This window comes from Acinetobacter lwoffii (assembly GCF_022967985.1).
GTDB lineage: Bacteria > Pseudomonadota > Gammaproteobacteria > Pseudomonadales > Moraxellaceae > Acinetobacter.
In genome coordinates this window covers 1-56,691 of the sequence record NZ_JALJVC010000024.1, presented here as the reverse complement: position 1 = coordinate 56,691, position 56,691 = coordinate 1, and the positions used below count along the sequence as shown (strand labels likewise).

Genomic DNA, 56,691 nt, shown 5'->3' with positions numbered 1-56,691 from the left:
ATCTATATTTTATATCCAGTCCATGGTGATAAAAACCATCATAAACCAGACATTTTTATTGGTGAGAATATAGACACTTTAAATGGGTTCTAACATTTTGAGTTCGTATAACAGCCATTATGTTAAATGGAATCAATATTAGAGGAATTTTCTTTTATACTAAATGAAAATTTATGATATTTAACTCAACTTATGAATCCAACAATATGAACCGTACCGGGTTTGTCGGAGAGTCAATATTCTGAGAGACTATCCCGATGACAAAATTAAAATATACCCCTGAAATCAGAGAAAGAGCGGTTCAATTATTGATTGAATCCGAGAAAGATTATCCATCGAATTGGGCTGCGATCACAGCTATTGCTCCCTGAGCAGTATACTGCGCAAGGGTTGTACTCCTGAAACACTACGTGTTTGGTATCAAAAATATTTAGATAAACAAAATCCAGTTAAAGTACAGCAGCTTTCAGACCAAGAACGTATCAAACAACTCGAACGCGAAAATAAAGAACTGCAACGCGCCAATGAAATTCTACGTAAAGCAGCCGCTTTTTTCGCCCAGGCGGAGCTCGACCGCCCACACAAATAATGGTGGATTTCATCCATAACAATAAAGACTTATATGGTGTTGATGCGATTTGTAGGATTTTACCGATCGCAGCTTCAACCTATTACCGGACTCTAGATCTCTGCGAAAATCCAGAACATCGAGCAAAGCGAGATTTACATGACTTGCATCATGCTGAGGAGATTAAACGAATTTGGAAGGAAAGTTCAGGTCGGTATGGTGTACGTAAAGTCTGGCAAAAACTGAAACGTGAAGGCTATATTATTGCACGCTGTACTGTTGCTCGATTAATGAAAAAGCTAGGTATACAAGGTGTTTGGCGAGGTAAGAACAAACAAACCACCCGTAGCCGAGATGATCAAAAACGAGCGAATGATTTAGTGAAACGTAATTTTAGTGCTGATCATCCAGATCAGCTGTGGGTCAGTGACTTTACGTATATTCAAACCAAGTCAGGTTGGGTCTATACCGCATTTATTATTGATGTGTTTTCACGAGCAATTGTTGGATGGAAAGTATCAACACGTATGAATACAGATATGGTGCTTGATGCATTAGAACAAGCTTTGCATGATCGAGGTATGCCAAAGAATGTAATTCATCATTCCGATAGAGGTGTGCAATATCTTTCCATTCGCTATACCAATCGTCTAGAAGCAGCAAATTTACGAGCGTCAGTCGGTACAACTGGTGATTCATACGATAATGCTTTGGCTGAAACAGTGAATGGCTTATACAAAACAGAGGTGATTGAATATTTAAAAGCAGATTGGCAAGGTTTAGCGGATGTACAACTTGCGACACTCAACTGGGTAGATTGGTTCAATAAAGAGCGTGTACACAGTGCATTGGGTTACAAGTCGCCTTTTGAGTTTGAAGCAATGTACTATGATAAGATTAACCCGTTAGGTCAGGTGGCCTAACTTAAATAAAAAAGTCTCCGACAAACCCGGTACGGTTCAATAGATACAATTTTAAGAAAAATAGATAGCTTAAAGCTTACTCAAGATTTTTTCTTTGTGATGAATAAAACTATTCACTTAAGATATGCCACTGTTTATGAAATACATGAAAAAGGATTCATAAACTTAGGCAATACTGAAGATATATTTCAATAAATACATGATCTTATGGATAGTGATGAATTAGATAATGGAATTTACAGTTATTATTCTATTTATAAAAAAGTAATACATCATACTGATTACAATCCTGAATTATTTTGGGATGATGCGATGGAGTTAATTCTATATCAAACTTATGAGGTAACACCATTTGATACAGAACGACAAGCTCAATTAGAAGAGAGTCTTTCACAAGAAAAAATCAAGAAAACGCTTGTATATGCTTGCCATGTTAATTTAATAGATCAGATAGATTTTTTATTATCAAAAAAAATAAGTAAAGGTGAGTTAAATAGAGGTCTTAAAGGTGTAGGAACTCCTTTAGGATTGAGCATTGAAAAAAATAATACTGATTTAGCTAAGAAGTTATTAGAACTTGGTGCAGACCCAAAGAAAAAATCATTTGCCTATACACCACTTGAATTGACATTTAGATATTCAGATGAAATGGTCTTTTATTTTTTTGAGCATTTTAAAGAATATTTTATTAAGACAGTGACACAAAAGGGCTTAGCTATTGCTGGACTCAATCAGAATACTGAAATTTATAAATTACTGATAGATTTAGGTTGTGATCCTCTCGGTAAAGATCCAGTTTTCCAAATGCCACATGTTTTCGTAGATTATAATAATTTATACGGATTACAGTTCTTAGCTGAATATGGAATAGATATGAAACATAAAAACAAATACAAGGAAACAGCATTTGAAAGAGCACAGAAGCAAGCAAAAACTGAATTAATGAACTACCTAGAAACATTTAATTAGGTTTTCTAAAATACATAATACACCTTATACGAAATGCGTTATAATTCCGCTTATAAATCAATCCTGTAGTTCCTAGTTTATAGCCCATCTTCCCCAAGGTGGGCTTTTTTTATGTTTTTCCATGTTTCACGCTTAGTAAGTGAGCAATGTTTCACGGCTTTAATAAGCCCAAGTGAACAATCAAATCAGCCATACGGCTTAAAGAATCGGCTCCAAAAGCCTCTTTTTTCCGGTTCAGGCTCTACGTGTTCAGGAATAGGAATTCGCTTATTCTCGATTACCCAGTTTAGTGTCGCAAGTTGTACATCTGCTAAACTTTGCCAATCTGCTTTTAAATATTCAATCACCTCTGTTTTGTATAAGCCATTCACTGTTTCAGCTAAAGCAATATCATATGAATCACCAGTCGTACCGACTGATGCTCTTAAATTTGCTGCCTCTAAACGATGACATTATTGTCAAAATGCAGGGTATGGGTGGCTCCCCTTAGGGGCATAATTTGTTGAATCCTAGGTTACTATTAAAAAATCAGAAAAAATAGGAGTTTAGAGCTCCCATTTTTTGTTAGCTTTCTAAGTCCCTATGTTAATTTGAAGAATACTTCATCATAACGTCCGAATACAGCTATATTTTTTTGATTTCTACAATATCACTTGATTCAATGAGCGATTGGATATTATCAAATAAACTTTGAATATAATCAGACGCTATATGGATATCTAAATCCTCCCTGCTACGCCATTCTTCTAAGAAAAAATATCTACTCGAGTCATTTTCGCTAATATAAAGCTCATATTTCAAGCATCCTTCTTCGTTAAGTGTAGGCTCTATTACACTTTTTAAAAGCGCTTCTAACGTCTCTTTTTGATCTGACTTTGCCTTAAAGTTCGCAATTATTGAAATAGTCATTATTTCACCTTTAATTTGTTTAGAAGTTTTCTAGTACAATTTTGCCTTTTGACTTGCCTGATTCAAGCAACTTATGCGCCTTCTCCAAGTTTGCAGCGTTAATTTTGCCTAGATTTTGGTTGAGGGTACTTCTAATTTTTTGCTGGTCAACTAATTGGGCAACCTGTTGCAATAGATTACCTTGCTTTTCAATATCATCGGTTTCATACATTGAACGAGTGAACATTAACTCCCAATGGATAGAAATAGATTTAGTCTTAAACGGCATAATATCAAATGTTTGTGGATCATCGATCAATCCAAGCTTGCCTTGTGGTGCAATCAGAGAAACTATTTGCTGGATATATGTTTCTGTATGATTTGTAGAGAATACGTATTTTGGTTTTGCAATGCCTAGTGTCTCGATTTGTGCATTTAAATCTTTGCTATGATCAATGACATGGTCGGCACCAAGTGATTCCACCCAAGATTTCGTTTCTTCACGTGAAGCTGTTGCTATAACGGTCAGATTTGTTTTTGCTTTTAGGAGTTGGATAGCAATTGATCCTACACCGCCTGCACCACCAATAATCAGAATACTGCCAACATCTGTTTCTGAAATTTGAAACCGATCAAACAGCATTTCCCATGCCGTGATAGCAGTTAATGGCAATGCTGCTGCTTCTGCATTAGATACTGTAATTGGTTTAAGACTGATAATTCGTTCATCGACTGCTTGAAACTCAGCATTACTACCATCTCGGGTTAAATCGCCAGCATACCAAACAGACTCTCCTACTTTAAACGAGGTAACTTTTGGGCCAACTTCGATAATTTCCCCAACGGCATCCCAACCTAAAATACGATTATTTGCTTCAGACGAATTTTTTCTCACTTTGGTATCAACTGGATTCACAGAGATTGCCTGAACTTTTACCAGTACATCACGCTCCTTAAGTGTAGGCTTCGCTTTTTCAATATCTACCAATGAATTTTTAAAATCATCATGATTATTTATAACATACGATACGGCTTTCATAGATTTGTCCACAACTTTAAAAAAAATAGAGTAAAAATGGAAGCGAAGTGCTCCCATTTTATGTTATTCAATAATTAAAACTCTTGGCTCGTTGGGCGCAAAACAATTTCATTAATATCTACATCCGCAGGCTGTTCAATTGCATAAGCAATTGCTCGAGCGACTGAGTCAGCTGGTATGGCTTGTCTGTAGAAATCAGTAACAAACTCTGAACTTTCTTTATGAGAAGAACCAAATTTTAGTTCTGACTCAACTGCACCAGGCTCAATAGTAGTCGTTCTAATTGTTCCCCCAACCTCATGACGAAGGCCTTCAGAGATGGCTCTTACAGCAAACTTAGTACCGCTATAAACAGTACCTCCTGGACTAAATACTTTTATCCCTGCAACAGATGCGAGATTAATAAAGTGTCCAAAGTTTTGTTTTTGGAAAACAGGTAGGGTAGCTGCTATACCATAAAGAACACCTTTAATATTAATGTCGATCATACGATCCCATTCATCAACTTTTAGCTCACTTAATGGTGCAATAGACATTAATCCAGCATTGTTTACCAATACATCGATTTGACCAAATGCGCTTAATGCCTTTTCAATAAGTGCTTGTACTTCATGTGGTTTGGTTATATCCATACCAATAAATTCAGCTTGACCACCTTCAGCACGAATGTCGTGAACAATAGCCTGTAATTTTTCAGTACGTCTAGCACCAAGTACAACCTTTGCACCTTTTTTAGCAAGTAAGCGAGCAGTAGCCTCACCTAAACCACTACTTGCACCAGTGATAACAATAACTTTATTTTCTATATTATTCATACAAGTAACCTTCAACCTATCTGTCAATCATATTTGATGGATTAAGTATTACAGCCTTGTTAGGTATAATAAATGAATAATATTATCTTTCAGAATTCCTATTTACGGAATAATTACCAGAACACAGGATTGGACATGCAGAACAAATTGGAAATGATGCGTATCTTTTGTGTCGCAGCAGAGTCTCGAAATTTTAAAGAGGCAGCAACTCAGCTGGGTATTTCCCCGCAGCTAGTGACACGGGCAATAAAAGAGCTAGAAGAGCAGCGCGGAGAGATTCTGTTCTACAGGAGTACTCGACAAATTAAAATTACCGCTGATGGTGAGCGTCTGGCAAAACAAGCACGTTTTGCGGTGGGATCGATCGATGCTTTGTTTGTAAAAGACACCAAGGAAAAACGAGATGAAATGCGTGGGACTGTCCGTCTTACTGTGTCGTCTGTGTTAGGGCGCAAATTGGTAGTACCCGCACTAGCAGAATTTGCCACACGTTATCCAGATATTGTCGTGGATTGTGTGCTAACAGATTCACACTCGGATGTGATCGATGAGCGGATAGATATCGGGATCAGATTTGGATTTTTGCCGGACAATCGATATGTGGCAAGGGAATTGGCTAAAGTGAACTTTTATTCTGTGGGTACGCCAGAGTTAATTGATAAGGTTGGAATGCCTAAAAAAATTATTGATCTTGATAAATACCCTCTAACAGCACTAGTCGATCATAAAACAGGGCGTTACTGGCCATGGACATTCACCGAAAGTCGAAGCTTTACGCCATCAAATCCCCGTTTTATTACAGATGATCTTGAAGCTGAATTTCAAGCTATTCTCGCTGGAGTCGGATTCGGACACATGCCTGGATTTCTAGTTTTGCCGTGGCTTAGGAGTGGTAAGCTCATTCAGATACTTCATGAGGAAACCTCTCCCGTTTGGCGCCTGTATTTATATCGTCCACAGCGGGGCCCGACACCTTTGCGAATCCGAGCATTGTTTGATTACTTAGCGGAAGTGCTGGGCCGTATAGAAACCTGAATCAGATAAGACCATCACGTATCTAGAGTAACTACAATTTTTCCTATTTGCTGATTTGATTCAAGATAGCGCTGAGCGTCATGCATGTCCTCAAAGTTAAAGCAACGGTCGATCACTGGACGAAGATATCCTGCACCTATACTGCTAAGAATAAATCGTCTGGCTTGCTCCCTTAGAACAGGGTCATGGAGAACCTCAAGGAACAAAAAACCTCGCATGGTTAAGCTCTTGCGTAATGCAACTTTAAGCGGAAATGGTGTGATCTCCGGGCTAAGTGCACCATGCATAACCATAGTTCCTCCCACAGACATCGCTTTTGCAATCTGTTCAATATGTGGCCCTCCTACAGCATCGAAGGCGACATCAAGATGTTCTCCACCTAAACGTAAAACAAGCGCCTCATACAAATCTGGTTCATCTTCACTGGCTATAACATTTTTAACACCGAGATCCAGTAAACGTTGCTTTTTCTCTATTGTCTGTGTACTTGCAATGACCTTAGCACCCGCTGCTTCAGCGATCTGTATCGCAGCTAGTCCTACGCTACTTGAAGCTGCTGTGATCAAGATCGTTTTTCCTTTCGAAACTCCACCAGCATGGATTACACCACCCCAAGCCGTCAAATACTGCATCCAGATTGAAGAAGCCTCTTCCCAGCTTAAACTATCAGGTTTGTGAACTAAAAAAGTTTCTGGAATCAGAAGCTTGTCCGCATATGTCCCATATTTGGCTAGATTGTCAGTCGGAAGAATCGATACTGCATCTCCTGGAGAAAATTGGCGTACACCTTCACCTATCGCAAGAACTATGCCTGCTCCCTCATATCCCAGACGAGAAGGGAATACTGCCTTTTGAATATAAGTACCACGCCGAAACATTACATCAGCCCGGTTGAGTCCGATCGTTTTCATCTGGATTAGAACTTCTCCTGCTGCTGGTAAAGCAACAGGAAGTGTTTCTAATGTCAGAACGTCTGTATCTCCAATACTATTGAAGCGCCAAGTCTTGGCCTGAAGTGCGTTAAATGACATCAATCACGACCTTAATATTGGCAGAGCGATCTTGAACAGCATCATGAGCCCCAATCGCTTGGTCTAGAGTAAAATGACGAGGATCAACAATAGGACGCAGTTTACCTTCCTCAACAAGACGAGTCGCGATCTTAAGGATATCACCATGATGAGCACGGCGATTGCCTGTTAACATCGGCATTAGGACGAATACGCCAGACACTGTGGCACACCGTAGAGATGAACTCGCTAAATTATGATTACCAAATGCAGCACAGCTGGTAATGTGGCCATAGTGAGTTGTCATGGAAAGTGAAGCTTCGAGTACTGGACCACCCACAGTGTCGTAAACAATGTTAAAACCTTGACCCTCAGGGCTTGCAGCAATAATGTCATCGGAAGATGCTGTTGTGTAATCGAGAGGTGTTGCACCGAGTTCTGAAATCAGTGATTGATCAGCTGTACGACCAGTCGCCCAAACATTTGCATCAAGTGCTTTTGCAAGCTGAACAACCATATAACCAACGCCACCAGCACCACCCTGAACCAGTACAGTTTGCCCTGGTTGGACCTTCGCGTTATCCACTAAACCTTCCCAAGCGGTGAGGAACGTCAATGGTAGTACTGCTGCCTCGCGCATAGAGATATTCCGTGGCTTTAATGCGATCAGATCAGCATCTGCTACAACATATTCTGCTAAAGATCCTTGAAGACCACGAACGCCACCAATCAGACCGTAAACTTCATCTCCAACGTTGAAGTGGGTGACACCTTCACCAACAGCAGTTACAACCCCAGCCATATCCGTTCCCAACACGGCAGGAAGCTCTGGCATAGCATATGGTGCTTCACCAAGACGAATTTTATAATCAATAGGGTTTACACCACTAGCATGAACACGTACTAGAACTTGCCCAGCCTCTGGTTGAGGTATAGGGAGTTCTGTACGTGTAAATTTATGATCACCAAAATTTTCTAGGATAAGAGCATTCATCATCTTATTCATAGTTGTTCCTTATTCTTAACTGGGGGATGATATGCACAGTACCAAAGTAAATTAATCCAATAAATGATATTTATAGGATTTAATAATTCCTAAATAGTGAATAATAAATATCATACGCTCATTAAAAATATTCTAGTACAGTCTGTAAAGGCGGTTTAACCTAAACTGTTGGTAGTATTTTCAAGGCTTGAAACGTTCAAAATATCTACAAAGTGGCTAAAAGTTGGAAACATAATTCTAAAAGGTCCCAGCATTACAAAGAACATGAGCCAAAATAAAAATGGGAGCTAAAAGTCCCATTTTTTTTGTGACTTTCGCATAAGCTCTATGATGTTAATTTAAAAAAAACTAAAAAACAGGGATAGAAAATTTTCGCTAAAGAGCTTTTTGATTTTCGATTTATAAAAAATATTGCTTTTTTTATACTATGGGGTACTATAGTATAAAAGCTAGCAAATAAGGAGGTCTGATGCCTAATCAGGTTGAAGACAAAAAAAAGATTCTTCTACGCGTCAGAAGGATCAAAGGTCAGACGCAAGCGATTGAAAAAGCGTTAGAAGACAATGTGGAATGTGGTGCAATTCTGCAACAAATATGCTCTGTGCGTGGTGCTATTAATGGTTTAATGAATGAAATGCTGGAGGTTCATTTAAAGGACACTTTAGTATCAGGTGAAACCACAGAACAACAACGAAAAGAAGAATTGGCTGAAATCGCCAAGATTCTAAAATCATATTTAAAATAGATCTGTATAAGGAATTATTCCATGAAGTCACGTGCTGCTGTTGCGTTTGGTCCTGGTCAACCTCTTCAAATTGTTGAAGTTGATGTTGCACCACCGAAGAAAGGTGAAGTATTAATTAAGATCTCCCATACCGGTGTGTGTCATACAGACGCATTTACTTTATCTGGCGATGATCCTGAAGGTGTTTTTCCCGCTATTCTCGGGCATGAAGGTGCTGGTGTTGTAGTTGAGGTTGGTGAAGGCGTGACTAGCGTCAAACCAGGTGATCATGTTATTCCACTTTACACTGCTGAATGTGGCGAGTGCGTATTCTGTAAATCTGGAAAATCGAACTTGTGTATTTCCGTTCGCGAAACTCAAGGTAGAGGCGTAATGCCAGATGGTACCACTCGTTTTTCCTACAATGGTCAACCGATTTACCACTATATGGGCTGCTCAACGTTCAGTGAATACACTGTAGTGGCAGAAGTATCATTGGCTAAAATCAATCCTGAAGCCAATCACGAACATGTCTGCTTACTGGGTTGTGGGGTAACAACGGGTATCGGTGCAGTACATAACACGGCTAAAGTACAAGAAGGTGATAGTGTTGCGGTCTTTGGTTTAGGTGGTATTGGTTTGGCAGTCGTACAAGCCGCACGTCAAGCTAAAGCAGGGCGTATTATTGTGGTTGACATGAATCCAGATAAATTTGCGCTGGCAAAAGAGTTTGGTGCAACGGACTTCTTGAACCCTAAAGATTACGATAAACCAATCCAGCAAGTAATTGTCGAAATGACTGGCTGGGGTGTAGATCATTCATTTGAGTGTATTGGTAACGTGAATGTGATGCGTGCAGCCCTTGAAAGTGCACACCGTGGCTGGGGACAATCCGTAATTATTGGTGTAGCTGGCGCAGGTCAAGAAATCTCTACCCGTCCATTCCAACTGGTTACTGGTCGTAGATGGTTAGGTTCTGCCTTTGGTGGGGTAAAAGGTCGTACGCAACTTCCAGGAATGGTTGAAGATGCCATGAAAGGTAAAATTCAATTAGAACCATTTGTGACACACACCATGGGCTTGGATCAGATCAATGAAGCCTTTGATCTAATGCATGAAGGTAAGTCAATTCGTACTGTAATTCATTACGAATAATTCCGTCAGACCTTATACTTTTCCATGCATGTGAATCATGATTGACATGCATGGAATCCTCTAAAACGGCACATCATCTGTAAAACAGATCTATCTATGTATCCATCATGTATAGGTTCAACAAACCTGCCTACATTTTAAATCTTTATCACTATTCTCTGTGGAGAATGTCAGACTCTTTGTTTACTCGTTTTCTCATGAAGTCTTGCTCAACATAGGTAATTGATTATGGAAATAATTGAGAAACATGCTTCTTTTGGTGGATCGCAAGAAGTGTATCGCCATCAGTCAATAGCACTAAACTGTTCAATGAAATTCTCAATATATCTGCCACCTCATGACAAAGATGAGAAGTTGCCAGTTTTATATTGGTTATCAGGACTGACTTGCAACGAACAGAACTTTATTACTAAAGCCGGAGCACAAAAGTATGCGGCTGAACATAAAGTCATTATTGTTGCACCAGATACCAGCCCACGTGGAGAAGATGTACCAGATCATGCAGATTATGATTTAGGCCAAGGTGCAGGATTCTATGTGAATGCAACACAAGCACCCTGGTCACAGCATTTCAAAATGTATGATTATATTGTGGAAGAGCTCAGAAATCTGATAGACCTAAATTTTCCGACCAATCAAGTCCAAAGCATTATGGGGCACAGCATGGGTGGTCATGGTGCATTAGTAATTGGGTTAAAAAATCCTGAGCTGTATAAAAGTATTTCTGCTTTTGCACCAATTGTTGCACCTAGCCAAGTACCTTGGGGGAAAAAGGCTTTTACACACTATCTAGGTGAAACCGAAACTTTATGGAAAAGCTATGATGCGATTGAATTAATCAAAAACGCTGAAGTTCATTTACCTATTTTAGTCGATCAGGGAACAGCTGATGATTTTCTTGAAGAACAGTTAAGGCCTAAGCTTCTTAGTGATATTTGTTTGGAACAAGAATATCCTCTTACACTTAACCTAAGAGAAGGGTATGACCATAGCTATTACTTCATTGCGAGCTTTATAGAGAAACATATAGAGTTCCACAGCAAATTCCTAGCTAAATAACTTTCATAGATATGAGGATGTACAATGTTGTTCTTGAGTGCTTCTTGAGCAATATAATTTCCAGATGAAGAGGTCAGGTTATAAATCTAAGGTAGAGTCAATTGATCCTTATATAACTAAGATTGAATTTAATCATCTCATATCTTAATTTTTTGATTCAAATGTTATTGATATTAACTTGAATAAATTCATAGCATTATGTCGAAATAAAAACCTAAATTTTGGCTCAGCTATGGGATGTTTTTTAACTTTTATACAACAAAACTTTCTGACATGCATACATTAGCAATGACAGAATCAGTTTGAATTTTAATCAATTGTGGAGTTTTAGTCATGCTTAAAACAGCTTTATATGTCCGTCTTGAAGCTAAACCGGGTAAAGAAGACGAAGTGGAAGCTTTCCTTAAAGCCGGTTTACCTATTGTAATGGAAGAACCTGCGACAGTTGCGTGGTTTGGCTTACGTCTTGGACCTACAACATTTGGTATTTTTGATGCATTTCCTGATGAGGCGGGTCGCCAAGCGCATTTATCTGGCAAGGTTGCAGCTGCGTTGATGGCTCAGGCCGAAGAGCTATTTTCAGAGCCACCGTCTATTGAAAAAGTAGATGTTTTGGCGAGTAAACTACCGGCTTAAACCGACGCTTAAATGTATGAGGGTGCTGCCTGAAATTTTGAATGAAAGGCAGCACTTTAACGCTTTGAGGTTTGTCAGAGGCTTTTTATTCAAGTTGGGCTACTTTATTTATTGGCTTAATCCCATCATTTAAATGGGTCAATATCCAAAACAGGGCAGGGTAAATATACGAATGCAACTATTTACATGCTTTATATTGAACCAATCTATCTAATTTACTGTCGCATTTGTACATCTGCTAAACCCTGCCAATCTGCTTTTAAAATATTCAATCATTGCTATTTTGTATGAGCCATTCACTGTTTTAGCCAATGCGTTCACGACCATGTCAATAGTCATACATGTTTATACTTTCCATCCAACAATCGCTCGTGAAAATACATCAATAATAAGAGTGGTATAGAACAAGCCTGAATGTGTTTAACCATCACTCAAGTCGCAAGATGAAATAATTTTTTATAAAAATAGACGACTGGTCTATTTTTATGTATAGTTAGCACATGGTGCAGTCAAAAGCCGCAGTGTTGTCCAATTTTTTAAAGTTTATTTGATGAATAACGGTGGTTTTTCAAATCAATTAGCTGATCATCCTAGGATAAAAATATGCTGAATTTTAACTTTTATAATCCGACCCGCATTATTTTTGGTGGCGATACAATAGCTAAAATCAATGACTATGTGCCTACAGAAGCAAAAGTATTAATGTTGTTTGGCGGTGAAAGTGCACGTAAGAATGGTACTTTAGCTGAGGTGCGTGAAGCATTAGGTGCAAGAGAAATTCATGAATTTGGCGGAATTGAGCCGAATCCGAGTTATGAAACCCTCATGAAAGCTGTAGAGCTGATTCGTGAACAAAAGATTGATTTCTTGATGGCTGTCGGTGGTGGATCGGTAATTGATGGTACTAAATTTATTGCAGCAGCAGTCAATTATACAGGGGATACATGGGAGATTTTAGAAACCCATGGTACTAAAATTACTCAAGCTTTGCCTTTTGCGAGTGTACTCACCCTTCCGGCAACTGGTTCAGAAATGAATAGCGGTGGGGTAGTAACCAGAAAATCGACCCAAGCCAAATTGTCATTTAGCAGCCCCTATGTTTTTCCGCAATTTTCCGTACTGGATCCGAATAAAACTTTTAGCTTGCCGACGCGCCAGTTAGCAAATGGCGTGGTTGATGCATTTATTCATGTCATGGAACAGTACTTAACTTACCCTGTGAATGCACAAGTACAAGATCGTTTTGCCGAAGGTCTATTGCAAACTTTGATTGAGATTGGACCGAAAATCTTGGAAGATTCAGCAGATTATGACCCGCGTGCGAATTTGATGTGGGCTGCTAGCATGGCACTGAATGGGCTGATTGGAGCTGGTGTACCACAAGATTGGTCAACCCATTTGATTGGGCATGAGCTCACGGCTTTACATGGTATTGATCATGCTCGTACCTTGGCCATTGTGTTGCCGGCCAATCTACAAGTGCGTCGTCAAGAGAAGCGAGAAAAATTACTACAGTATGCAGCTCGAGTCTGGCAGATTGTCGAAGGTGATGAAGAACAACGTATTGATACTGCTATTGCTCGTACTCGAGCCTTCTTTGAGCAACTTGGATTGCCGACTCGTCTTAGCGATTATGGACTGGGGGAGACAGATATTGAGATCATCATTACGCAACTTAAATCACATAATCTTACACAGCTAGGCGAACATAAAAATGTTTCATTAGAGATCAGTCGCCAAATTCTCGAGATGAGCATCTAAGCTAAATGCGCGTATATGGCATGCTCTGACCCTGTAACAATGCTCCTCAATCATGAAAATTATCGGAGAAATAACATGAAAATTTTAATCGTTTTAACCTCACATGATCAACTTGGCAATACTGGTAAGAAAACAGGTTTCTGGCTAGAGGAACTTGCTGCACCGTATTACACCTTTATTGACTCTGGTGCTGAAGTTACGCTGGCGTCGCCTCAAGGTGGGCAGCCACCACTAGATCCGAAAAGTAATTTAGCCGATGCTCAAACTGAAACCACTCATCGTTTTGAAGCAGATCCAACTGCAATGCAAGCATTAACACAGACGCATAAACTTAGCGAAATTTCTGTAGCTGATTATGATGCAGTGTTTTATCCAGGCGGGCATGGCCCATTGTGGGATTTAGCAGAAGATCCGATTTCAATTTCTCTGATTGAACAGGCGATTCAGTCTGGCAAACCTGTTGCAGCAGTGTGTCATGCCCCAGGTGTTCTTCGTCATGTGAAAGCAAGTAATGGAGCACCTTTAGTTAGCGGTAAATTAGTGACTGGTTTTACCAATACTGAGGAGGCTGCTGTAGGTTTGACTGAAATTGTACCATTTTTAGTCGAAGACATGCTTAAAGAAAACGGTGGTCATTATTCTAAAGTGGATGATTGGCAAGTACATGTTCAAGTAGATGGCTTGCTGGTTACTGGACAAAATCCAGCATCTTCTGCTGCAACTGCCTCAGCATTACTTCAATTGTTGAAATAAAGAGTAGCCAGTGTCTGTTGTGGTGCTTAGCAGTGAATAAAACTTCTGACGCTGAGCAACTGACGCAATAAGCAAAATAACCCTCCCTTAATGGTGAAGGGCCTGAGTGAATAGCTTTCCTTCCTTTAATTTTCTATATACAGGAAGGAAGGGTATTTTTTTAATTTAGATCAATTTAGTCATGATGACTTGGATACAATGAAATGAAAGCCAGCAAACTTTTTCAAAACTTAAACTTAGGCCCTTATGTTTTGCAAAACCGTATTGTATTGCCACCATTAACGCGGTCGCGCAGTACTCAGCCAGGGAATATTCCAAATGAATTAATGGCAACCTATTATCAACAGCGTGCTGGGGCAGGATTTATGGTCACCGAAGGTACGCAAATCGAGCCACGTGGTCAAGGCTATGCTTGGACTCCCGGTATTTACAGCCCTGAACAGATTGCTGGATGGCGTAAAGTGACGGAAGCAGTGCATGCTAAAGGAGGCATTATTTTTGCACAACTTTGGCATGTTGGGCGTGTTTCACATACATCTTTGCAACCCAATCATGCATCACCAGTCGCACCTTCGGCTATTGGGGCTGATAGTAATGTTAAAGTCTTTATTGAGACCGGGCCCAATGCGGGGGCCTTGGCTGATCCTTCTATGCCACGTGCTTTAAGCAATGCAGAAGTTAAAGAATTAGTGCAACTCTATGCTCAAGCAGCGCGTAATGCCTTGGCTGCTGGTTTTGATGGAGTTGAAATTCATTGTGCAAATGGTTATTTGGTGAATCAATTTATCTCTGCACATAGTAACCACCGTGAAGATGAATATGGTGGATCACTAAACAATCGTTTGCGTTTTTTACGTGAAGTAGTAGAGGCAGTTGCTGAGGTAGTTGGTGCAGATCGTTTAGGAGTGCGTTTTGCCCCCTTATTTGAAAGTACAGAGGAAGATCGTGTCTACATGGGTTTAGTTGAAGATGATCCACATGTGACTTATATTGAGGCCATAAAGATACTTGAAGAAGTTGGGATTGCCTATTTATCGATTGCAGAAGCTGATTGGGATAATGCACCAGAACTTCCTCATGATTTTCGTAGAGATGTCAGAGACACTTTCAGTGGTCGGATTATATATGCAGGTCGATATACGGCAGAAAGAGGAACTCGAATTTTAGAGGCAGGACTGGCCGATTTAATTGCATTTGGACGCCCATTTATTGCGAATCCAGATTTACCCGATCGCATCGCCAATGTCTGGCCATTGAATGCAGTAGATGCAAGCAGTATGTATGGTGGGACGGAAAAAGGCTATATTGATTATCCAGTTTACGCAGATTAATATCGACTAAGTAAGTTATTTTGCCAACCTTTGTGGTTGGCAAAATAAGGACTTAGGATTGCTATTGCCAGCATAAATTCTTCTTAAAACAAATTCTTAAAATTTTTTAGCTGTGTAATGAGCCAACCTGCCAGTGGGAAAGAAATCAGTTGCGTTACTGGCACTAATACTATGACTTCAATCAACACCATCATCGGGAAACTTTGATGCTGTGTAATTGGCTTTAATAAAGTGAGAACCAGTAATAGTGTGGGATATAAGCCTAAATAACCAACTAAAATACGAGTCATGAGGGCTTTAGAAGGAGAATTCATTGTGCGCTATACTCATGGATTGTAAATTGATCTAATAGCAACACAATAATAGGTAATCATTGGACTGCTATCATGAATTATTAATTATGTAGTTGATATTTAATTTTTATGAATCTTCACTTTTTAATAGAAATTTAGTTGCTCTCAGAGCTTGATGTAATGGTGTTTTATCTTTTTGCAACTTACTCAGTAATGCTGCACCTAACCACATTTGGTAAAGTACTTGTGCCAAAGTAGAGGCCTCGGTATCTGCTTGGATAGACTGATCCTGTTTTCCCAAATCAATTAAACCAGCAATACGTTGGATTACATCATCAACGCCAGCGGACATAATCGAGCGCATATCTTCAGATAGATCGGCAACTTCTGCGGCAAGTTTCACAATTAAACAGCTATCCGCCCAACCACACTGTGTTTCAGGATCTTCTATCCATAAATTAAAATACTCAATCAGCTTTTGATAAGGGGATTTATCACAACGCCATACATCATTTAAACGGACTTGGTAATTGTCTACATAATGCTGTACCAATTCACATCCGAAAGCTTCCTTAGATTGGAAATAATGATAAAACGAGCCTTTAGGGATTTCACAGCTCTGTAAAATTTCCTGTAATCCTACGCCAGTAAAACCTTTATGCAAAATCAGGTCTGAACTGGTGTTAAGAATGTGTAAGCGCTTCGCTTCAGACTTTTTAATAGGAGTAGGCTTCATATTAATTATTTACTCTATTGTAAAAAATAGACCAGTCGTATTGTTTTTTATTATAACTCATCTACAATGGATGTAAAGAAATTTTAATCACAGTTTTTGATTGTGAAGAAAAATACTTTTAAATAAAACATGGAGTTATATGTGTGAAAACAGTTATTAATCAACGCATCGTTTTAGCTAAACGGCCAGTGGGTGAGCCAAAACACAGCGATTTTCGTATTGAACAAGTTGAGCTCAATGAACTTAAACAAGGCGAGATATTGTTAAAAACTATTTACTTGTCACTCGATCCTTATATGCGTGGTCGCATGAGCGATGCTCCTTCATATGCAGCACCGGTTGAAATTGGCGAAGTGATGGTCGGTGGAACAGTCAGTCAAGTGGTGGCCTCTAAAAACCCAAAATTCAAAGAAGGCGAGTGGGTTCTTTCCGGAAATGGCTGGCAGGGCTACGCAATTTCTAATGGGTCTGCCTGTCAAAGCTTAGGTATGCAACCTGAACATCCATCTTGGGCATTGGGTATTTTGGGAATGCCAGGATTTACTGCTTATATGGGGTTGTTGGACATTGGTCAGCCTAAAGCCGGTGAAACATTAGTCGTTGCAGCTGCAACGGGACCTGTTGGTGCTACGGTTGGACAAATTGGCAAACTTAAAGGTTGTCGCGTGGTTGGCGTCGCAGGTGGGCCTGAAAAATGCCGTTATGCAGTAGAAGAACTCGGCTTCGATGCTTGTATCAATCATCATGATGAAAATTTTGCAGAACAATTACAACAAGCAGCTCCCAACGGTATTGATATTTATTATGAGAATGTCGGGGGTAAAGTGTTTGATGCGGTATGGCCATTGCTTAACTCTGCGGCACGTGTACCGGTTTGTGGTGTGGTTTCCCAGTATAACGCTACCGAGCAAGCACAAGGGCCAGACCGTTTACCGGGCTTTATTTCCACCCTTTTAAAAAAGCGTATTCGCATGCAAGGCTTTATTATTTTTGATGATTATGGCAGTCAGTATCCGGAATTCTATCAGCAAATGTCTGAATGGTTGAAAGACGGAAAAATCAAATATAAAGAGCATATGGTGCAAGGTTTAGATAACACGATCAATGCTTTCAATGGTATGTTGAAAGGCGAAAACTTTGGCAAAGTGGTTGTAAAAATTTAAAAAAATAGGAATTATCATGATCACACTACATCATTTAGATCAATCACGTTCTTTTCGTATTTTGTGGTTACTTGAAGAAATCAAGCAGCCCTATGAGCTGAAACGCTATTATCGTGACTCAAGCACGCATTTGGCCCCTGACTCTTTAAAAACCATTCACCCTTTAGGGAAATCTCCAGTATTGGAATGGGATGGCAAAGTTATTGCAGAGTCAGGCGCAATCGTTGAGTTATTAATTCAGAAACTTGCGCCGCATTTAGCACCAGATATGGATGAATCTACCTATGTCGATTATCTACAGTGGATTCATTTCTCAGAAAGCTCTGCCATGCTGCCATTTTTGTTAAAAACGTTTAATACGATAGAAACCAAGCAGGGCACGAAGTTGGTATTTCTAGAAAATTATACTCAAGTTGAGTTCGATAAAGTATTTGGCCATTTAAATGAATATTTAAAAGATAAAGAATTTCTAGTGGCAGACCGTTTAACCGGTGCTGACTTCATGATGGGCTTTGGACTACATGCTTTAGTTTATCATATGGGACAAGGTGAAAATTATCCCCATATCCAACGTTACGTAGCAGGTTTAAGCCAACTACCTAGCTGGCAAGCCGCAGTACAAATTGAACAAAATGGTGTGAAAAGTCAAAAATAGCAAGATTGTTTTTTTAAGGCAATTGAGAAAAAGAATCATGATTGACAAGTACATCTGGTTATAAAATAAGCTGACACTTATTTAAAGTAAACGCCTAATGAATTTCATCGGGCGTTCTCTATTTTAAAGATAAGGAATTACCATTATTTAAGATAAGTTTCGCCTATTCTTTCACTGCAAATTCCTATCAAAAGGGCTTGAATATCACGACGGTTACGTTGAAAGATATAATCAACTTTTGAAAGAAAAGTGACAAACGCACAGCAAGATTAAATTATTCCTCGGGGTATTAAACAAGTAATCTATATCATTTTACTAACATAAACACATCTGCGTAAAAATCACGCCCCGCTTAACTGGCAATAGTTTTTGAACCCTTGTATAAAAGCTTAAAAGAATCTAGCAAGTCTTTAGACTTCTTGCATTAGTCAAAATTTAAACAGCATAAAGCTACATTTAATAAGGTTTTAGCCAATTCAAAAATTAGGTAAAACGATACTTTCGCAAGAGGTCTTTTATTTAATGTTAATACTCATCCAGTATTGAGGTTTTTTATCTTTTCTTGCCTGTGATCTAGGTTGTAATACTCTAATTTCATACTCACCTGAAGCAGGTAAAATATAAATACCATTATTATCAAGCTCTGGAGAATATTCTCCAAGATTGCAATATCAATATGCTTTTGTCTTCTACAAAGCGTACTGTACGAATATCACTGATATTCGGGGCTGCTCAGCCGCAAAGTTTAATCAGACTTTGCATAAAGCCAGTGACCATACGTAAAGACAGACGGAATAAGGATTTAATCATTAAGCAGCATTGGATGGCTGCGTCGGAGTAGGTTTGATTTCGCCCTTGTTTGCCTTTTGATGGGGCATACCATTGCGTAGCTGGATCAAACCAAATGGCAATATTTCCGCGATGAATGCGTGCTCGGTTATATGCGAACCAATTGGTTGTGCGGTAAATTTTATGTGTATGCTTCTTCATTTGAAAATTATATTGCTGAAAAAGTCCTTAAGAACAGCTTTGCGCAACAAAGCCGTTCGAGATTGTTATGATCTTTTTTTGACGGAGAACAAATTTTCCCTGATCAAGCAAATAACTTTAAAATTTTCTTAGTGAGCAAGATGGCCAATACTTATTAGAAGAAAAATCTTTTGTTTATGATGCTGAAAATGATCAATTTCTAGAATCGGATATACAGGCATTTTATTCCCTTTCGTCTGCAATTCTAGACTAGCAAGACCCGTCTTTTAAAGGCAGTTTTCCTATGTAATAACATGATAAATCAGAATTAGGATTGTAAATTTTTCACCCACCAAATTTTTTTGTGCTAGCTGTTATAATGCGCCAAATTGCTGCCAAGTCTCATCATTATGTAAAGAGTCATAATAATTTTGCAGTTCTACTAAATCATAATATTGAATATAAGCTAATAGCAATAGGCCGAGGATCAGTCCAACTTTAAGACAACTAAGTCTATTTGGCTTTCTATATAAATTATCTATTCCAAAGGCAGTTAAAATTAAAGCAGGAACCAATACAATTGTTTTTAAATGGTTTAGAAAGTGAATTCCATGTGTATACAATAACCCAATAATAAGCAAAACTATCCCTAAACTGGTGTAAATACGGTCATGGAGAGAAGTGCGTAACGCGAAATTACATTGAAAAGCTAAAATAAAAGTTGCAAATAAATAAAAACCAGTTCCACCAATAATGAACGTATAAATTGCATTGAATAGGCAATAAGCCAACAACACTGATAGTACGAAAGAATAGAGTTTGGTATAGAGAATATGTGAAAAGGGGAAAATCTGTTTCATAATTTGCTTTATTGAAAACTCACATCATATTAAAAGAAGATTTGAAGCTTAACATGCTATTCACTTTTTGCCACTGTGGCATTTTTTTTTAGTGTTGGAGATGGCTTGAATAAATGTCGCGTACGAGTAAAGCTTAGACCACAGATTATTAAACACAGCGTCCCTCCAATAAGTACTGCTGGCACCACAGAAAAATAGCGCGTCATCAGGCTCATGTGTAGGGCACCGAGCTGATTGCCTGAAGTGACTAATATGCCATTTAAAGCCGCTACACGCCCTAATAGTGCTTTTGGGGGGAGTTGCTGTAATAAAGTTTGTCGAATGACCATGCTGATGCTATCAAAGGCACCGATTAAAACAAGGAAGAAGACTGAGAGCCAAACATGGGAGGATAGTGCAAAGGCTAAAGTACACAAAGCAATTGCAAAACTACTATAGAGCATATTTCTCCATGCATTTTGCATCGGAGAATAACAGGTCAACATCAACATCATGATACAGGCGCCAATAGCTGGTGCAGCTCTGAGTATACCTAAGCCTTCAACACCAAGATGCAGGATATCGTGTGCAAAAATAGGCAGTAAGATAATGACACTACAAAAAAGCATGGCGCTGAGATCCAGCAACATACTCCAAAACATTAGTGGATGTTTAAAAATAAACAAATAGGCTTCTTTCAAACTTTTGCTTAAATGCTGTTTATGAGGGCTAGGGAATTGACGAGGACTTAATCCGAATAAGCAGATGCTACCCACGCAACACAAGAAAAAAACAATAAAGAGGGTTTTTTCAAGCCCAAGTTGGCCGAGTAAAAGTCCTGCGCATAAAGGCGCTAAAATGCCGCCTATTTGCCAAATGAGCGCGGTCCATGTGGCTGCATTGCTATAGGCTGACTCGGGGGTTAGAAAAGGGCGTAATGAATTAAATGATGGGCTGTAGATGCCTCTAAGTATGCCTAAGCAAAAGATGAGGCTATAAATGCCGCATAAAAGTGTATTTTGTTGAATGTGCTGTTGTTGGTACTGAGAAAAAAGAACAATAAATAATAATGGAATTAAAGTGCTACAGCTAAAACTCCACTGCACAATTTTTTGTCGGTTATAGCGATCAGCCCAGTCGCCACTGATCAGGGAGAGGCAAATAAAGGGGAGTAACTCAATTAAGGCAATCATGCCAAGGCTGAGTGGATTTTGAGTGAGTTGATAGATACTATAAGCAATGACGACTTCTTGAATCATGATGGTTAGAATTAAGCACAACTGATTGACACTCAGAAGTGAAAAATCACGTGAATGAAAAGCCAAAAAAGCATCGGAATGGAAAAGCGACATACACAGAATAGTTTCAAATATGAATTAAAAAAGGATGGCGCAAAGTCCATCCTTTTTAGGGTTTAAAGCAGATTACTGTGCTTTTGCTACCGCAATAGTTTCGTCATTTGCAGCTTTAGCCATAGGTGTATATTTCAAACCAAGGGTTGTGCTGGTGTATTGGCGAACTTGGTCAAGAAGCACAGGATTAGTGCTGAGTTCTTGTTGGTACGATTTTACAATTTCATGTAATTTCGGATTCCATTTACCTGCTACTTGCTGAGGGAATGCTTTTTCAAGCAAGCTCAACATAATATAAGGGGAAGTTGAAGCACCAGGAGACGCACCTAATAGGGCAGTCACAGCACCATCTTGTGATGCAAAAATCTCGGTACCAAATTGCAAGCTTGCAGGTTTGCCTGGTTCTTTCTTAATGATTTGAACACGTTGACCACCTTGATTCATGCGCCAGTCCTCTGGTTTTGCATCAGGATAGTATTTTTTCAACTCATTAAAACGGTCTTCATCGGTCATCATGACTTGGCTAACTAAGTATTTCACCAAATCAAGATTTTCCATACCCACAGCGGTCATTGGTAAAACGTTGTTCTTAGTGGTTGATTTCAATAAATCAAGCTGAGAACCTTGTTTTAAGAACTTGTTTGAATAAGTTGCAAATGGACCAAACAACACATATTTTTTACCGTCGATATAACGTGTATCAATATGTGGAACAGACATTGGCGGTGCGCCTAATTCAGCACGACCATAAACTTTTGCAGTATGGCCTTCAGTGACTTTTGGGTTGTCGGTCATTAAGAACACGCCACCTACAGGGAAGCCAGCATATTGCTTCGCTTCTGGTAAGCCTGTCATTTGTAAAAGTTTAACCGCTGCACCGCCTGCACCAATAAAGACAAAGCGCGTTTTCACATGATCTGTTTTTCCTGTAGTGAGGTTTTTAAATGCAACAGTCCACGTTTTATCATCGTTTTGGCTAATGCCAGTCACTTCAGTCGATGTTTGTAACTGGAAATTAGATTGTTTTTTAAGGTGATCGACCAATTGAGTGGTGATCGAACCATAGTTCACATCCGAACCTACATCCATGCGTGTTGCAGCTACTTTTTGTGCAGCATCACGGCCATTCATCACCAATGGTGCCCATTGTTTAATTTCAGCAGGATTCTCAGAGAATTTCATGCCATAAAACATTGGGTTTTTAACCATTGCAGCGTAACGTTTTTCTAGGAAATTCACGTTATCGCCCCAAACGAAGGCAATGTGCGGTACAGGGTTGATAAAGCTATTTGGTTGACCCAAAACGCCTTCTTTGACTTGATAAGACCAGAACTGTTTTGCAACTTCAAATTGTTCCGCAACGTTCACAGCTTTAGAAATGTCCATTTTTCCATCTTTTTCAGAGGTATAGTTCATTTCCATAAAGCCAGAGTGGCCTGTGCCAGCATTGTTGAAGCCGTTTGAGCTTTCTTGGGCAACGTTGTCTAGGCGTTCATACATACGAATTTGCCAGTTTGGCTCAAGTTCACTAAGATATGTGCCTAGGGTTACACTCATGATGCCACCACCAACTAAGACTGCGTCAACGACAGGCTCATTGCTGGTGTTTTGAATTTTCTTAGACGCGATAGGTCTAAATAAAAAGATTAGTGCTGCAATAATAAGCAGAACGATGAATACCAATAGGTATTTTAAAAATTTGTTCATGCGATTATGACCATGGAGGGCAGGTTTGGATCGCTTTATAGCGAAGACAAGAATAACAATTATGGTGATAGGAACACTTGTAAAGAATTAGCTTAGAGAATTGAAGTAATACTCAAAATTACAAGTATACAAAGATTAACGTTCGAAGCTATCACACATTTTTGATTGATGGATATTTTAGACTAAATATGTATTGACTTAGTAATTTTTATTGTAAATGAACATAATTAAAATATAAATACCAATGATGTTTGTTCTTGTTTATTGGTTTTTATTTTAATTCAATATCTGGTTTAAAAAAAATCAGATGTTGAATATTTATACAAATACTCAGTAATTTATTAAAAAGAAGCTTATAACTTGTTTCAAGGTTACTTTCCAACGGCTTTATTGCACAAATATTTGAAAGGCAAAGCGCCCCTAATTGAGCCAAATTTAAGGCGTAACTTGGGTAAGTGGTCGACCTAATTCTGTAAATCTGTTAAGGACTGCTACACGTGCATGAACCTCATTGTGAACCGTACCGGGTTTGTTGGAGACCAACTTTCCTGAGATGAGAAGCATTGCTTCGCACGACGTAGCGAAGCGTAGTGTTCCGATGAAAAAAGTAAAATATACCCCTGAAATCAGAGATAGAGCGGTTCAATTATTGATTGACTACCAAGACGGTATCTCAGGTGAGTGACTTTACGTATATTCAAACAAATTCAGGCTGGGTCTATACCGCCTTTATTATTGATGTGTTCTCACGAGCAATTGTTGGATGGAAAGTATCAACACGTATGAATACAGATATGGTGCTCGATGCACTGGAGCAAGCATTGCACGATTGAGGTATGCCAAGGAATGTGATTCATCATTCCCATAGAGGTGTTCAATACCTTTCCATTCGCTATACCAATCGTTTAGAAGCAGCAAATTTACGAGCATCAATCGGTACAACGGGGGACTCATACGATAATGCTTTGGCTGAAACAGTGAATGGCTTATACAAAACAGAGATGATTGAATATTTAAAAGCAGATTGGCAAAGTTTAGCAGATGTACAACTTGCGACATTAAATTGGGTAGATTGGTTTAATAAAAAGCATGTACACAGTGCACTGGGTTATGTATCGCCTTTTGAGTTTGAAGCAATGTACTATGATAAGATTAACCCGTTAAGTCAGGTGGCCTAACTTAAATAAAAAAATCTCCGATAAATCCGGTAAGGTTCAAAATGCGATTTATGGCTTTTTTATGTAAAAAAAAGTAATATTTGTTTTATTGTTAAATTATAACAATTAGTATAAATACACCTATGATTTACAGATGAAAAAGGTAGTTAAATGAAATATTTTTTAAGTTTAACTTTGTTAGTTTTAGCAATGACTGGGTGTACTTCGAGTCCAAAGACTGAAACTTTACAAGATAAGGCTACAAGCAATACTTCAGCTGATATGCAGGTCCTTAAATTTTCTGGTCCGAATGGTTTATTAATTTTTCTGAAATCATCGGATAACTTTGAAACTGCTTTAATGACTGATAACTCAGGCATGGTATATCGTTTAAAGCAAACAGTTGCTGGTAGTGGTATTCGTTTAGCTAATAATAATGGAGTTTCAATTCACTTTAAACGTGGTGAAGGGGTTGTTGAATTTGTAAAAGACCAGCCAATCAGCATTACTGAAGTAAAATAATAAGGTTTAAACTTTAAGAGAACCCCACACCATAATCTGCATACCGAAAGTTGGACACTATTCCTTGAAATGTGGTCAAACATGATCAAGGACTAATTCGCACTCTGTTAATGGGTGAATTCAAACATGAGGTGCGACAGTTTCAAAAGCCTTATGATAATCTGTGTGATTCATAGACATCACTTCAATATAATGGGTGTCTATGAACAGAGAAATTCAACAAAGACTCGTATGGGTTAAATTATTTGAAGAGACCAATAATGCTGGCCTGGTTTGTCGGAGATGTGGCATTTCTAGACCAACTTTACGCAAGTGGTGGAAACGATATTCTGAACAAGGTATTGATGGATTAAGTAGTCATAGTAAATGTCCCTTAAAATCGCCAAATACTAAAATCAATGCTGAGCTAGAAGCTTTAATATTGGAAATGCGCTCAGCTAGAAATCTTGGTGCTCGACGTTTGCAAACCGAATTAATGAGCTGCACGGAGTCTCGTTGTCCTTGGCGACTATCCATAAAGTACTATCCACCCATTAAGTCAAACCGATTAAAAAATTCCGTCGTAAAGTAGATTACATTTGTTATGAACGTCCATTACCAGGCGATAGAATTCAAATGGATACCTGTAAACTCGGTCCTGGACTATATCAGTACACATCTATCGATGACTGCACACGATATCGCGTTTTAAGGATATATAAACGCCGAACAGCTGCGAATACACTCGACTTTTTAACTGTGTAATTGAATAAATGCCTTTTCCCATACAGCGAATACAGACCGATCGTGAACGAGAATTCTTTGTTGAAAAAATACAGAAAAAATGATGCAGTATGGGATCAAATTTAGGCCGAATAAACCGGGTTCACCTCATCTGAATGGCAAGGTAGCGCTCACAAAAGACTGATAAATCTGAGTTCTACGCTACTGTAGATATCGATTCAGAGGAAATTCAGAGCAAACTGGCAGAATGGCAGCATTACTATAACTGGATGAGACCACATTCAGCTTTGCAAGGTAAAACACCGATGGAAAGGTACTTTGAATTATGTGAAGAAACTCCTTTCTTAGATGAAGTCCAGAAGCAATACGCCCCCTCAAATGAACGGATTCAACATGCCAGTTACAAGATGTATTTAGAGATTGCTAAATTGAAACGATCTCTATGAATTACGTATCTATATCATTTTTACTAATATAAAAATATATACGTAAAAATCACGCCCCGTTTAACTGGCAATAGTTTTTGAACCCTGGTATAAAAGCTTAAAAAAATCTAGCAAGTCTTTATTTAATGTTAATACTCATCCAGTATTGAGGTTTTTTATCTTTTCTTGCCTGTGATCTAGGTTGTAATACTCTAATTTCATACTCACCTGAAGCAGGTAAAATATAAATACCCTTATCATCAAGCTCTGGAGAATATTCTCCAAGATTGATGGAGTCTTTTAATTGATTACCCCATAAGTAAGCTTCAACATTTCCTCCAGTCAACTTCACTTTTAACTTTTGCCCTTTTTTAGCATAAAATTTGTAGGAATCATACTTGTATCCATCTATCCTTCCGTAATAATTTGCAGAGTGAGCTTTTTTAGCAAATTTAACTACAATAGTCTTTCGTATATCATTGTTATCATTTGCAAGTACGACAGGGCTAACTATAGTTAAAGTTAGGGCTATCAAAGCGCCAGCTAGTAATTTCGTATTCGCTATTTCCATAATAAGGTTACCCTAATTCTTGTATCGCTCCTGACGTAATAACATAACTAATAAGTAACCATGAATCATAGAGCAGAAATGTGAATAGTCATAACATGGGGCTGCACTTCAAATGCCAATTTAAGACTTGCAAAATCAATGGTTAATTAATTGGTTACTAGGGAATAACCAATCTAAATATAAATTTTATTTAACAATTACTTATAAAAATATGTGATGCGTATGATACGCATCATATGAATATTGCTTAAATTTGCTATAATTGAATTGAGCAGTGTCATTTGTGGTTAGGTTAAAATTCATGAGTCTTACTGAAATTAAGGTACGCCAAGCTAAACCAAAGGAAAAAATTTATTTTCTGGCAGATGATGACGGCTTAAGTTTGAAGATAGAACCAAATGGACGTAAATCTTGGAGTTACCGCTATTCACTTGCAGGGACAAATAAACGTCCTCGCATGAAGTTGGGAGAATATCCTGTAATGTCCTTGAAAGAGGCCAGATCAGTCCGGGATGAATATAAATTTAATGATTATGAAAATAAACCACTGCATAAAAAAGACATCAAAACTTTTCAGGATATTTGTGAAGAGTGGTTAGAATTTAAAGTTAAAAATTCCTTTGAAGATGAACCACGATGCGGTGTAATTCAGCTTGCAAAAAAATGTTTAGATCAGGATATTTATCCAGATATTGGACTAACGCCATTTATTGAAGTTAAAAGATATGATCTAGTTAAAATTATTAAAAATATAGAATCTCGAAATGTAAAAGAACCTGTAAAGAAAGCTTATAGTTATTTAAATCAGATTTATGATTATGCCGTAGCAATGGGGTATTGTGAATATAATATTGCAAATGGACTTCATAAAATATTAGTTAATAATAAGATTAAAAAAAATTATCCGTATTTAAACTCAGATGAACTATCTAATTTCTTAGTTAGATTAGATCAGATTAATACAGATCCTATCATTAAAAAAGCCCTACTATTTAAATTATATACAGGCGTCCGTGGTGGAGAATTATTGCTTTGTGAACCACATCACTTCGATCTAGATAAAAAAATATGGAGAATACCAGCCTTACATATTAAACAATATAGAAGAAAGGTTATTTTAGGTCATGATATCCCTGAATTTTTAGTTCCACTATCTGATCAAGCACTTGAGGTTGTGAAATCAGCACTTGTTTGGTCTCATGGCGAAAAATATGTGTTTTCTAGCCCCCGTAATAATAATAAACCTATTCATTTCAATACCCTGAACTTAATTATCAGAAAAATGGGATATACTAAAAATGAATTAACTTCTCATGGGTTACGATCGACATTTAGTACCATATTAAATGAATCCGGTTTATTTCAATCAAATTGGATTGAAGCACAGCTATCTCATACTGATAAAAATAGAACCCGTGCCAGCTATAATCATGCAGAATATTTTAATCAGCGTATGGAAATGATGCAATGGTGGGGCGATTTTATTGATAGTTGTACTGTATAATTAATGGTTATGAAATCCAATTTTTAATTAGCATATATGAGTAAGTATATAAAATCAGGTTTAAGAATTATTAAGGCTGAAATATTGTAAAATAAAATACTTATAGTCTATATTATTTATTTTATACGATTTATAAGAGCCTTAGTTTTCTAATAAATTAATTATTATTGTACACATAAATAATCCACTAACCTTGCGGAGATCTTTATATGATATAACATGCTCGCCAAAAGTTACATAAAGATATAACTATTATTGCCTAAAAAAATCCTATAAAGATATTTTTGCAATTACAATTATTAAAACTATTGCAGTATTTTTTGCCATTGCTGCCTTTACTTGGTTTGGTATTGTTTAAAAATTTGGATTAAAAAAGAAGACACGGAGAATATGATGAGTCAACTACTAAAAGATAAAGTCGCATTTATTACTGGTTCAGCTAGTGGTATAGGACTCGAAATTGCGAAAAAATTTGTCAGTGAAGGTGCCAAAGTGGTCATTTCTGATGTGAATGCAGAGAAGTGTGCTACAACTGTAGTTGAACTTCAAAAGGAAGGTTTTGATGCTTTTTCTGCTCCTTGTGATGTGACAAATGAAGAGGCATTTAAAATGGCCATTGAGTTGACACAGAAAACTTATGGTCGTTTGGATATTTTAATCAATAATGCAGGTTTTCAGCATGTTGCCGTGATTGAAGATTTTCCAACGGCAGTTTACCAGAAGTTGATTAATGTCATGTTGGTTGGCTCATTCATTGGAATTAAATATGCATTTCCAATTATGAAAGCGCAGCAATTTGGTCGCGTGATTAATATGGCTTCAATTAATGGTTTGATCGGATTCGCTGGTAAGGCAGGCTACAATAGTGCCAAGCATGGTGTGATTGGCTTAACTAAAGTGGCAGCATTAGAATGCGCACGTGATGGCATCACTGTCAATGCTTTATGTCCAGGCTATGTGGATACGCCCTTAGTACGAGGACAAATTAATGACTTGGCTAAAACTCGAAATGTCAGTGAACAAAGCGCATTAGAAGATGTGATTTTAGCAATGGTTCCGCAAAAACGTTTACTGAGTGTAGAAGAAATTGCAGATTATGCGATTTTCCTAGCCAGTGATAAAGCGGGTGGTGTGACAGGCCAAGCTGTAGTAATGGATGGTGGTTATACTGCCCAATAATTGTAGGCATCCTAAGTAGTTCAATGAATAGAACTTACCAAGCTATCCTACAGGCCTTCATTAAGTCCCCACATTAAAATAAATGGGGGACTTAATTCATGATTATAAATACCGATATATTAACCATGATCTGTTGTCAGAAAACCAGGAAAGTAAACGCCCGCTGAAGCTAATTATCCTAACTAGGTAATACTTCGATACTCTCTGCTTCAATTTAACTGAATATCTAAAAAGTCCATAGGAAGCTAAGGATTCAATAAATTTTCTTGATGTTTTATTAGTCAGCTTAGGCTAAATCTATAATTTTGCTGAACAGGAACCTTATCTTTTTAGATAATTTTCATCATATCCAGGATGATTGGGAGCAATCTAATTTGTTATGGGTTATTCGATATAATTGAATCCTAGGCAGATTGAAATTTTATGATAAGTCTAGAAAGAAGGAAAGTAATCTTACTAAACCATTTGGTTTTTAAATATATTATTAATTAAAACCATGATTTTATTCGTATTCCATAAAATATTCTAATTTTGAAAAACATATTATTTAAAGAATTGCAGTTTTATAATTTTTTATTTATGAGTATTTTGTTCTTTAGTTTTCCAAAAGGAGTATCCAATTCCTATAAATAAAATGATGAATGTAATTGAGAGGGATAAGGATGGTGGAATTTTTGCTATACCTAGTCCATCGGCTATAAAGATTTTTGACCCAATAAAAACTAATAATACTGCTAAGGCATATTTTAAATAATGGAAACGTTCGACCATTGCTGATAGGGCAAAATATAAAGCACGTAATCCTAAAATTGCGAATATATTCGAAGTATAAACAATGAATGGATCAGTTGTAATTGCAAAAATCGCAGGAACACTATCTATTGCAAAGATCAGATCTACAAACTCGATCATGATCAGAGCTAGAAAAAGTGGTGTCATAAACCATCTTAATTGATTAGTTTTTGGATCAATTTTCTTTACCCAGAACTTCTCTGCGTGAAGTTTTTCAGTAACGCGAAATCGTTTTTTAATAAAGTTTAAAATAGGTGAATTACCGACTTCATATTCTTTATCAATACTCAGCCACATTTTTATTCCTGTTAATATGAGGAATGCTGCAAAGATATAAAGAACCCATGAGAATTGGCTAACTAGAGTTGCACCTACCCCAATCATCATGGCTCTTAAAAAAATTACTCCTATAATTCCCCAAAACAAGACACGATGTTGATAAATTCTGGGTATTGAAAAATATGAAAAAATCATTGCAATCACAAAGATATTATCCATTGCTAATGACTTTTCAATTACAAAACCCGTTATGTAATTAATACCTGCTGTCGATCCAATATACCACCAAATCCATGCACCAAAAAATAAACCTAATGTGATATAAAATGCTGATAATGCAAGGCTTTCTTTAACTCCAATTTCTCTTACATTACGGTGAAATACTCCGAGATCAAGAATAAGGAGTACAAGTACAATAAGAATAAAAAAAATCCACATCCAAACAGGTTTATCTAAAAAATTAGAAAAGAGAATATCCATCATATTCCTCTGCTTATACTTGTACTTTTATAAAGAGATATGCTCTTTATAGACAATAGTTGTCAATACTTATTTTATGTAAAGATGTATTTAGAATTCACAAACCTTTCCATTTAATCACATGTTGCTTATATGGAATTGTCATAGCAATCCTAAAGAAGTTCGCACTTTTAAAATGCATAATTTTGCAATTTTCTTAGGGAACAGATGGATGTATGAGGTGGTGACTAGGGCGGATAAAGCAGTTGAATGATTATCAGCCTTTTTATGAAGTCTGCGAGTGATATATCAAAGTGGTTCAAGCTTTTAGAATCAGTTCGCAATACTCAAAGTAGCATTTCCTGTATTGTCAAAAAATAAAAATAGCTAAGAAGCATAACTGGTAAACATTAATTGAAAACATGGAAAAAGCAGCTAGATGACAAAATTATGTATTTCCTCCAGCTCAGATCGCAACTAGATAAATGTATTGGATATGGCTGTCTTTAGATCAGCATCCTTTACACAATCCGACTAACCAATTTGCAGATCAATCAATAATTAACCCTTGTGAAATGATTTGATTGGGTTACTTAAGAACAGCTTTTAGAATTGGAGAAACTCGATTTAAATATTTTGGAACCATCTGAAAAATTAATAATTAGAATTAATCTATAGAACATAGCATAAGAAGGTGAAAATCTTATGCCATACATTCTCTATTAAAGACCATAAAGAAAAACTAAGATTTCTCTTTCAGAACTTGTGAAAAATTTTTCACTTTTTCTAATGTGGCGTCTACACCTTGTTTAAAAAAGGTATCCACCAGTGCCGAACCGATCACCACCAGATCAACTTTATTGGCCAGGGCTTTCACATGACTTTCATCTTTAATTCCAAAGCCAATAGCAATCGGGATATTAAAAATTGGTTTGATTTCAGCAATCTTTTTTTCAAGATTGGCCAGATTTAAAGTACCGCCGGTGAGACCATTTTCCGCAACATGATATAAAAATCCTGTCGCACTGGCTGAGATTTGTTTCAATCGCTCAACTGGAGTGGTGGGCGCGCTCATTGCAATTAAATGCATATTTTTTTCATTTAATATCTGTTTAAATTTTTCCCGATATTCATAAGGGGCATCCAGGATTAGAATCCCCTCAATCAAATTTTCGGTATCCGCAATCAGTTTCTCGAAACCATATTGCATAATCGGATTTAAATAGGTCATGAAAATAATCGGGGTAGTGTCATCCTGTAAACGGATAGCTTTCACGAGCTCAATGGTTTGATGCACGGTTTGGCCAGAAGTAAGTGCTCTAAGATGGGCGGCCTGAATGGTCTCTCCATCTGCTACAGGATCAGAAAATGGGATGCCCACTTCGAGGATATCAGCTCCAGCTTGACCCAATTGACTAAACAGACGACAACTTTCATTAAAATTAGGATCTCCGGCAGTAAAATAACAGACTAAACCACTACGATGTTCCTGTTTTAATTGCATTAGTTTTTGATCTAAACGGTTCACGCGCTTGCTCCTGCAAGATATTTTTTTACAGTGTCTAAGTCTTTGTCACCTCGACCACTTAAATTGATGATAATGGTTTGTTCCGGATGCATTTCTTTCGCAAGTTTGATGGCATAGGCAATAGCATGAGAACTTTCTAGCGCTGGGATAATGCCCTCTTGCTGGCTCAGTAGTTGAAAGGCATGTACAGCCTCTTCATCTTTGACTGCTGCATAAGTCACGCGGCTTGTTTCAAACAGGATGCAATGCTCAGGGCCAACCCCAGGGTAATCCAGCCCTGCGGATATGGAATGTCCCTCTAAAATCTGCCCGTCTGAATCTTGCAGTAAGTAAGTCAAATTACCATGCAAGACTCCGACTCGACCTTTGGAAATCGAAGCAGCATGTTCATGACTATCAGTGCCTTTCCCGCCAGCTTCAATTCCAAACATTTTTACATTGGTATCCTCTAGAAAGGGATGCATGAGTCCTAATGCATTGGAACCACCACCGATACAAGCAACCAAAGCATCTGGGAGTTTATTTTCTTTAAAAAGAATCTGGTTTCTGGCTTCGATGCCAATAATTTTCTGGAACTCTCTCACAATAGTCGGGTAGGGATGCGGGCCAGCACCAGTTCCTAGCAGATAGTAAGTCGTATCGACATGACTGATCCAGTCACGTAAGGCTTCATTCATAGCATCTTTCAAGGTTCCACGGCCTTTTTTTACGCCTTGTACTTCAGCACCGAGTAATTTCATACGTTCAACATTCGGTTGCTGACGTTGAATATCCGTCTCACCCATATAAATCGTGCATTTCATCTTAAAGAGTGCACAGACGGTTGCTGTGGCAACGCCATGCTGTCCTGCACCTGTTTCAGCAATGATTCTGGTTTTACCCATGAATTTAGCCAATAAAATTTGCCCCACACAATTATTGATCTTATGGGCGCCGGTATGGTTCAAATCTTCTCGCTTGAGATATATTTTGGCTCCCCCTGCGTAGGAAGTTAGATTTTTTGCATAGAATAGCGGGCTAGGGCGACCCACGAAGTCGGTTAAAATCTGTCGATATTCAGCCCAAAATTCAGGTTGACTCCGTATGGTATTAAAGGCTTGTTCTAAATCTTGTAGAGCAGGCATCAGGCTTTCAGGCATATAGCAGCCACCAAATTTACCGAAAAAACCATCTTGATCAGGACCCTGACCGATATAAGGAGTTGTCATTGTCTTTCTCTTAAAATCTCAACATTGATTGGATCTTAAAAGATTTCCATTTTCCTGATAATTGATATATTTTTGATTTATGATGTTAGAAAAATTTACAGCATGAAACGTAGAACCTTACCGCCTTTAAATTCACTTAAAGCATTTGAAGCGGTCGCTAGACATCAAAGTTTCAGTTTGGCTGCGGAGGAACTGTGTGTCACTCATAGTGCAATCAGCCATCAAATCAAACAGCTCGAAGAATGGTTGGATAAAAAATTGTTTATTCGGCATTCATCAACGATTACTCTCACTCAGGATGCAGAAGACTTATCTCGTCTTTGCACTCACTTCTTCAATGAGCTGGAAGAATGTGTATTTGATTTAACTCACAAAGCATCAGACGTAGAAATCGTTATCGGTGCCTCTCATAGCTTTATGGCGAACTGGTTAATTCCACGACTGGAAAAACTAGAAAGTCTGTATCCTAATATCTCTATTAAATTGATGACCTGTAACGACCTAAAGCTACTAGAAAAAGAAAAAATTGATATTTTTATCAATAGCTTGAATGTAGATGATATGCTGCCCAAGTTTTTGGATAAATTTCTTTTATTTCCGGATAACATGGGGCCAGTTTGTAAAGGTGAAAGCTATGCTCTCACTAGTATTCATGATCTTTTTGAGTACCCATTACTTCACACTTATTCCAATAAGAATGCCTGGCAGATCTGGTTTGAACGATCCCAGCTAAACCTTGAGACTAAATCGAATGATCGATATTTTGATCGTCTCAATTTAATGATAGAGGCGGCTGTTTCAGGATTAGGGATTGCTATAGCCCCCCAGATTTTAGTGGAAAAGGAAATATTAAGTGGCAGGATTATTGCGCCGTTTGAGTTTACCTATTGCAACTTTGATTTCTATGCAATCGTCAGAAAAAATAATTCAAATCAAGAGATTATCAATATTGTAGATTGGTTACAGAACCAATGTTGAAAAGGTTCAAATTAAAGGACATTTCTATTTCTTCTTATTCTCAAATGAAAATACCCTATTTAAAGGTACTTCACGAATCCCTGTCACTTTCATAATTAGATCGCTTTTATAAGAGTCTATCAATAAATCTGACTCAAACTGAGGATACTCATTTATTAATGCCAAGCTCTTTGAGCTGCTTATTAAAATAAATTCATATTGAAATTATACTAAAATAAATCTTCAAAAAAATAAAAATTACATTTTTAACCTCTAAATTAGTAAATTGTTTTTAATATAATTTTTCTAAAATATATTTAATAAATAAGTTTATATTTTAGAATTATATATTTTCAATTAATGTAAAATAAAATTAAATTCTAGTTGTTATTTTTACATGTAATTTGAATTGCAAAATATTTTTAATAAAATTAGCAAGATATTGATTTATATAAATAATAAATCATTCCTGTATAAAAATTTTATATATTAAAATTTAATTAAATTATTATTTTATTTTGAAAATAATTTTAGTTATAAAAACCATCTATTAATTAAAATAAAGTTAAAGATTACTATTTTTATTGAACATTAAAAGTATTGACTAATAAAAATATGATTCTATATTAAATTAAAAAGCAATATCTAAAATATTGCTTTCTATCTGTTATTAACCATATACATAACAGAATTAAAATAAATTTTATAAAGCTTTGTTTTCTGGAGTGTTATTAATGAGTAATTCCAATCTTTCACCATTATTTCGTCGAAGTGTAGGTTTTGATCGGTTTAATGATCTATTTGACTATGCCATGCAAGCAGTTACGCCTAATTACCCTCATTATAATATTGAAAAAGTAGGAGAAAATGATTATCGCATTTCTGTTGCTACAGCAGGCTTTACCGAAGATAAACTTCAAATTAGTCAAGAAAATCAATTTTTAGTTATTACAGGTAAAGTTGAGGAGGAAAGCTCAGATACAACAGTTGAATTCCTGCATAAAGGTATCTCTCAACGTTCATTTAAGCTCTCACTTCGGTTAGAGGAGAATATGGAGGTACAACAGGCTAACTATGAAAATGGTTTACTGACAATAGACTTAAGACGGAATATTGCCGAAGGCGCTGTGCCTCGTCAAATTCCAATTGGCCATAAACCTAATGAACAAAAAATATTAGATAAACCAAATCAGAATGATTAAATCTACCTTCGATCTCTTGAATGCCCTACTAGAATTTATATGCTAAGAAATATCTTGATCAGGACAAGAAAAGTATAACTCCCTAATTCTTTATTTTAATTTTTTTTATCAAAGAATTAGGGAGTTGAATCTTACTTACCTCTGATTTTTTATTTTTATTATGAGATGAATTAAAGCATTTATTGTTCAAAAAATAACCCCTTATTCCTCAGAATCCGATAAATGACTTATTGATAGGCTTGATCAAAAGTAAACAAGTGATTCTAAAAGCCTCTAAGTTAAACTATTAACCAGTTTAATTGGCTTGATCTTATCTTTGTTTGGCACATAATTTTGGACCTCATATACGTATGACTGCTGTAGAGCAGGAAGCAACTCGTACAGCAGTATTAGAAATAATATTGGTACCTAAAATTAAAAAGAATGCTTTTTCATCCTCCATTATGCCTATGGACTGAAGCTTGAAGATATCGCGAAAGCTGTATGCTTCTTTGCTGTACCTATTTCATCATAGGTTTCCACGCAGATATTATTTGTAATATGGTAATGGCATACATACCTTATATTAATGCTTTTAGTGTATAAAATTTAGTGCAAATGGATATCACTTTTCTGGAAAAATTAGTTCAAAGCAGACACCTTCTACTGTATTGAATGCTTGAGATATCCCCTGATGCAAGGTCATGATGGAGGCTACAATCGATAAGCCTAGACCGCCAGTTTGATGATGATTTTTTCTGCTGGCATTGCACTGATAAAATCTCTCAAAAATATGGAGCAAGTGTTCAATGGGAATTTGTAATTCGCTGGTGATAACAGACAATCCAATCATATGCTTATCATGAATTATTTTGGAGTGACTCTCAATATAAATGGTTCGCTGATTGCCGCCGTGAATCAGTGCATTTGATATCAGATTATAAAGAGCTTGTTGTAACAGTTCTGGATCTGCACATAATTCAGTCACTTCAAGCCTAAAAATAAATTGGCAGCCTTGTTCTTCAGCTTGATATTCAAAAATACTGCAAATATGTTCTATGAAGGGTTGCAGTTGAATCCTCTGCTTGTTTAACAGAACTTGATGAGTATCTGCACGAGCTAAAAACAACATACTATCAATCATTCTTTTTAAACGTTGATAATCTTCCAAGTTCGAAATCAAGAGTTCCTGATATTGTTCCGGACTGCGTTTACTGGTGAGTAAAATTTCTGTTTGACCGATTAAATTATTTAAAGGGGTCCTGAATTCATGTGCAATGTCTTCAGAGAAACGGTTGAGTTGGTTGTAACCCATTTCAATACGGTCGAGCATGGCGTTGATATCGGATGCTAGCTGTTTAATCTCTTGGGGAGGATTAATCAGATTGAGTCGTTGCTCAAGCTGGTGAATATTAATCGCATGAGTCTGCTCTCGCAGTACTCTTAATGCTCTCAATCCCAGACGACTGGCCATGATACAAAGTATGAAAATGGCCAAGATGCCCATAACCACATAGATGACGAGATTTTTTTGAAAAGGTGAGAGGATAGCTAAACGTTCGGACCATTGCTTTCCTGCAATCAGTACATACGGTTGGTCATTAATTTGAATAGTTTTCCAAGCGACACGAGTTGGATAAGCATGAGCTGATAAGTCAAGGAATTGAATCTTGGGCTGATATGTGAATTCAGGTAGTGGAATAGCCAGTGGATTGATATTAATTAGAATCTGATTATCCCTCATCAATAACAGTAAATTATCCTGGTTTCCTAGCATGTTTTGATAAAGCTTAGGACGAGCAATAATCTGTTCGATATTACTACTGTCCTGAAGCAAAATCTCAAGCCGCTCAATTCTTTCCACCAAAGCCCGGTCTTGCTGGACACTTAAAATCTGGTTAATGCCTAGATAGGTCATAAATGCGACAGCACATAAGACCATTGCAGCGCACAAAGTAACCAATAGTGTTAACCGTAGCTCTAGGGAGCGAATGGGCTTAAACATTAAGTCTCAACCGAAATTTTATAGCCCAAACCACGAACTGTATGAATTAACTTTATATCATGCCCCTCATCAATTTTACTGCGTAAGCGCCGTACCGCCACATCGATAAAATTTGTATCGGTATCAAAATTGATATGCCAAACTTCAGAAGCAATTTGCCTGCGCGTAATAATTTCATTTTGATGAAGGAGTAGAAAGCGCAGAAGATTAAATTCTTTTTTACTGAGTTCTATCAACTGCTCATTACGCCAAACTTTATGATGGATCAGATCCATTTTTAAATTACCAATTTCTAATTGGTTTTCCTGCACATACTGTTGCCGTCTAAGCAGGCTTTTAATTCGAGCCAATAATTCAATATAAGAAAAAGGCTTAGCTAAATAATCATCGGCGCCCAGTTCCAGACCTTTGACCCTATCGACAACCTGATCTTTCGCGGTGAGAAAAATCACCGGGATCTTGGAAAATTGACGCAATACTTTCAATACTGCCCAGCCATCGATATCGGGCAACATCACATCTAATATGACCAGAGTATAGGAATGCATCTTCAATTTTTCCAAGCCTTCTAACCCTGAATGGACACATTGTGCCTCATAACCAGATTCATTTAACCCCTTAACCAGATATGAGGCGATCTTCACTTCATCTTCGATAATCAGAATACACATTTTGTTCAGACTCATTTTGAAGATGACAACTTTGTAATGTAATTGTCATGATTCAAATCATTCAGGTTGTATAAGATTTTTAAAACTTAATTCAGGGCAATCATGATGAACAAACTCAAAGGGCTTGTTGTAACAGTAATGCTGATGAGTAGCAGTACTTTTGCACAGACCGTTCAATTGAATCAAGTTTATTCACTCGATTCTCAATCAGCACAAACTCTTGTTGATGCTGCGGTGGCTGCGTGTCAAAAAATACAACACAAGATTGCTGTAGTGGTAGTTGATCGGGGAGGAAATACCTTGATGGCAAACAGGCATGAAACTGTCGGACCACATAATCTGGGTGCTGCAGAGAAGAAAGCCTATACCGCTTTATCGACCAAAACGGCGACCTTGTTATTAAATCAAAATGCCCATGAAAACAAGGATGCAAAAAACTTAACCACCTTATCAAATTTACTTTTGTTAGGAGGAGGCGTACCTGTGCATTATGAAAATCAGGTGGTCGGTGCAATTGGAGTTGCAGGTGCAGGAGGAGCAAAAAATGACCATTATTGCGCTGAAGCAGCGATTCAGTCTAGTCTCAATCAATAAGGAATTCATCATGTTTAAAAAATTATTACCACTCTCAACGCTTTTGTTTACCTCAATGGCTTTTGCACAAACTAATCCATTGAGTGTGCATGTGTTAAATTTAGAAAATGGCCTGCCTTCTGCTCAAGTCGAGGTAGTGCTTGAAAAAAGTGCTGGGAATAAATGGGTGAAGTTGAATCAGCAATATACTGGGCCCAATGGTCGTATTACTGCACTCTTTCCTGAAAATCAGAAGTTCGAAGCAGGAATTTATAAAGTCACTTTTAAAACGGAAGACTGGTTTAAAAAGAATAAGCAAAATACTTTCTTTCCTGAAATCCCTGTCATTTTTAAAGTGGATGGAAGTGTCAACCATTATCATATTCCTTTACTGTTGAGTCCTTATGGATACTCAACATATAGAGGCAATTAATCATCGAAAGGACAGATCATGTATAGGGGAAAACAGCAGGGACGTGACAGAACCCCGTATTCGCCTGATCAGATGGAGTTTAGAGCTCAGTTTTGAAGAGTTGATTCCTTCTAAATGACCTCGTCCTTCATCATTGAGCACAATTTTCACTTTGCTCTCTATCCAAAAACCATTCCAGAACTGCTCTCGGCATTAACGTTCAGCCAGCACCTTGGATAATCTTTTGGTATGGGCAATTAATCGATCCAGCCAGCGTTTTGCAGCCAGAAGTTTTAAGCTTCGGGCTGCACTCAGCCGGTTCAAGGTGGCATATTGCATCACTTCTTCGCGTAAGGCTGTCCGATGCTCGTCGCTCCACTGTTTAAGATTGGTCACTTCTTGCTTAAAACTTTCAATTTTTTCAGCATTTTCTAAAAAATCCGGATGGGTGACATAATGCTCGAGAATATTTAAAAAATCTAAAGCCACTTGATAAATCTGTGGTTGGGTCCGAATAGCCAGTGCATAGGGAACACCTTCCAGATCACTACGCAGAACCCGAATATAAACCATCATGCGTAATAAAGAGGTCAGGCGCTGTTTATCCTGTTGATTCTCTGGCACCACAATTTTCTCTAAATAAATCTCGAGATGCTCAATCTCTTGATCTAGTTGTGGTAATTCTTTGGGGCTCAGATTGAGGCCTTCCTGAAATGCACGACGTAATATCTCAAACATCTGAATCAGGATTTGATAAGTCACTTTTTCTGCGGCAATGATGGCCACACTTGGAATATCCAGATTAGATTCATCCAGAATTTCTAGGGTACCGGATTTTTTCTGCGGTAAAAACTTACAAATGAGTTGATTAAAGGGATGGATCAACGGCATAAAAATACATGCGCCGATTAAGCTAAATAAAGTATGAAATACTGCCACAATGACGACTTCATCCCATTCAGCAATAGATTGAATATGATAGTAGGCCCAGTTAAATAGGGGAATCAATAAAAAGAAAGCAAATATCGCACTGACTAGATTGAAAATTACATGAACCGCTGCAGTCCGTTTGGCATTCACTGAGCCGCCAACTACAGCCAGTATCGCCGTGGCAACTGTCCCGATATTTTGCCCAATGACCAGTAACAAAGCTTGCTGTAGGTCAATCGCAGTACTGGCTAAAGCAGCTAAAGTCGCCGTAATGGCAGCACTGGAAGACTGTAACAACACCGTCATGATTAGTCCGATCCAGACCAGAAACAGCTTCTGCCAGAATGAATCATAGTGAAAAATAGACAAATCGACTTGTTGAGCCAGACCTGACATCGCAAGCTGTAATTGCTCAATCCCAAAGAAAATCAGGCCAAAACCTGCAAGCGCAAAACCGAATAAGGCCAAACGGTCATGCGTTAATAATTTTAGTAACGCGCCTACAGCAATCATGGGTAAGGCAAAAGTAGTGATAGAAAACTTAACCCCGAGTAAAGCCACCATCCAGCCGGTACTGGTCGTTCCGATATTGGCCCCTATAATCACTCCAATCGCCTGGGAAAAACTCAATACTCCGGCTCCGACAAAACCAATAGTCGCAAGCGTCGTGGCCGTAGAGGACTGCACAATCAAGGTCAAACCAATACCGGAACACATAGATTTAAATGGTGTCCCTGTGAATTTGGTCAGCCATAGACGTAAAGTTTCACCGGCCATGTCCTTAAGACTGTCGGTCATTAAAATCATGCCTATCAAGAATAAACCAATACCGCCACAGAGCTGGACAATAATTTCGAGCACAATTTCCCCAGGGTGTTTTTAGCATCAGCATATCGTCTGATCTAGGCGATGTCATCAACAACAATCCCAGGCATAGGCTTTAGTAGCAGGTATTTGGACCACAGGCTGAGCTCGAAGGCTCGATAGGTCCGCAACAAAATAAAATCTACGCAAAAATCACAAAATCTTCATCTTCGTTTTTTTAAGATGAGTCTGGTCAACTTGATCTGGCCCAGGCACAGAGAGATAACGTTAAAATTTTATCGCTCAATTTTTATTTTAAAAATGAAAGCAAACAGAGGTATGTGGTGCGTAAAGTAATTGAATATGTGGGAGCAGATCTGTCAAGGATCATTGAAATGGCCTGGGAAGATCGCACCCCATTTGAAGCCATCCAGCGTGAGTTTGGCTTGAATGAAACTGCAGTGATTCGCTTGATGCGGAAAAATATGAAAGCATCGAGTTTTAAAATGTGGCGTGAACGAGTCACCGGCCGAAAAACCAAACATCTGCAACTACGTTCACCCGATGTCATGCGGGCTTATTGTTCACGGCAGTATAAACGTTTCTAAGCGCTTGGTTTTGAACGCCGTTTGGACTCACGTTTACATCGTTCAGAACAGTATCTGACTTCCTCCCAGCAGCGTTGCCATTTCTTGCGCCAAGTAAAAGGGCGCAAGCAGTGAATACAGGTTTTTTCAGGGAGATGCTGTTTTTTCATGGTTTATAACTCATCGATCTGGCTAAGAAGCTGTTGGGCACGGGCGATCATCTGCTCCTGATCTTTAAGTTTATCCTGCTGCCGATAGAAATCATTAGCAAATCGTCCTCACGTAGATGCAACTTCATTCATCCAGCTAAAATCCTACTCATGTTATAAGTATTATTTTTAATGATTTCTTAACTCATAAGCGATGTGAAAATTATGTGATTTTAATCAAAAAGATACAAATTATTATGGTTGTAATTCAGGCAGCGTGCGCCTAGTATCTTCCATGAAGTTACTCCATGTAAGCTTCCTTAGTTTTGTCCCATACACCCCTCTGTATGGGATTTTTTTTAATCCGGGGATTGTCATGAGCATGCATTCAAAAGCGTATATTTTTAGACAGCAGCAATTGCTGGTGGATGATCATTTTCAGTTGCCGCAGGTGGAAAGACTGCAGCACGACCTGAACCTGTCGGAAAATGGCCAGGTCATTGCACGCGATCTAAAAGAAGATGAACCAGTATCCGAGGGTTATCAACTGGTCCCGATCCGGCAACTGGTACAGGTCTGGAGCAGACCGCAGTTCGAGCAGGCCAGCCGTGCAGTGCAGTTACTGGAGTGGCGCCGTAATCACCGCTTTTGCAGTAAATGCGGCCATGCTACCCAGCAGCACGCCAGACAGTATGCCATGGTCTGTCCATCCTGTGGCTATAACCAGTATCCGCGGGTGAACCCCTGTGTGATTACCATCATTACCCGGGGCGCAGATGAAATTCTGCTGGCAAAAAATGCCCGCAACAAAACCCAGATGTACAGCCTGATTGCCGGCTTTGTTGAAGTCGGGGAAACCCTGGAAGAGGCAGTCCGCCGTGAAACGCTGGAAGAAGTGGGGCTGCAGATCAAGAATATTCAATATCTGGCCAGCCAGCCATGGCCGTTTCCCAGCAACCTGATGATGGCTTTCAAGGCAGAATATCATGCAGGGGACATCCAGATTCAGGAAAATGAACTGAGCGATGCGCAGTTTTTCAAGTTTGACCAGTTACCCGAAATTCCGTTCAAGGGCAGTATCGCCTATGCCATGATTCAGCATGTGATGTATGGAACGCCTGTTGCAGATGACAGCAAAGAGTGGCTTTGAAACAGCAATCCTGTTTGGGGCTCTCAAATAAACTGCGCTAACGCCCTAGGTCCTGAATATTCAGATGGCATTTCCTGACCAATAGACCCTGAATCGCAGCATTTGATCTTCACACTTTGTTCACATCCAGCTGGGTTATCTTAAGGCTGTAATCAAACAAGGCTAAAAAATGAACATGCGATTTAAGTCTGTTTTTGCAGTGACGGCACTGGCCATCATCAGCTTAAGTACCACGATCCGAGCAGAAACTGCTGCGCCTCAGGCAGTCGATCAGGTGGATATCCAGCAGTATGCAGGCAAGTGGTATGAAATTGCGCATTTGCCGATGTATTTTCAGCGTAAATGCGTCTCAAACATCACAGCGCAATATAGCCTCAATGCCGATCAGACCATGCGTGTCTTGAATAGTTGCCGGATTGCCAATGGCGAATTGATCAGCTCTGAAGGGGTTGCCTATTCGCAAAATGCGGGCAACAGCAAACTGAAGGTCAGTTTTTTGCCGCAAGGTTTAAGATGGATTCCGTTTACCAAAGGTCATTACTGGGTATTACGAGTGGATCCGGAATATAAAGTGGCACTGGTGGGTGGACCAAGCAATAAATATCTGTGGATTTTATCGCGTGAACCGCAACTGGATGAAGCCACCTATCAGTCCTATCTGGAAACCGCAAAACATTATGGTTATGACGTGACAAAACTGATCAAATTGCCGCATTAATCTGTTACCCTTTTGCCGAACTGCCTAGTCTCTCTACAGTTCGGCTTTTTTTATTTACTTCACATAAAATTCATATCTGACTGATTACACTCATCAAATAGAATAAAGACAATCGCTTGAAAATAGGATGAGTCCATGTTGAACAGTCTGATGCGATGGATAGACAGCTGGTCTACACCCACAGCGCCCGAAACACTGACGGCTGAAAACAGCAAGATTCAGTGGCTGAGGATTTTGCCCTTTATTCTGTTGCATCTGACCTGCCTGGCGGTATTCTGGGTCGGGGTATCCTGGTTTGCGCTTGGCTTTATGCTCGCGTTCTACTTGATCCGCATGTTTTCCATCACGGCGTTTTTTCATCGCTATCTGTCGCATAAAACCTTTCAGACCTCGCGCCCGGTACAGTTCCTGTTTGTATTACTGGGCACCATGAGTGCACAGCGTGGTCCACTATGGTGGGCGGCGCATCACCGTTATCACCACCGCTATACCGATACCTTGCAAGACCCGCATTCATCCACGCATGGTTTTTGGTATAGCCATGTCGGCTGGTTTCTGAATGAATATAATTTTGCTACGCGTAAAGAGGTGGTCAAGGACTGGCTGAAATATCCAGAACTGATCTGGCTGGACCGTTTCAGTTTGATTGTGGTACTGCTGACTGCGGGCGGGATTTATGCACTAGGCGAATGGCTGGCCATGGCTTTACCACAACTCGGCACCTCCGGCCTGCAATTGCTGGTCTGGGGCTTTGTGGTCTCCACCGTATTGCTGATCCATGCCACCTTATGTATTAACTCACTGGCGCATCATTACGGCAGCCGTGATTTTGATACGGATGATCACAGCCGTAACAACTTATTCCTGTCCATCATTACCTTGGGCGAAGGCTGGCATAACAACCATCATTACTATGCCGGTAGTACCCGGCAGGGTTTTTACTGGTGGCAGATTGATGTGACCTATTACCTGCTGAAACTTATGTCCTGGTTGGGGCTGATCTGGGGCCTCAAGCCCATTCCGGCACGGATTTATGAAGCCAGTAAAATCGCTCAGGCTCGAAAACATAAAAAAGCTGCTACGGCAGGCACTCACACGATTCAATCGAAGGAATCACCATGAAAATTGCAATTATTGGTTCAGGTATTTCCGGTCTGTACGCTGCCTGGAAACTCAGCAAAGTGCATGAAGTCACAGTCTTTGAAAAGAATAACTACTTTGGTGGTCATACCGATACCCATCAGCTGAATATCGATGGTGAACAAGTTGCAATGGACAGTGGCTTTATTGTGTTTAATGAGCATAACTATCCGCTGTTCTGCTCGATGCTAAAAGAACTTGGAATTCAATCGCAAAGCAGTGACATGGGCTTTTCCGTGAATAATCAGGTCAGCGGCTTGCAGTACAATCCGTCAAAAAAATTCTCGCTATTGTTCCGACCGCAAAACTTTTTAAAGGCTGATTTTCGCGCGATGTTGTCGGATCTGTTCCGCTTCTATGCCGCCAATAAAGATCTGGATGTGGAGAAGGTTGATGCACAGCTCAGTATTGATGAGTATCTGAATCAGCATGGCTATTCCGAAACCTTCCGTCAGGAACATCTCTATCCGATGTGCGGGGCGCTGTGGTCCTGTCCGGTGGAGCAAGCCGGACAGATTCCCTATAAGTTTGTGGTGAGCTTTTTCCAGCATCATCGAATGTTGCAGCTAAAAGACCGTCCTTTGTGGCTGACGGTCAAGGGTGGATCATCGCGTTATGTTCGTGCCATTCAGGCCCAGGCCAATATTAGCTTCCGCAAGATGAGCGTTTTGCATGTCTCGCGGAGTGCCAATGATGTGCTGATTGAAACGCAACAAGGCAGTGAACGTTTTGACTGGGTGATTTTTGCCAGCCATGCCGATGACAGCCTAAAACTGTTGAAAGACCCGTCAGCGCAGGAACTGGACGTACTGGGCAAGTTCCGCTATCAGGATAACCGTATGGTGGTGCATTCCGATACCCGCATCATGCCCAAATCCAGACGCCAGTGGGCCAGCTGGCATGTGCATGTGACCCCGAGTCAGGCTGCTGAACATACCCCATTCCAGCACAGCGGCATTCATTATGGTTTCAGTTACTGGATGAACCAGCTGCAGAACCTGAAATGCAAAACCCAGGTCTTTGCCACCCTGAATCCTAATTTTGCCCTGGATCCGAAAAAGGTCTGGGTCGAACGGCATTACCGTCATCCGGTGTTTGATGCACCTGCGATTGAAGCACAACAACGCTGGGCCGAAGTCAATAGCCACAACCGCACCTCATACTGTGGCGCTTACTGGGGCTGGGGCTTTCATGAAGATGGTGCCCGTAGCGCTGCGTGGGTGGTCGATCAGCTCTTAAAACAGACCGAGCAGGCCGCCTAGGAGGATATGATGCAAATGTTTCCACTGGCGATTGCCTCTGCGGAAATCCGGCATCGCCGTTTCTTGCCCAAAGCGCATGCTTTTGAGACCCGGTTGACCTATCTATACTTTGATCCGGATCAGCTCTCAAGCTTTACTGAAAAATCCTGGCTCTGGTCTTGCAATCGCTGGAATTTCCTCACTCTGGATGAACGTGATTTTCTGACCATGGAATGTGGTTCGATTCGGCAGAAGGTCGCACGTCTGCTGATCAAGCGGGAAAACTACCTGTTAGCGCATGCCGCATCCATCCGGGTCTTGGCTCTGCCGCGTACACTCGGCTTTCGCTTTAATTCTGTGGTGTTTTATCTGGTCTTTGATGCCACCGACCAGCTGATCTTTGTCCTCAGTGAAATTACCAATACACCGTGGAATGAACGTCAGGTCTATATTCACGACTGTCGGCACAATGCAACTGAATATGCACCGTACCAGAGTCACCAGTTTGACTTCAAGAAGGCCTTTCATGTGTCGCCATTCATGCCGATGGCACTCGATTACCGCTGGCGCTTCAGCTTCTCCGATCAAAACAATGTAATCCATATGCAGCTGTTTCAGCAGGGAATCTTGCAATTTGATGCCACCATGCAATTTTCGTTGCAAGCCATCACAGTTCCTTCACAACAGCATCGCTATGCTGTGCTGAAAGTTATTGAGCCCTTCAGGATGGTCGGTGAAATTTATCTGCATGCCTTTCGCTTGTGGAAGAAGAAAATTCCATTTTACCGGCATCCTCGCAAAGAAAAAGGAAACACTTTGTTATGAAAACACTGTTTATGGGAGAAGAAAGCACAATGCCGGTGGTACTACGCCATCTACTGAAATTACGTCATGGTCAGCTGATTTTTAAAGGCGCCTGGAACGGGATTGTGGGAGAGAGCAGTGATTTGTATGCCGTGATTCAGGTGCATGATGCTAGGCTGATGGATCTGCTGTTCCGTAATGGCGTACTCGGTGCTGCTGAAGGTTTTATTCGCGGCTACTGGAGCAGTGAAGATCTGGTCAATGTGGTTCGCATTCTGGCGCGTAACCGTGATGTGCTGGACCGGATGAACCAGAATGCGCTGGCCAAGGCCAGTCAGTTCCTGTTAAAGACCTGGTACAAATCCCGCAAAAACTCGATTGATGGCAGCCGTAAAAATATTGCCGAGCATTATGACCTGAGCAATGACTTTTTCAAGCTGTTCCTAGATAGCAGCATGATGTATTCCAGTGCGGTATTTAAAGAACCGGGCATGAGTCTGGAACAGGCCTCCGATTATAAAAAAGAACTGATTTGCCAGAAACTGCAGCTGAAACCGATGGATCATTTAGTTGAGATTGGCAGCGGATGGGGTGGTTTTGCCATTTACGCAGCACAGCATTATGGCTGTAAGGTCACCACTATTACCATCTCCCAAGCACAATATGATGAAGCGGTCGCGCGAATAGAGGCAGCCGGACTATCCCATCGCGTGGATGTCCAACTGAAAGATTACCGTCTGTTGGAGGGCAAATATGACAAACTGGTGTCGATTGAAATGATCGAGGCTGTAGGTGGGCAGTATTTACCGACATATTTCAACAAATGCCGTGAATTGCTGAAACCGAATGGTCTGGCACTGATTCAGGCGATCACCATTGAAGATGCCCGCTATGCCAAAGCTCTGAATACCGTGGACTACATCAAGCGTTACATTTTCCCGGGCAGTTTTATTCCCTGCATCAGTGTCATGACCCAGGCAGCTTCTGAGCAAAAACTGCGTCTCAAGCATCTGGAAGATATCGGCCAGAGTTATGCCCAGACCTTGCACTGCTGGCGCCAGCGCTTTCTGGAGCAACGTGATCAAGTACTGGCGCTTGGTTTTGATGATTCCTTTATCCGTATGTGGGATTTCTATCTGTGCTATTGCGAAGGTGGTTTCCGCGAAGGCGTAATCAGTGATGTGCATCTGTTATTCGAAGCCAGTGCTTACTAAGCCAAGATAAAACAGGAGGGATATTATGCTGCTGAATTTACTGGTGCTGAATGTCTTTATCATGTTCTGTAGCTGGCTGCTAGTGACCTATAACCAGCGTGCCGGACTGGTGGATGTGGCCTGGAGTTTCTGTATTGCACTCAATGTCATCATCGCGGCTTGGGTCATGGAAACTGCACCGCTGCTGATCCGGATATTTCTGGGCGTGTTCAGCGGAATCTGGTTCTTACGTCTGACCTGGCATCTGCTGCGCCGTTATGCCAGTGAAACTGCAGAAGATACCCGCTATGCCAATATGCGCAGGGCCATGGGAGATTATCAGCATCTCGGTTTTCTGGCCTTTTTTATGTTTCAGGCCGGGCTGGTGGCACTATTTTCCTACCCGATGCTGGAGTTGCTTAATATTCCGGTCCAGCAGTGGAATGACTGGACCCCCTATACCGTACTGGTGGCAGGCATGATCATGCTGCTGGCGCTGATCGGGGAGAGTACTTCCGACCAGCAGCTCTACCGCTTCAAGCTGGATCCACAGAATAAGGGCAAAACCCTGGATCGGGGCTTATGGAAATACTCACGTCATCCGAACTATTTTTTTGAATGGTTACACTGGTTTGCCTATCCGGTTCTCGGTCTAGCGGCAGGAGTCTATGAACTGTGGCTCTATCCGCTGCTGATGTGGCTGTTTCTGTACTACATTACCGGCATTCCGTTTAGTGAACAACAGGCACTGGCCCATCGCGGCGAAAATTACAAAGCTTATCAACGACGAACTTCAATGTTTATTCCGTGGCCACCCAAAGAGTAGGTAAATACATGGACTTTATGATTCAACAATCTTTAAAATTGGTTGAAAAGGGTAAATTGCCCGATGCCGTGATTCGCGCAGGCATTCGCACTTTAAGCAAAAAACGTCTGGCACAAGAAGGGCGCTTTGACCCGGCACTGGCGGCACAGCATTATATGGATGTGCTGCATATGCTGAAAAACAGCGAGATTGCCATCGAGACCGACAAAGCCAATGAACAGCACTATGAACTGCCTACCGCATTTTTCCAGGCGGTGCTGGGCAAGCGGCTGAAATACAGCGCCAGCCTGTTTGAACATGACCAAACCACACTGGATCAGGCTGAAGAAGCCGCACTGGCCAGCTATTGCCAGCGTGCACAGTTACAAGATGGACAGGATATTCTGGAAATTGGCTGTGGCTGGGGCTCACTCAGTCTGTATATGGCCGAGCATTATCCTAACGCCCGGATTACCGTAGTGTCGAACTCCTCGACACAGCGCCAGTATATTCAGGAACAGGCCCGTCTGAAAAAACTGCAGAACCTGACAGTGGTCACCTGCGATGTCAATGTACTGCAACTGGAACCGGCTGCTTTTGACCGTGTGGTTTCGGTGGAAATGTTTGAGCATGTCCGCAACTACCAGAAACTGTTTGAAAATATCAGCAGCTGGCTGAAAGACGATGGCTTGCTGTGGTGCCATATTTTCTGTCACCGTTTCCTGCATTATCCGTTTGAAGTCAAAAATGAATTTGACTGGATGTCGAAATATTTCTTTAGTGGCGGTCTGATGCCGGCAGCTTCAACTTTCCTGCATTTCCAGCAGCATTTGCAGCTGAAAATGCACTGGCAATGGGCAGGTACCCAATATCAACGTACCGCAAATGCCTGGCTGGAGAATATGGATCAAAAGCAGGCCGAGCTGCAGCCCCTGTTTGAACAGACCTATGGCACAGATGCTGCCATCTGGTGGCAACGCTGGCGGATTTTCTTTATGGCCTGTGCCGAACTGTTTGGTTATGACCATGGACGCGAGTGGGTGATCGGCCACTTTCTGTTTAAAAAGAAAGCCGTATAATTAAACGCTGAATCGGATGCGCCAACGGGGAATTGATCAATGTTAAAGCTGTTTAGGGACAAACGCGATCATCCTCTGGGTGAGGTGTTTAACCGCTACTACTGGCTGCAAATCGGATTCATTGCCTTGTCGGTGGTGATTGGCATTGCCTGTAGTGCCTGGGTGATTAAAGGCTTTTTGCTGCGCACCGCCTTGGAACAGGAAATGTCACACTACTGGCAGCGGCTGGAACGCAATCCGGCCGCCGAACTTCCCGACACCAAAAACCTGTATGGTTATCGCTGGTATGATACCCCTCCTGTGCAGTTTCAGCACATGCAGTTCGAGCAAGGCGTCAATCGGCATTTTGTCGATGGTAAAGAGCGCATGACCGTCTACGGTGAAAAAAACCGGCAGCATGTGCTGCTGGTCTTTGGCGAAAGCAACGTCAACAAGCTGGTCTGGCTGTTTGGTCTGGCCCCACTGATGGTCAGCCTGTTCGTACTGTATAGCGTATTGTGGTGGTGGAACCGTCGCGCCAGACGTTATTTTTCTCCGATTACCCGGCTGGCCAATGCGCTGGAACATATCGACTGGGAACATCAGAAAAATCAGGCTTCACCTTTTCAGGACATTCGCACTGATTCCAATCTGGAAGCTGAATACCTGAAGCAGGCATTAGAAAAATACCATCAGGTCTTGAGTGCGTTTATTCAGCGTGAACGTGAGTTTACCGGTGATGTCAGTCATGAACTGCGCACCCCATTGACGATTTTAAAAGGCAATGTGCAACTGTGTCAGGCACGCTATGGTAACAACAAATCCTTTACCCGCCTGCACAACACTATTGAAGACATGCAGCTGCTGGTCGATACCTTACTGGCCATCGCCCGAAATACCACCAACACCCTGACAGCCGAGCCCACTATGCTGTCAGAATGTCTGGAGAATCTGGTACAGGATTTGGACAGTGTCAGCCACAACAAAGGCATGCAGATTGACCTGCAAAAAGACCTAGATGAACAGCCGCGTAAATTGTACCCGTCGATGACCAAAATGGTGTTTGGCAATATCCTGCGCAATGCACTGAATTATTCGCAAGGCACGGAAATTGATGTCATTCTGCAAAAAAATAAAGTGCTGATTGCTGACAATGGGGTAGGTATTCCCTTACCGAATAACTCCAAAGTTCAGGAACTGTCCGACCAGCAGCTACAACTAGAAATCAAAGGGTACGGCATTGGTCTGCAACTGGTACAGAAACTGTGCAAGCAGCTGGGCTGGCGGGTGGAACTGTTTGACCGGCAGTATTATCTTAGCACCCATCAGGATGTTGATCTGACAATGACCACCGGACTGATTGTAGTGGTGTATTTAAACGAGGTTTCCGCCTGAAAAGCTTAGGCTTCTAAAGCAATCTTTAAACCGACACCGGAGATAGTATGAATCAGTTTCTGCTCAAAAGGCTTGTCAACCATTTTACGCAGATTATAGATATGACTGCGCAGAGCATCGCTTTCCGGTTCTGCATCTCCCCAAAGCTCCATCATGATTTCCTGTTTAGTTAGGACCTTAGGTGAATGACGCATTAACAATTTCAGGAGTTTGAACTGGATAGGGGGTAATTCAATGGTCTGGCCGGCTCGCGTCAGTTGCTGTCTGGCAGGGTCCAAAATCAGATCATGAATCTGTAGCCGACCGCTGGATACCTCACCTAAAGAACGTTTAATCAGAGCTTTGACCCGAACCACCAGCTCGTTAAAATCAAAGGGCTTAACCAGATAATCATCCGTGCCGGAATTAAAACCTTTGAGTTTATCATCCAAAGTATCGCGCGCCGTCAACATCAGTACGGGTAAATCCATACCTTCTTCATGACGCAGCCATTCACACAGTTCATAACCTGAACCATCAGGCAGGTTAATGTCTAGAAGCAAGATATGATAGCGCTGCTGCTTGAGTAACTGGCGCGCAGCATTCAGATTCCGGGCATGATCTACCACAAAATCATGTTCTTCCAGAAACTCGCATAAGGTAGAGGCTAGTTCATAGTGGTCTTCAACCATCAGGATAAAATGTTTCGACATAGCGGCAGAGACTAATTCAATAATTGCTGTTTTAATTTAGCACTAAATGGCTGCGAACCCAGCCAGATATTAAAATATTGTTGTGCTAGCGGATGCTGAAGATTGCCTAGCACCTGCTGATTCAACATCAAGGTCAGGGTCTGAGTTTCGGCTTGATAGCTTAAACGATAAAGATCACCCGGTTTTACCGGCTTATAAAGCTGAGTAATTCTATCTAATACCATTAAGTGTTTAGACTCTCGCTCATCACGCTTCAGAAAATGGGTCGCTGCACGCTTGAAAGCCCATTCCGGAATATTATGTGTATAGGAAAAATCAATCTGCATATTCTGGCCTTGCCAGGGTTTTGTACAGTTCTGAGCATAATAACGGGCGACGCCAACCTGTTTCTGAGCCACCAAAAGTGGACCACGACCACACTGATTCATATTCTGGGCATGTGCCCATGAACTGAAACTGCAGAGCATCAGTAGTCCCATATTTAATACTACTTTTTGAATGGCAGTACCCATGAATAGGCTCCTCCAACATAAGGTAAAGAACGATACAGGCCATTGGCCGGATCCCAGAAATCCTGCTGGAAAATAATCTTATTGTCTCCGTTGACTTTGATTTCACTGATCCCAAAAGAATCCATAGTTCGAGTCGTGCCAAACATTTTAAAATCATAGGCCATATGCCAGTGCACGTAGGCAGAGTCTTGGTAATACGAGGTATTTAATAGTTTGACATTCACGTTACTGACACGCTTGTTCATCCCTTGAAAATGTTGGAGTAGATTTTGACGTGATGAAAATCGGGATAAGGTATCGTTAATAAACAGCTGATCGGCATAGAGTGATCCGGCTCGTTCAATAAATGCAGGTGTACCTAAAGTATTAAATGCTGAGGTAAAGCGTATGCCGATGTCTTGGGCTTTAGCCTGATCCAGCGCATTTCCCTGAATTTGGTTTCTGGATTTTGCATAATCACTTGAATAGCTGGGAATACTTTTACATCCAGCTAAAACTAGTAGCGGTAAGGACAGGGTAGCTAGCAGTATTTTTTTGACATGTTTCATATTGGCTATCCGTATTAGGTCTATGCTGATACTTTAGGCCGAAGGTCGTGAACAGAATGTGAAGAGGATAAAAGACTGTTTAAATGGAAATTTTTCAAGAAAACCTGTTATTAAATGATCAGTAAATTAAAGCATTGGAACACTAACATGAAGATAATTGAACTTTGGGATGTGATTCATTTAGTAAAATTGACTTTCAGGACCTAAATACTCATTAATAGATAAGAGAGATATAATCAACTATCAATTTCAATTAAATAGATATTAAATTATTTTTATTGATTAATTTATATAGATTTTCAAATAAATTTCAACTTATAGATTTTTTATTAACCTCATTTAAAATAGAATATTTTTTATGGCTAAAAAAAGATATTAAAATAAATATTTAAAGTATTATTCATATTAAATTAATATCTTAAACAAATAAGTAAATTTATTTATCTCATATACATGGTACATGTCCGTACTTTTGATCATTTTTTATACTCTGCTTATGTTACTACATCAGATTTTTTCTGTTACCACATCAAAACTTGTATTTTTGTAATCCTGTTACCACATCAAAACCTGTATTTTTTATTTTTTTAAGAGTTTTTATGTATAATTAATTATTTTAAAATCAAACAAATTGATTAATTTTTATACAAATTAAATTTGAATCGTTAAAATATATGCATAAGAAATATCGCTATTTATAAGTTTAAATATTAATCATGAATATAACTCTTTCATTTAGATAAGAAATTAATTTTATTATTAATAATTAAGTTCCAAAATAATTATTAAAAATAAAAAACTTCATATGAGTTACTGTTTAATCATATATATGTAAATAAATTATGATTTGAAAGTTAAATTTTCTAAGCTAAAAATTTGTGAAATTTATGTATGAATCATGGAACTGAATGTCTATTCCAGGAGAATTCTGGGAAAATTATGTAGAATTTTTACATTAATAAAGATGATAAATGTCTTTTCAAGAATAATTTTTGGACGAATTATGTGAATTTTTTTTATTAATAAGGGTGGTAAGTGTCTATTTAAGAATAACTTGTGGCAACTTATGCATAACGTATGTATTAACAAGGCTAATTGATGTTTACTGAAGGGTACTTTCGGGAAAATTATGTTGTTTTAGTGCCTAAAGTACGCATGGGTACTTGGATATAAGTATTTTTTAATCACAGTTACTTTGTGAAAACAGGTCAATAGAAGGGAGGCAATTTGTTGGCCATGTTGCTGGATACTAATGTTCGTGAAACAAGCAATAGATTTAAGGTTTTTTTGTGATATAAGTATCATAAATAATCACTTAGGATTGACCTATTGAGACAGGTTCTACCGGCGCTTCACTTGAACTTGCGCAGCTTAATATTATTGCTAACCATCTTAAGCGTGACCTGTCTGTTTGTCTTTTCTTTATTCTTTGTTAACTATACGGTCAAAGAGCGCCTGATCGACAATTCTCTGGCCCTGAATGCCGAATATTCTTCCAGGATTGCTGCACACACTAATTATCAGTTTGAAGAAATCCTAAAAAATTTAAGATTTAGCGCCAATCTGTTGGGAAAAAACTTTTCTAATGAAAATTTAACAAGAAACGAAGTATTACGTCTCAAAAACCAGTCGGGCAATTTCAACAGTGTTTTTTTGGCTGACCGAGAAGGACGCATCATTTCATTTTTCCCGAAAACCTTGAAAATTGATTCTAGAAAAATTCATAAAACCCACGGTATTAGCGAGTCGATTAAACGTAAGCAAACTTATATTTCTTCACCGTACTGGTCTTCAACCAATAGATTGATCGTCATTATTTCTGAGCCAGTTTTTAATGATCAAGGGCAATATTTAGGTTTTATTGCGGGCACGATTTATCTGCAAAGCAAGAATCTGGTCAGTGAAATGCTGGCATCCAAATATGGCTACAAGAAAAATTATACTTACGTCGTGGATGATCAAAGACAGATCATTTTTCATGCCGATACTCAGCAAATAGGACAGAAAGTCCAGGCGGGAGATGGATTGACCACGATGCTTTATCAACAGGCTGGTGCTTTCCGTCTGATGAACAGTAAAGGCATAGATAGCCTGGTCGGTTTCTCGCATATTCCCAGCGTGAGCTGGATTGTGGTATCACAGCAGCCGATTAATGAGTTATTTGCTCAAGCCAATAGTATTATTATTAAAGTATCCATCGGGATCACGCTGTTTTATTTCTTCATTTTCTTCGTAGTCTGGCATTTATCGGGCTTGATTGCACTGCCTTTAAACCATTTGGCAAAAATGGCCAGTATGCTCAGTCGGCAGGATGTTCAGGGAAAAATCAACGAAATCAAACCTTCGTATTTTGAAGTCAATCAATTCAAAAATTCTCTGATGTTGAGCTGTCAGAATTTCAATGAAAAAATTGATGAACTGAATCAATCAGTGAATACTGATCTCCTAACTGGCTTATACAATCGCCGTGGAATGAATCTGTTTATCGAAGAGTTTGTGCGTATGCGTACCGAGTTTGCCGTGTTGGCGGCAGATATCGACTTCTTTAAAAAGGTGAACGATACCTATGGTCATGACAAAGGTGACATTGTCTTACAAAAGCTAGCGAACATAATGCAATATCATTTCCGAGACAATGATATCTGCTGCCGTTCGGGAGGAGAGGAGTTTATTATTTTAATAGCGGCCTCAGACCCGGCAACCGTTTTTCAGGCTGCGGAACGGCTACGAAAAGCGGTTGAGCTCACTGAAATGGAGGATATGGGCAGGGTGAAAATTTCCATTGGGATTGCCTACTGGCCGAATAGTTCTGAGGATGTCGAGGAAGTTTTAAGAATGGCGGATCAAAAGCTGTATCAAGCCAAACGTGAGGGACGTAACTGTACACGCTAATCTCAAACCTCTACAGACTCAAGCTACGCAGAGATTTATAGCATTCGCTATAAGATTAAATCCGCCTCTTTAAATATCACTAAGAGATATAACGACATATTTCTCAGGATTTCACATAATGGCAATTTCATGAATCCTAAATGTTAGAAACTGTTTAAGCTTAACTTTCGAATAACTGGCCTATTTCTAATCTGGTGTAACCACGTTCTTTGAAGATCAAAATAATAGCTTGTCTATAATCTTCAGAAGTAGAAGTTTTATATTTATTGATTAATTGCAGTTCAGAATTAAGCTGGAGGTCATTTTTGATCGTCAATACTTCCGTAGAGACTTTATTAAAAATCTTGAAATTAAACATACAGGTGCTCTTTATCAATATTGTAGCGGCCCGACTACAACAAACACCTGCCTTAGCTTAGCTAGACACCCTTGGTGGCAAGGATTACAGATTAGCAAAGGATTCGCAAGTTTTTCTTCAAGGGAAGTATGAACAGTCCACTCAATTTATATCTATTGAACATAATAACGATTATAAGAAGTA

At 39.5% G+C, this 56,691-nt stretch carries 51 protein-coding genes, 8 pseudogenes and 1 other annotated feature; of the genes and pseudogenes, 32 read left to right on the top strand and 27 right to left on the bottom strand.

Annotated elements, in window-relative coordinates; translation table 11 throughout:
* Positions 1 to 257: 257 nt before the first annotated feature.
* Both MWG72_RS13215 and MWG72_RS13210 read left to right on the top strand, forming a co-directional pair.
* Positions 258 to 1,491 (top strand): annotated as a pseudogene (locus MWG72_RS13215) (IS3 family transposase).
* Positions 547 to 663, top strand: a sequence feature (AL1L pseudoknot). It overlaps the preceding pseudogene by 117 nt.
* 207 nt (positions 1,492 to 1,698) lie before the next feature.
* The gene (locus MWG72_RS13210; RefSeq protein WP_247144246.1) at positions 1,699 to 2,460 is read left to right on the top strand and encodes an ankyrin repeat domain-containing protein; all 762 of its coding nucleotides are present in this window, start codon (positions 1,699 to 1,701) and stop codon (positions 2,458 to 2,460) included.
* A gap of 185 nt (positions 2,461 to 2,645) precedes the next feature.
* On the opposite strand, the pseudogene MWG72_RS13205 reads toward MWG72_RS13210, so the two are convergent.
* The 5 genes and pseudogenes from MWG72_RS13205 to MWG72_RS13185 all read right to left on the bottom strand — a co-directional run.
* Positions 2,646 to 2,741 (bottom strand): annotated as a pseudogene (locus tag MWG72_RS13205) (plasmid replication DNA-binding protein); the annotation flags it as partial.
* Positions 2,739 to 2,909: pseudogene (locus MWG72_RS13200) on the bottom strand (IS3 family transposase); the annotation flags it as partial. The pseudogenes MWG72_RS13200 and MWG72_RS13205, both read right to left, overlap by 3 nt.
* 175 nt (positions 2,910 to 3,084) lie before the next feature.
* The gene (locus tag MWG72_RS13195; RefSeq protein ID WP_171265313.1) at positions 3,085 to 3,369 is read right to left on the bottom strand and encodes a putative quinol monooxygenase; all 285 of its coding nucleotides are present in this window, start codon (positions 3,367 to 3,369) and stop codon (positions 3,085 to 3,087) included.
* 19 nt (positions 3,370 to 3,388) lie between these two features.
* A complete protein-coding gene (locus tag MWG72_RS13190; protein WP_171265324.1) occupies positions 3,389 to 4,387 on the bottom strand; it encodes a zinc-binding alcohol dehydrogenase family protein in 999 nt (332 codons plus the stop codon).
* A 74-nt stretch (positions 4,388 to 4,461) separates the two neighbouring features.
* Positions 4,462 to 5,202: an SDR family oxidoreductase gene (locus MWG72_RS13185; RefSeq protein ID WP_002050925.1), complete on the bottom strand. Its 741-nt coding sequence runs from the start codon at positions 5,200 to 5,202 to the stop codon at positions 4,462 to 4,464.
* A 135-nt stretch (positions 5,203 to 5,337) separates the two neighbouring features.
* On the opposite strand from MWG72_RS13185, the gene MWG72_RS13180 reads away from it, so the two are divergent.
* A complete protein-coding gene (locus MWG72_RS13180; RefSeq protein WP_025467887.1) occupies positions 5,338 to 6,237 on the top strand; it encodes a LysR family transcriptional regulator in 900 nt (299 codons plus the stop codon).
* A gap of 14 nt (positions 6,238 to 6,251) precedes the next feature.
* Here the strand turns inward: MWG72_RS13180 and MWG72_RS13175 are convergent, their stop codons facing one another.
* Both MWG72_RS13175 and MWG72_RS13170 read right to left on the bottom strand, forming a co-directional pair.
* Entirely contained in the window at positions 6,252 to 7,268 is a 1,017-nt protein-coding gene (locus tag MWG72_RS13175; protein WP_174761223.1) for a zinc-dependent alcohol dehydrogenase family protein, read from the bottom strand.
* A complete protein-coding gene (locus MWG72_RS13170; RefSeq protein ID WP_247144245.1) occupies positions 7,258 to 8,253 on the bottom strand; it encodes a zinc-dependent alcohol dehydrogenase family protein in 996 nt (331 codons plus the stop codon). Before MWG72_RS13170 ends, MWG72_RS13175 begins: the two co-directional genes overlap by 11 nt.
* Before the next feature lie 469 nt (positions 8,254 to 8,722).
* Between MWG72_RS13170 and MWG72_RS13165 the strand changes: the two genes are divergently transcribed.
* The 4 genes from MWG72_RS13165 to MWG72_RS13150 all read left to right on the top strand — a co-directional run bounded on the left by MWG72_RS13165 (position 8,723) and on the right by MWG72_RS13150 (position 11,827).
* Complete coding sequence (locus MWG72_RS13165) at positions 8,723 to 8,998, top strand: metal/formaldehyde-sensitive transcriptional repressor (RefSeq protein ID WP_001133625.1); 276 nt, start codon at positions 8,723 to 8,725, stop codon at positions 8,996 to 8,998.
* Between the two features lie 21 nt (positions 8,999 to 9,019).
* Positions 9,020 to 10,132, top strand: a complete 1,113-nt coding sequence (locus MWG72_RS13160) for an S-(hydroxymethyl)glutathione dehydrogenase/class III alcohol dehydrogenase (protein WP_005105874.1) — start codon at positions 9,020 to 9,022, stop codon at positions 10,130 to 10,132.
* Positions 10,133 to 10,360: 228 nt separating this feature from the next.
* Positions 10,361 to 11,191: an S-formylglutathione hydrolase gene (fghA, locus tag MWG72_RS13155; protein ID WP_087540812.1), complete on the top strand. Its 831-nt coding sequence runs from the start codon at positions 10,361 to 10,363 to the stop codon at positions 11,189 to 11,191.
* A 333-nt stretch (positions 11,192 to 11,524) separates the two neighbouring features.
* Positions 11,525 to 11,827, top strand: coding sequence for a putative quinol monooxygenase (locus MWG72_RS13150; protein ID WP_000920558.1), 303 nt, complete (start codon positions 11,525 to 11,527; stop codon positions 11,825 to 11,827).
* A gap of 85 nt (positions 11,828 to 11,912) precedes the next feature.
* Here MWG72_RS13150 and MWG72_RS13145 read toward each other — a convergent pair.
* Positions 11,913 to 12,247: pseudogene (locus tag MWG72_RS13145) on the bottom strand (IS3 family transposase); the annotation flags it as partial.
* 183 nt (positions 12,248 to 12,430) lie between these two features.
* Here MWG72_RS13145 and MWG72_RS13140 point away from each other — a divergent pair.
* The 3 genes from MWG72_RS13140 (at position 12,431) to MWG72_RS13130 (ending at position 15,672) form a co-directional block, all read left to right on the top strand.
* Entirely contained in the window at positions 12,431 to 13,588 is a 1,158-nt protein-coding gene (locus tag MWG72_RS13140; RefSeq protein ID WP_247144244.1) for an iron-containing alcohol dehydrogenase, read from the top strand.
* A gap of 75 nt (positions 13,589 to 13,663) precedes the next feature.
* Entirely contained in the window at positions 13,664 to 14,341 is a 678-nt protein-coding gene (locus tag MWG72_RS13135) for a type 1 glutamine amidotransferase domain-containing protein (protein ID WP_247144243.1), read from the top strand.
* Positions 14,342 to 14,544: 203 nt separating this feature from the next.
* A complete protein-coding gene (locus MWG72_RS13130) occupies positions 14,545 to 15,672 on the top strand; it encodes an alkene reductase (protein WP_247144242.1) in 1,128 nt (375 codons plus the stop codon).
* 83 nt (positions 15,673 to 15,755) lie between these two features.
* On the opposite strand, the gene MWG72_RS13125 is transcribed toward MWG72_RS13130, so the two are convergent.
* Positions 15,756 to 15,986, bottom strand: a complete 231-nt coding sequence (locus tag MWG72_RS13125) for a hypothetical protein (protein WP_001087973.1) — start codon at positions 15,984 to 15,986, stop codon at positions 15,756 to 15,758.
* Positions 15,987 to 16,092: 106 nt separating this feature from the next.
* Complete coding sequence (locus tag MWG72_RS13120) at positions 16,093 to 16,701, bottom strand: TetR/AcrR family transcriptional regulator (RefSeq protein ID WP_004733176.1); 609 nt, start codon at positions 16,699 to 16,701, stop codon at positions 16,093 to 16,095.
* A 143-nt stretch (positions 16,702 to 16,844) separates the two neighbouring features.
* Here MWG72_RS13120 and MWG72_RS13115 point away from each other — a divergent pair, with 143 nt between their 5' ends.
* The gene (locus tag MWG72_RS13115) at positions 16,845 to 17,864 is read left to right on the top strand and encodes an NADP-dependent oxidoreductase (RefSeq protein WP_004733175.1); all 1,020 of its coding nucleotides are present in this window, start codon (positions 16,845 to 16,847) and stop codon (positions 17,862 to 17,864) included.
* Positions 17,865 to 17,880: 16 nt separating this feature from the next.
* Positions 17,881 to 18,519, top strand: a complete 639-nt coding sequence (locus MWG72_RS13110; RefSeq protein ID WP_004281825.1) for a glutathione S-transferase family protein — start codon at positions 17,881 to 17,883, stop codon at positions 18,517 to 18,519.
* A gap of 515 nt (positions 18,520 to 19,034) precedes the next feature.
* On the opposite strand, the pseudogene MWG72_RS15650 reads toward MWG72_RS13110, so the two are convergent.
* From MWG72_RS15650 to mqo, 5 genes and pseudogenes are all read right to left on the bottom strand, one after another.
* A pseudogene (locus MWG72_RS15650) lies at positions 19,035 to 19,184 on the bottom strand (PPC domain-containing protein); the annotation flags it as partial.
* A pseudogene (locus tag MWG72_RS13105) lies at positions 19,181 to 19,509 on the bottom strand (transposase); the annotation flags it as partial. The pseudogenes MWG72_RS15650 and MWG72_RS13105, both read right to left, overlap by 4 nt.
* Before the next feature lie 353 nt (positions 19,510 to 19,862).
* A complete protein-coding gene (locus MWG72_RS13100) occupies positions 19,863 to 20,348 on the bottom strand; it encodes a hypothetical protein (protein WP_004733174.1) in 486 nt (161 codons plus the stop codon).
* A gap of 56 nt (positions 20,349 to 20,404) precedes the next feature.
* Positions 20,405 to 21,679, bottom strand: coding sequence for an MFS transporter (locus MWG72_RS13095; protein ID WP_247144241.1), 1,275 nt, complete (start codon positions 21,677 to 21,679; stop codon positions 20,405 to 20,407).
* Between the two features lie 72 nt (positions 21,680 to 21,751).
* A complete protein-coding gene (gene mqo / locus MWG72_RS13090; protein ID WP_247144240.1) occupies positions 21,752 to 23,386 on the bottom strand; it encodes a malate dehydrogenase (quinone) in 1,635 nt (544 codons plus the stop codon).
* A gap of 677 nt (positions 23,387 to 24,063) precedes the next feature.
* On the opposite strand from mqo, the pseudogene MWG72_RS13085 reads away from it, so the two are divergent.
* From MWG72_RS13085 to MWG72_RS13075, 3 genes and pseudogenes are all read left to right on the top strand, one after another.
* Positions 24,064 to 24,564 (top strand): annotated as a pseudogene (locus MWG72_RS13085) (IS3 family transposase); the annotation flags it as partial.
* A gap of 150 nt (positions 24,565 to 24,714) precedes the next feature.
* A complete protein-coding gene (locus tag MWG72_RS13080; protein ID WP_247144239.1) occupies positions 24,715 to 25,065 on the top strand; it encodes a hypothetical protein in 351 nt (116 codons plus the stop codon).
* Between the two features lie 202 nt (positions 25,066 to 25,267).
* Positions 25,268 to 26,234, top strand: a pseudogene (locus MWG72_RS13075) (IS481 family transposase).
* A gap of 118 nt (positions 26,235 to 26,352) precedes the next feature.
* Here the strand turns inward: MWG72_RS13075 and MWG72_RS13070 are convergent.
* Positions 26,353 to 26,784 carry a PPC domain-containing protein gene (locus MWG72_RS13070; protein ID WP_004281816.1) on the bottom strand — a complete coding sequence of 144 codons (432 nt, stop codon included), beginning with the start codon at positions 26,782 to 26,784 and terminating at the stop codon, positions 26,353 to 26,355.
* Between the two features lie 301 nt (positions 26,785 to 27,085).
* Here MWG72_RS13070 and MWG72_RS13065 point away from each other — a divergent pair, with 301 nt between their 5' ends.
* Positions 27,086 to 28,288: a tyrosine-type recombinase/integrase gene (locus MWG72_RS13065; protein ID WP_247144238.1), complete on the top strand. Its 1,203-nt coding sequence runs from the start codon at positions 27,086 to 27,088 to the stop codon at positions 28,286 to 28,288.
* Positions 28,289 to 28,681: 393 nt separating this feature from the next.
* Entirely contained in the window at positions 28,682 to 29,467 is a 786-nt protein-coding gene (locus MWG72_RS13060; protein ID WP_247144237.1) for a 3-hydroxybutyrate dehydrogenase, read from the top strand.
* 573 nt (positions 29,468 to 30,040) lie between these two features.
* Here MWG72_RS13060 and MWG72_RS13055 read toward each other — a convergent pair.
* From MWG72_RS13055 to trpB, 3 genes are all read right to left on the bottom strand, one after another.
* Complete coding sequence (locus MWG72_RS13055; RefSeq protein ID WP_247144236.1) at positions 30,041 to 31,021, bottom strand: TerC family protein; 981 nt, start codon at positions 31,019 to 31,021, stop codon at positions 30,041 to 30,043.
* 718 nt (positions 31,022 to 31,739) lie between these two features.
* Positions 31,740 to 32,525, bottom strand: coding sequence for a tryptophan synthase subunit alpha (gene trpA, locus MWG72_RS13050; protein WP_247144235.1), 786 nt, complete (start codon positions 32,523 to 32,525; stop codon positions 31,740 to 31,742).
* Positions 32,522 to 33,733 carry a tryptophan synthase subunit beta gene (trpB, locus tag MWG72_RS13045; RefSeq protein ID WP_180086469.1) on the bottom strand — a complete coding sequence of 404 codons (1,212 nt, stop codon included), beginning with the start codon at positions 33,731 to 33,733 and terminating at the stop codon, positions 32,522 to 32,524. The genes trpA and trpB overlap by 4 nt, the downstream gene beginning before the upstream one ends.
* A 102-nt stretch (positions 33,734 to 33,835) precedes the next feature.
* Between trpB and MWG72_RS13040 the strand changes: the two genes are divergently transcribed.
* The gene (locus MWG72_RS13040; RefSeq protein WP_247144234.1) at positions 33,836 to 34,711 is read left to right on the top strand and encodes a LysR substrate-binding domain-containing protein; all 876 of its coding nucleotides are present in this window, start codon (positions 33,836 to 33,838) and stop codon (positions 34,709 to 34,711) included.
* Between the two features lie 713 nt (positions 34,712 to 35,424).
* Positions 35,425 to 35,892: an Hsp20 family protein gene (locus MWG72_RS13035; protein ID WP_247144233.1), complete on the top strand. Its 468-nt coding sequence runs from the start codon at positions 35,425 to 35,427 to the stop codon at positions 35,890 to 35,892.
* A 604-nt stretch (positions 35,893 to 36,496) separates the two neighbouring features.
* On the opposite strand, the gene MWG72_RS13030 is transcribed toward MWG72_RS13035, so the two are convergent.
* Together MWG72_RS13030 and MWG72_RS13025 are read right to left on the bottom strand one after the other, a co-directional pair.
* Positions 36,497 to 37,876: a heavy metal sensor histidine kinase gene (locus tag MWG72_RS13030; RefSeq protein ID WP_247144232.1), complete on the bottom strand. Its 1,380-nt coding sequence runs from the start codon at positions 37,874 to 37,876 to the stop codon at positions 36,497 to 36,499.
* On the bottom strand, positions 37,876 to 38,547 hold the full coding sequence (locus MWG72_RS13025; protein WP_071852175.1) for a heavy metal response regulator transcription factor: 672 nt from the start codon (positions 38,545 to 38,547) through the stop codon (positions 37,876 to 37,878). Before MWG72_RS13025 ends, MWG72_RS13030 begins: the two co-directional genes overlap by 1 nt.
* 105 nt (positions 38,548 to 38,652) lie before the next feature.
* Between MWG72_RS13025 and MWG72_RS13020 the strand changes: the two genes are divergently transcribed.
* Complete coding sequence (locus tag MWG72_RS13020) at positions 38,653 to 39,141, top strand: GlcG/HbpS family heme-binding protein (protein WP_247144231.1); 489 nt, start codon at positions 38,653 to 38,655, stop codon at positions 39,139 to 39,141.
* Between the two features lie 10 nt (positions 39,142 to 39,151).
* Positions 39,152 to 39,553 carry a hydroxyisourate hydrolase gene (gene uraH / locus MWG72_RS13015; protein ID WP_247144230.1) on the top strand — a complete coding sequence of 134 codons (402 nt, stop codon included), beginning with the start codon at positions 39,152 to 39,154 and terminating at the stop codon, positions 39,551 to 39,553.
* Positions 39,554 to 39,745: 192 nt separating this feature from the next.
* Here the strand turns inward: uraH and MWG72_RS13010 are convergent, their stop codons facing one another.
* Complete coding sequence (locus MWG72_RS13010) at positions 39,746 to 41,323, bottom strand: Na/Pi cotransporter family protein (protein WP_247144229.1); 1,578 nt, start codon at positions 41,321 to 41,323, stop codon at positions 39,746 to 39,748.
* Between the two features lie 299 nt (positions 41,324 to 41,622).
* Between MWG72_RS13010 and MWG72_RS13005 the strand changes: the two genes are divergently transcribed.
* Positions 41,623 to 41,874 (top strand): TIGR03643 family protein, encoded by a 252-nt coding sequence (locus MWG72_RS13005; protein ID WP_420908509.1) that lies wholly within the window; start codon positions 41,623 to 41,625, stop codon positions 41,872 to 41,874.
* Here the strand turns inward: MWG72_RS13005 and MWG72_RS13000 are convergent.
* Positions 41,871 to 42,023 carry a DUF2256 domain-containing protein gene (locus MWG72_RS13000; RefSeq protein ID WP_247144227.1) on the bottom strand — a complete coding sequence of 51 codons (153 nt, stop codon included), beginning with the start codon at positions 42,021 to 42,023 and terminating at the stop codon, positions 41,871 to 41,873. The two genes, MWG72_RS13005 and MWG72_RS13000, sit on opposite strands and share 4 nt — an antisense overlap.
* A gap of 355 nt (positions 42,024 to 42,378) precedes the next feature.
* Here MWG72_RS13000 and nudC point away from each other — a divergent pair, with 355 nt between their 5' ends.
* The 9 genes from nudC (at position 42,379) to MWG72_RS12955 (ending at position 51,506) form a co-directional block, all read left to right on the top strand.
* Positions 42,379 to 43,152: an NAD(+) diphosphatase gene (nudC, locus tag MWG72_RS12995; RefSeq protein ID WP_247144226.1), complete on the top strand. Its 774-nt coding sequence runs from the start codon at positions 42,379 to 42,381 to the stop codon at positions 43,150 to 43,152.
* A 169-nt stretch (positions 43,153 to 43,321) separates the two neighbouring features.
* Positions 43,322 to 43,870, top strand: coding sequence for a lipocalin family protein (locus MWG72_RS12990; RefSeq protein ID WP_092819540.1), 549 nt, complete (start codon positions 43,322 to 43,324; stop codon positions 43,868 to 43,870).
* A 135-nt stretch (positions 43,871 to 44,005) separates the two neighbouring features.
* Complete coding sequence (locus MWG72_RS12985) at positions 44,006 to 44,992, top strand: acyl-CoA desaturase (RefSeq protein WP_247144225.1); 987 nt, start codon at positions 44,006 to 44,008, stop codon at positions 44,990 to 44,992.
* The gene (locus tag MWG72_RS12980; RefSeq protein ID WP_247144224.1) at positions 44,989 to 46,272 is read left to right on the top strand and encodes an NAD(P)/FAD-dependent oxidoreductase; all 1,284 of its coding nucleotides are present in this window, start codon (positions 44,989 to 44,991) and stop codon (positions 46,270 to 46,272) included. The genes MWG72_RS12985 and MWG72_RS12980 overlap by 4 nt, the downstream gene beginning before the upstream one ends.
* 9 nt (positions 46,273 to 46,281) lie before the next feature.
* Positions 46,282 to 47,076 (top strand): DUF1365 domain-containing protein, encoded by a 795-nt coding sequence (locus tag MWG72_RS12975; protein WP_247144223.1) that lies wholly within the window; start codon positions 46,282 to 46,284, stop codon positions 47,074 to 47,076.
* Positions 47,073 to 48,269, top strand: coding sequence for an SAM-dependent methyltransferase (locus MWG72_RS12970; protein WP_247144222.1), 1,197 nt, complete (start codon positions 47,073 to 47,075; stop codon positions 48,267 to 48,269). Before MWG72_RS12975 ends, MWG72_RS12970 begins: the two co-directional genes overlap by 4 nt.
* Positions 48,270 to 48,294: 25 nt before the next feature.
* Positions 48,295 to 49,074 (top strand): DUF1295 domain-containing protein, encoded by a 780-nt coding sequence (locus MWG72_RS12965; protein ID WP_247144221.1) that lies wholly within the window; start codon positions 48,295 to 48,297, stop codon positions 49,072 to 49,074.
* An 8-nt stretch (positions 49,075 to 49,082) separates the two neighbouring features.
* Positions 49,083 to 50,132: an SAM-dependent methyltransferase gene (locus MWG72_RS12960; RefSeq protein WP_247144220.1), complete on the top strand. Its 1,050-nt coding sequence runs from the start codon at positions 49,083 to 49,085 to the stop codon at positions 50,130 to 50,132.
* A gap of 39 nt (positions 50,133 to 50,171) precedes the next feature.
* Positions 50,172 to 51,506 carry a sensor histidine kinase gene (locus MWG72_RS12955; protein ID WP_247144219.1) on the top strand — a complete coding sequence of 445 codons (1,335 nt, stop codon included), beginning with the start codon at positions 50,172 to 50,174 and terminating at the stop codon, positions 51,504 to 51,506.
* A gap of 5 nt (positions 51,507 to 51,511) precedes the next feature.
* On the opposite strand, the gene MWG72_RS12950 is transcribed toward MWG72_RS12955, so the two are convergent.
* From MWG72_RS12950 to MWG72_RS12940, 3 genes are read right to left on the bottom strand one after another with little or no spacing between them, the layout of a single operon-like run.
* Positions 51,512 to 52,198: a response regulator transcription factor gene (locus MWG72_RS12950; protein ID WP_247144218.1), complete on the bottom strand. Its 687-nt coding sequence runs from the start codon at positions 52,196 to 52,198 to the stop codon at positions 51,512 to 51,514.
* A gap of 11 nt (positions 52,199 to 52,209) precedes the next feature.
* Entirely contained in the window at positions 52,210 to 52,710 is a 501-nt protein-coding gene (locus MWG72_RS12945; RefSeq protein WP_247144217.1) for a chalcone isomerase family protein, read from the bottom strand.
* On the bottom strand, positions 52,686 to 53,258 hold the full coding sequence (locus MWG72_RS12940) for a nuclear transport factor 2-like protein (RefSeq protein ID WP_247144216.1): 573 nt from the start codon (positions 53,256 to 53,258) through the stop codon (positions 52,686 to 52,688). Before MWG72_RS12940 ends, MWG72_RS12945 begins: the two co-directional genes overlap by 25 nt.
* A gap of 1,329 nt (positions 53,259 to 54,587) precedes the next feature.
* Here MWG72_RS12940 and MWG72_RS12935 point away from each other — a divergent pair.
* Positions 54,588 to 56,150: a sensor domain-containing diguanylate cyclase gene (locus MWG72_RS12935; RefSeq protein ID WP_247144215.1), complete on the top strand. Its 1,563-nt coding sequence runs from the start codon at positions 54,588 to 54,590 to the stop codon at positions 56,148 to 56,150.
* A gap of 160 nt (positions 56,151 to 56,310) precedes the next feature.
* On the opposite strand, the gene MWG72_RS12930 is transcribed toward MWG72_RS12935, so the two are convergent.
* The gene (locus tag MWG72_RS12930) at positions 56,311 to 56,508 is read right to left on the bottom strand and encodes a hypothetical protein (protein ID WP_247144214.1); all 198 of its coding nucleotides are present in this window, start codon (positions 56,506 to 56,508) and stop codon (positions 56,311 to 56,313) included.
* Positions 56,509 to 56,691: the final 183 nt, after the last annotated feature.

Bases quoted from the DNA above. Each gene is read 5' to 3' on its own strand.
- MWG72_RS13195 (WP_171265313.1), bottom strand. From the start codon at position 3,369: ATGACTATTTCAATAATTGCGAACTTTAAGGCAAAGTCAGATCAAAAA.
- MWG72_RS13030 (WP_247144232.1), bottom strand. From the start codon at position 37,876: ATGTTTAAGCCCATTCGCTCCCTAGAGCTACGGTTAACACTATTGGTT.
- MWG72_RS13000 (WP_247144227.1), bottom strand. From the start codon at position 42,023: ATGAAAAAACAGCATCTCCCTGAAAAAACCTGTATTCACTGCTTGCGC.
- MWG72_RS12965 (WP_247144221.1), top strand. From the start codon at position 48,295: ATGCTGCTGAATTTACTGGTGCTGAATGTCTTTATCATGTTCTGTAGC.
- MWG72_RS13020 (WP_247144231.1), top strand. From the start codon at position 38,653: ATGAACAAACTCAAAGGGCTTGTTGTAACAGTAATGCTGATGAGTAGC.
- MWG72_RS13190 (WP_171265324.1), bottom strand. From the start codon at position 4,387: ATGAAAGCCGTATCGTATGTTATAAATAATCATGATGATTTTAAAAAT.
- MWG72_RS12990 (WP_092819540.1), top strand. From the start codon at position 43,322: ATGAACATGCGATTTAAGTCTGTTTTTGCAGTGACGGCACTGGCCATC.
- MWG72_RS13140 (WP_247144244.1), top strand. From the start codon at position 12,431: ATGCTGAATTTTAACTTTTATAATCCGACCCGCATTATTTTTGGTGGC.
- MWG72_RS13065 (WP_247144238.1), top strand. From the start codon at position 27,086: ATGAGTCTTACTGAAATTAAGGTACGCCAAGCTAAACCAAAGGAAAAA.
- MWG72_RS12975 (WP_247144223.1), top strand. From the start codon at position 46,282: ATGCAAATGTTTCCACTGGCGATTGCCTCTGCGGAAATCCGGCATCGC.
- MWG72_RS13060 (WP_247144237.1), top strand. From the start codon at position 28,682: ATGAGTCAACTACTAAAAGATAAAGTCGCATTTATTACTGGTTCAGCT.
- mqo (WP_247144240.1), bottom strand. From the start codon at position 23,386: ATGAACAAATTTTTAAAATACCTATTGGTATTCATCGTTCTGCTTATT.
- MWG72_RS13025 (WP_071852175.1), bottom strand. From the start codon at position 38,547: ATGTGTATTCTGATTATCGAAGATGAAGTGAAGATCGCCTCATATCTG.
- MWG72_RS13040 (WP_247144234.1), top strand. From the start codon at position 33,836: ATGAAACGTAGAACCTTACCGCCTTTAAATTCACTTAAAGCATTTGAA.
- MWG72_RS13165 (WP_001133625.1), top strand. From the start codon at position 8,723: ATGCCTAATCAGGTTGAAGACAAAAAAAAGATTCTTCTACGCGTCAGA.
- MWG72_RS13150 (WP_000920558.1), top strand. From the start codon at position 11,525: ATGCTTAAAACAGCTTTATATGTCCGTCTTGAAGCTAAACCGGGTAAA.
- MWG72_RS13160 (WP_005105874.1), top strand. From the start codon at position 9,020: ATGAAGTCACGTGCTGCTGTTGCGTTTGGTCCTGGTCAACCTCTTCAA.
- MWG72_RS13180 (WP_025467887.1), top strand. From the start codon at position 5,338: ATGCAGAACAAATTGGAAATGATGCGTATCTTTTGTGTCGCAGCAGAG.
- MWG72_RS13135 (WP_247144243.1), top strand. From the start codon at position 13,664: ATGAAAATTTTAATCGTTTTAACCTCACATGATCAACTTGGCAATACT.
- MWG72_RS13175 (WP_174761223.1), bottom strand. From the start codon at position 7,268: ATGTCATTTAACGCACTTCAGGCCAAGACTTGGCGCTTCAATAGTATT.
- MWG72_RS12970 (WP_247144222.1), top strand. From the start codon at position 47,073: ATGAAAACACTGTTTATGGGAGAAGAAAGCACAATGCCGGTGGTACTA.
- MWG72_RS13095 (WP_247144241.1), bottom strand. From the start codon at position 21,679: ATGTCGCTTTTCCATTCCGATGCTTTTTTGGCTTTTCATTCACGTGAT.
- MWG72_RS13185 (WP_002050925.1), bottom strand. From the start codon at position 5,202: ATGAATAATATAGAAAATAAAGTTATTGTTATCACTGGTGCAAGTAGT.
- MWG72_RS12955 (WP_247144219.1), top strand. From the start codon at position 50,172: ATGTTAAAGCTGTTTAGGGACAAACGCGATCATCCTCTGGGTGAGGTG.
- MWG72_RS13120 (WP_004733176.1), bottom strand. From the start codon at position 16,701: ATGAAGCCTACTCCTATTAAAAAGTCTGAAGCGAAGCGCTTACACATT.
- MWG72_RS12980 (WP_247144224.1), top strand. From the start codon at position 44,989: ATGAAAATTGCAATTATTGGTTCAGGTATTTCCGGTCTGTACGCTGCC.
- MWG72_RS12945 (WP_247144217.1), bottom strand. From the start codon at position 52,710: ATGGGTACTGCCATTCAAAAAGTAGTATTAAATATGGGACTACTGATG.
- MWG72_RS12940 (WP_247144216.1), bottom strand. From the start codon at position 53,258: ATGAAACATGTCAAAAAAATACTGCTAGCTACCCTGTCCTTACCGCTA.
- fghA (WP_087540812.1), top strand. From the start codon at position 10,361: ATGGAAATAATTGAGAAACATGCTTCTTTTGGTGGATCGCAAGAAGTG.
- nudC (WP_247144226.1), top strand. From the start codon at position 42,379: ATGAGCATGCATTCAAAAGCGTATATTTTTAGACAGCAGCAATTGCTG.
- MWG72_RS13130 (WP_247144242.1), top strand. From the start codon at position 14,545: ATGAAAGCCAGCAAACTTTTTCAAAACTTAAACTTAGGCCCTTATGTT.
- MWG72_RS13055 (WP_247144236.1), bottom strand. From the start codon at position 31,021: ATGATGGATATTCTCTTTTCTAATTTTTTAGATAAACCTGTTTGGATG.
- MWG72_RS13125 (WP_001087973.1), bottom strand. From the start codon at position 15,986: ATGAATTCTCCTTCTAAAGCCCTCATGACTCGTATTTTAGTTGGTTAT.
- MWG72_RS13080 (WP_247144239.1), top strand. From the start codon at position 24,715: ATGAAATATTTTTTAAGTTTAACTTTGTTAGTTTTAGCAATGACTGGG.
- MWG72_RS12985 (WP_247144225.1), top strand. From the start codon at position 44,006: ATGTTGAACAGTCTGATGCGATGGATAGACAGCTGGTCTACACCCACA.
- MWG72_RS13170 (WP_247144245.1), bottom strand. From the start codon at position 8,253: ATGAATAAGATGATGAATGCTCTTATCCTAGAAAATTTTGGTGATCAT.
- MWG72_RS13070 (WP_004281816.1), bottom strand. From the start codon at position 26,784: ATGGAAATAGCGAATACGAAATTACTAGCTGGCGCTTTGATAGCCCTA.
- MWG72_RS13100 (WP_004733174.1), bottom strand. From the start codon at position 20,348: ATGAAACAGATTTTCCCCTTTTCACATATTCTCTATACCAAACTCTAT.
- MWG72_RS13035 (WP_247144233.1), top strand. From the start codon at position 35,425: ATGAGTAATTCCAATCTTTCACCATTATTTCGTCGAAGTGTAGGTTTT.
- trpB (WP_180086469.1), bottom strand. From the start codon at position 33,733: ATGACAACTCCTTATATCGGTCAGGGTCCTGATCAAGATGGTTTTTTC.
- MWG72_RS13110 (WP_004281825.1), top strand. From the start codon at position 17,881: ATGATCACACTACATCATTTAGATCAATCACGTTCTTTTCGTATTTTG.
- MWG72_RS12930 (WP_247144214.1), bottom strand. From the start codon at position 56,508: ATGTTTAATTTCAAGATTTTTAATAAAGTCTCTACGGAAGTATTGACG.
- MWG72_RS13210 (WP_247144246.1), top strand. From the start codon at position 1,699: ATGGATAGTGATGAATTAGATAATGGAATTTACAGTTATTATTCTATT.
- uraH (WP_247144230.1), top strand. From the start codon at position 39,152: ATGTTTAAAAAATTATTACCACTCTCAACGCTTTTGTTTACCTCAATG.
- MWG72_RS12950 (WP_247144218.1), bottom strand. From the start codon at position 52,198: ATGTCGAAACATTTTATCCTGATGGTTGAAGACCACTATGAACTAGCC.
- MWG72_RS12960 (WP_247144220.1), top strand. From the start codon at position 49,083: ATGGACTTTATGATTCAACAATCTTTAAAATTGGTTGAAAAGGGTAAA.